Raw genomic sequence first — 56,627 nt, 5'->3', positions numbered from 1 at the left:
CGCGGGAACAGCAGCAGCGCGACGATGATCTCGATCGCGGCGGCGCTGATCGCGACGGTGGCGAGCAGTCCGCCGATCTCGCCCAGGCGCACGGCCTGGCCCTCGGCGACGGGGCCGGAGTGGATCCGCAGCGGGTTCGAGTCGCTGGCGACCATGAGCTTCGCCCGGAGGCCGAGGCGGCGCGAGATCGCCAGGCCCATGATCGAGGCGAGCGTCAGCACCCCCAGAGCGCCGATGTTCACGCCGACGAAGACGATCGAGTGGCCGAACGCCGACCAGTGCGTCGCCATGTCGACCGTCGCGAGGCCGGTCACGCAGATCACCGACATCGCGGTGAAGAAGGCGTCGTGCAGCGGAGTGACGGTGCCCGTGGTGCTCGACACCGGCAGCGAGAACAGCAGGGTGAAGACGAGCACGAGCGCCGAGAAGATGAGGATGGCGAAGCGGGACGGCGAGCGTCCGGCGAAGTCGTCGATGAGGTCGCGGGCCCGCTCGAAACCCGACCAGGGGGAGACGGGCGAGACGCCCACGGGGCTGCGGAACTGCTGCCGAACCACCACGGCGGATCCTCCACTCGATCGCGGCCATGCTACCCGCTCGGTGCCGGGCCCCCGGGGCGCTGACTAGCCTGGGCGCATGGCTGACATCTTCGGGGTGATCGCGGACGGGACCCGCCGGGACATCCTCGCCCTGCTGCTCGAGCAGCGGCGGGACGGCTCGGCCGAGGGCATGAGCGTGTCGCGGATCGTGGCGCGCCTCGAGCTGAGCCAGCCGACCGTCTCCAAGCACCTCAAGGTGCTGCGCGAGACCGGCCTCGTCACGGTGCGCGAGAGCGGACAGCACCGCTTCTACGCGCTCGAGTACGCGCCGCTGGCGGAGGTCGAGGACTGGCTGCTGCCCTTCCTCGCCGAGGACGAGGCGGCCGGCGCCCTGCTCGACGCTCCGACCGCGGCCCGGGCGGAGTCGCTGGGCCGGGCCCTCGCCGAGCGCACCCACCAGGTCAGCACCGTGGTGCAGGACATCCAGCGAGGCGTCAGCGAGGGAGCGACGAAGGTCGCGGAGGCGCTGCGCATCCGCAAGTGAGGGCGCCGAGGAGCCGGAACCGGTGGAGCCCCGGGTCGTGTAAGCTCGCGGGAGCCAGTTTTTCGTAAGCGGCCGCCCGTCGGGCGGTCGACCCCCTGAACGTTGTGAGGTCTTCGTGGGTTCTGTCATCAAGAAGCGTCGCAAGCGTATGGCGAAGAAGAAGCACCGCAAGCTGCTTCGCAAGACTCGCCACCAGCGTCGCAACAAGAAGTAGGCTCGCGCCTCTTCCCACTCGAGCGTCCGCCCTTCCGGGGTCGGGCGCTCGTCTGCGTTCACGGGGCGGTCCCGTCGGCGCTCGCCGTCCCGGCGCCCGTCGCCGCGGCCGCCGTACACTGACCGCATGGTGGACGTGGAGCTGACGCTCGTGGGCAAGCCGGGCTGTCATCTCTGCGACGACGCGCGGACCGTGGTCGAGCAGGTGGTCGCCGATCTGGGCGGCGAGGCGTCGGTCGCCGTCTCGGAGGTGTCGATCCTCGACGATCCGGAGCTGCACGAGCGCTTCGTCGAGGAGATCCCGGTGGTGCTGATCGACGGGCGCGTCCACACCTTCTGGCGGGTCGATCCCGCGCGGCTGCGCCGAGCTCTCCTCGCCCGCGGATGAGCGTCGACCGGGCCGTTCGGATGGATGCACGGCCGAGACGTCCCTCTGACGGGGGACAACACGGCTCGCGATGGCTCGTCTCTCGCCCGTACCCTCGTGAGGGGGGAGTGCGCTCCTCCGTGCGCGGACGCAGATCGTCGCCCGTGGAGGAAGGAACCGCCATGCCGTCATCCCGCCGACTCGCCCTGCCCGCCGCCGCTCTCGCGGCGCTCGTGCTCGGCCTGGCCCTCCCTGGAGCGGCCGTCGCGGCCCCCGCCGCCTCGACGGTCTCGACCACGGTCGAGCAGCCGGCCGCGACGACGGTCCCCGGCGTGCCGGAGGATCCCGAGCAGCCGGGCGACGGCGGCTCCGACCCCGTCCCGGGCGTCCCCGAGGAGCCCTCCGTCCCCGGAGTGCCCGAGGTGCCGGTGGAGCCCGAGCAGCCCGCTCCCGTCGATCCCGCGCCCGTGGACCCCGCGCCGGTCGATCCGGCACCGGTCGACCCGGCACCGGTCGACCCCGCGCCCCAGCAGCCGAGCCAGCCCTCCACCGGCGGCGGATCGACCGGCGGCGGCCAGCAGGGCGGCTCCGGCGGCGGCCAGCCCTCCACCGGCGGCGGATCGTCCTCCGGCGGCACAGGCTCCGGCGGCGGCACCACGGGCGGCACCTCCACGGGCGGAGGAACGTCCGGCGGCACCTCCGGCGGCGGGACCACCTCCGGCACCACCACGTCCGGCACGGCCGGCTCCTCCGGTGCGGGCGCCGTCACTCCGGCGGCGTCGGCCCCCGGACGCACCGAGCTCGGCACCTCGACCGAGGGCGCGAAGCCGGCGGCGGGCACCGCGACCGCCGATGTCTTCCTCACCCGCGAGCTCGCCGTCCAGCCGGAGGCGCTCACCGTCGAGCTCGCCCGCTTCTACGGCGTCGGCTTCTCGTACACCGGCTTCGCGAGCGGCGAGGCCGTCTCGGCGGTCCTCCGCGACCCGAACGGCACCAAGACCCCGCTGACCCTCGAGGCGGGGAGCGGCACCGCCACCGTGCCGACCGCGCTGATCACCAAGTCGGGCGCCTTCACGGTCGACCTCACGGGCGACCAGGGCTCCGCCGCCAAGGTCGTCTTCCGGCTCGCGGCGTCCTCCGGCAACGGCCTCCTGCTCGAGCCGCGCGAGCTCGGCGACGGCAGCACCGAGGCGCCCCGCGGCGCCGTCTGGGGCTTCGACGCCGACGAGGAGGTCGCCGTGGGCGCCTTCGAGACCTCCGGGGCCCGCGCCGACCTGGCCGCCGGCGACGTCGCCGTGCAGTCCGACGCCATCGGCTGGGCCGAGCTGGCACTGGGCGACGCGGTCGTCGCCGACCCCGATCCCTCCGTCTACTGCGTCGTCGCCTTCGGCCGCGAGTCGCACCGCACCGCGGCCGTGACCGTCTCCTACCGCGACAGCGACACCACGGCCGCGCCGTGGGAGGCGCAGCAGGTCTGCGGCACCGCGATCAGCGCCGCACGCACCGCCTTCATCAGCACGGCCGCCTCGGCGGGACCGGCCGGCATCACTCCGACCGCCGCGCTGATGATCGGCGGCGGGGCCGTCGTCGCGTCCCTCGTCGCCTGCGCGGCCGTCCTGGTCGTCATGCGTCGTCGGCGCATGAACACGGACCTCTTCATCGGCGGACCGCTCCCGCGCACGCAGAGCGACTGACCCGTCCCGAGGACGACGGAAGGCCCGCGGGACGCGATCCCGCGGGCCTTCCCTCGTCCTCTGCCGGTGCTCAGCCGGCTGCGGTGAAGCGGAGCAGGATCGTCCGCGCCTCCGGCCGCAGCTGGAAGTCGGGCCACACGTCCGGACCGCACGCGCGCGAGCCCAGGCCGTGCTGGGCGGCGTCGATCACGAGGACCGCGCGCTCCGACTCCGGCAGCTCGTGCGGGTGCGCGGCGGACGTGATCTCCTGCGGCGTGTGCCGCGCCAGGGTGAAGCCGGGGAGGCGCCCGTGCAGGTCGCGCGCGGCCTCGATGCGGAGCCGGGGCGAGCCCGCGTCCATCAGCGTCAGCTCGCGCACGCTGCTGCGGTGACCGCTCTCCTGAGGGCGGGAGTAGGGAGTCGTCAGCCGGTCCATCGCCGCCGTGAAGCGCCCCACCCGCGCGGCCCGGAGGCTGTCGGGGTAGGACTCGAGCGGGCCGGTGCCGAACCACTCCGCGCCGTCGATCGACGCGGGCAGGTCGATCCGGATGCCCAGTCGCGGCCACACGGAGTCCCAGCCCCGGGTCGGCACGAGATCGACGCGGAGGACCGTGCTCTCGCCGTCGACGCTCCAGCGCTCCTCCATCAGGAGTCCTGCGTCGAGGTCCGCGGCCGAGAAGCGGGTCACGCGGCGGAGACCGGCGGAGGCGTCCACCTCCTGCACGCGGCCGACCAGGCGGTCGAGTCCGGCCTCGCGCCAGCGGGCGGCGGAGGAGGGGGCCGGGGTCCCGCGGCCGTCGCCGTCGAAGGGGTCGCCGGCGACGTAGCCGGGGAAGCCCTCGCCCTCGTCGTTGTCGGTCGGGGCGCGCCAGAGCTCGGCGCGCGGTCCGTCGACGGGCAGGCCCGCGAGAGAGGAGAGCCGGCCGTCGCGGAACCGCGCGACTCCGAGCGCACCGCCCTCGAGCGGCGGGGCGGAGCGGACGGCTCGGGTCCATGCGGGCACCGCCGAGGGGGCGGCGAGGAGGTGCTGACCGGTGGAGAGCACGTGGCCCTCCTCCGCCCAGGCGGTCGTGGCGTCGAGGACCGCGTCGACGGTGAGCCAGGTCTCGCCGCCGGGGCGCACCTCGAGCGGAGGGAGCTCCACGTGCACGGCGTCGCCGGCCGCGATCACCGGGGCGTCGAGCACTCCCTCCGCGGTGACCCGCCCGTCCCGCTCGACCCGCCACGCGAAGCGCAGATCGGCGGTGGAGGCGTCGTGCCGGCGGTTCTCGATGACGACGCCGTCGCCGCGGACCGTGAGGCGCACCGGGGCGACGATCTGCTTCCACTCGAACAGGCCCGGGCTGGGCGTGCCGTCGGAGAGCACCATGCCGTCCATCACGAAGTTGCCGTCGTGCACCACCTCGCCGAAGTCGCCGCCGTACGCGTAGTACTCGACGCCGTCCGGCGTGCGCGCCCGCAGGCCGTGGTCGCGCCACTCCCAGACGAAGCCGCCGTGCAGCCGCGGGAAGCGGTCGACGAGGTCCTCGTACTGGTCGATCGCTCCCGGGCCGTTGCCCATCGCGTGCACGTACTCGCAGAGCAGGAAGGGCTTGGAGCGCTGCCGCGCGGACTCGCCGGGGGAGCAGCCGAGCAGCGGAGTGAGCGAGCCGTCGGTGCCGATCCGCTCGGTCTCGGGGATCGAGGAGTACATCCGCGAGTACACGTCGGTGTAGGCGCCGGTGTAGTCGCCCTCGTAGTGGACGGGGCGCTCCGGGTCGCGCCCGTGCACCCAGGCGGACATCGCGGCGAGGTTCGCGCCGGTGCCCGCCTCGTTGCCGAGGGACCAGAGCACGATGCTCGGATGGTTCTTGTCGCGCTCGACGGTCCGCTCGATGCGGTCGAGGTACGCCTCGCGCCACGCGGGGTCGTCGCTGGGGTTGCCGGCCCAGCCGACGCGCTCGAACCCGTGGGTCTCGAGATCGCACTCGAGGACCACCCAGAAGCCGAGCTCGTCGGCGAGGTCGAGCAGACGCGGGTGCGGCGGATAGTGGCTGGTGCGGATGGCGTTCACGTTGAAGCGCTTCATCATCGCGAGGTCCTCGCGGGCGGAGTCCTCGTCGAACGCGCGGCCGCGGTCGGGGTGCGTCTCGTGGCGGTTGACGCCGTGGAAGACGACGCGCTCGCCGTTGACCAGGAAGCGGTCGCCGCGGATCTCGACCGTGCGGAAGCCGAGCCGGAGCGAGACCGTCTCCCCGGCCGAGGCGAGGGTGGCGTCGTAGAGGCGCGGAGCCTCCGCCGACCACGGCTCGACCTCGGGGACCTCGATCGCGGCGATCTCCTCCGCCGAGGCCCAGACCGTCTCGATCCCGAGACCGGGCACGCGCAGCGTCAACGGGAACGCGTCGGCCGCAGCGGTGACCTCCGCCTCGATGCGGCCCGCGCCGGCGGCGAAGGAGGAGCGCAGCCACGCGTCCTCGATCCCGCCGACGGGGCGCGCGAGAAGGTGCACCGACCGGAAGATCCCCGGCAGCCACCACTGGTCCTGGTCCTCCACGTAGCTCGAGGCCGACCACTGGTGCACGCGGACCACGACGAGGTTCTCGCCCGGGCGGACGACACCCGTGACGTCGAACTCCTGCGCGAGCCGGCTGCCGGAGCCGATGCCGATCTCGACGCCGTTGACCCAGACGCGGTAGCGCGACTCGACCCCGTCGAAGCGCAGGACGACCGCCTCGGCGGAGTCCCACTCCTCCGGTACCACGACGGTGCGGCGGTAGTCGCCCGTCGGGTTCGCGTCCGGCACGAACGGCGGCTCGGTCGGGAACGGGAACTGCACGTTCGTGTAGGCCGGCAGTCCGTAGCGCCCGTCGCCCTGCAGCACCCAGTGCGAGGGCACCGGCATCAGGTCCCAGCCGGAGTCGTCGAACGACTCGTCCCCGACGGCGTCCACGCCCTCGCCCTCCGGCAGCACGCCGGCGCCGCCCGGGGTCCCCGGAGCGGCGGGGAGCAGGCGGAAGCGCCACTCCCCGTCCAGCGGGAGCGCCGGGGCGTCGGTGTGCAGCCACGAGCGCGCGGCCCGGCGGCGGCCGGAGCCCGGTCCGGTGTCCGTCAGGTAGTGGGAGGTCGTCGGGGGAGTCGTCACTTCACGGAGCCTTCCGTCAGGCCGCCGCGCCAGAAGCGCTGCAGCACGATCATGGCGATGGCGAGCGGGATGATCGACAGCAGGACGCCGCCGGTCGTCAGCTCGTAGAACTCGGGCAGGCGATCGACCTGTCCGAGCCAGTTGTTCAGTCCCAGTGTGATCGGGAACAGGTTCGTGTCCGAGAGCATCACCAGAGGCAGGAAGTAGTTGTTCCAGATCCCGACCAGCTGGAAGAGGAACACGGTGACCAGCGCGGGCGTCAGGATGCGCAGCCCGAGCGTGTGGAAGATCCGCAGCTCCCCGGCGCCGTCGATGCGCGCCGCCTCGATGATCGCGGTGTCCACCGTCGCCTGAGCGTAGATCCGGCAGAGGAACAGCCCGAAGGGCGAGACGAGCGAGGGGATCAGCACGCTCCAGTAGGTGTTCGCGATGCCCATCTGGCTGAAGAGCAGGAACAGCGGCAGAGCGGTCGCGGTGCCCGGCACCAGGACGCCCGCGAGGATCGTCCCGAACACCAGCCTGCTGCCGCGGAACTCGTACTTGGCCAGCGCGTAGCCGCCCGCTGCGGCGAGGTAGGTCGCGAGCAGGGCGCCCACTCCGGCGTAGAGGACGGAGTTGAGGAACCAGCGGACGAAGATGCCGTCACCGTAGGTCAGCACCTGCGTCAGGTTGTCCCAGAGCGCGAAGGTCGGGGCGAACCAGAAGCCGTAGGTGGCGAAGAGGTCCTCGGTGGTCTTGGTCGCCGCGACGACGACCCAGTACACCGGGATGAGGAAGTAGACCGCCACGACGACGAGGATCGCGGTGACGATGATGGTCGAGGCGCGGTTGCGGCCGGCCGAGCGGTCGGGCCCGCGACCGGCCTTCACGGGGCGGTCGGCGGTGACGACTCCGGTGGTCGTGGTCGGCGGGGTCTCGGTGCGGCTCATGACGACCTCCTGTTCGAGATCGAGAGGAACGTGAAGGAGAGCAGGAACGCGACCAGCGCGATCAGGACGGCCTGGGCGGCGGCGACGTTGTAGTCGTTGTAGGCGAAGGCCGTGGTGTACGCGCTGAGGTTCGGGGTGTACTGGCTGTCGATCGCCGGTGCGACGGTCTTCAGCACCTGCGCCTCCGCGAACAGCTGGAGCGTGCCGATGATCGAGAAGATCGTCGTCAGCACGAGCGCGGGGCGGATGAGCGGCAGCTGGATGCTGCGCGCGACGCGCCAGGTGGAGGCGCCGTCGACCTTCGCGGCCTCGTAGAGCTCGACCGGGATCGCCTTGAGCTGGGCGACGATGATCAGCATGTTGTAGCCGGTGTAGCTCCAGAGCGAGATGTTGGCGATCGACCAGAGCACCGTGTCCGCGCCGAGGAAGTCGGGCTGGAGCCCGACCACGTTCGCCGCGTCGATGAGCGGGCTGAGGCCCGGCACGTAGAGGAACGACCAGAGGATCGTCGCGATCACTCCGGGCACGCCGTAGGGGAGGAAGTAGGCCGCCCGGAAGAACCCCGGGAACCTCGCCGACGCCGACTCGAGCATCAGCGCGAGGACCGTGCAGAGGGCGATCATCACCGGCACCTGGACGACGCCGAAGAGGAACATCCGCCCGATGGAGGCGATGAAGTTGCCGTCCGCGAGGGCCTGGGCGTAGTTGTCGAAGCCCGCGAAGCCGCTGGTCACGCCGGCCTCGCCGAAGAGGCCGGAGCGCGTCACCTTCGTGAAGCTGGAGCCGACGGCGACGACGATCGGAACGATGAACGTGAGGACGAACAGAGCGAGGAAGGGGCCGAGGAGGATCCACGGGGCGCGGGCGACCGCGCGGCTGCGCCGGGGCGCGCCCGGCTTCCGCGTGGCGGCCGCGACCGCGGCGGCGGCGGCGGAGGTCGTGGTGGTCATGCGGAGGCCCTCCTGATGCTCAGGCCCTTGTTCTCGAAGACCGTGATGATCTGCTGCTCGGCCTCGGCGACCGCGTCCACGAGCGAGAGCCCGGACGCCTTCTTCCGGAAGCCGTCGCTGAGGATGTTGAAGGACTGCTGCGTGACGGGCCACCAGGACCAGTCGGGGTTCTGCTCCTTCGACGCGGGCACGAGGACGTCCTCGTTGTAGTTCTGCCCGCTGAAGAAGTCGCTCGGACCCTTGCGGGCCGTGCCGATCTCGCCGACCGCGGGCGACCAGCCGATGCCGCTGTTGGCGATCATCGCGTCGATGCCCTCCTGCGTGGTGGTCATCCAGACGGCGAACTCGATCGCCTCCTCCGGGTGCTTGCTGCTCGAGAACACCGCCGCGGTCGATCCGCCGAGGAAGCTCGAGCCGAAGCCGGTGCCGCCCCAGACGGGCATGGGAGCCGCGCGCCACTTGCCCGCGCCTCCGCTGACCCCCTCGATCAGGGCGTCGCCCCAGCTGCCGGTGGCGCAGGAGGCGATGCCGCCCTTCGCCGCGGCCGCGAACCACGCGGGGGAGTAGGCGCCGTAGCCGGTCTGCACCAGGTCCTGGTCGATGGCCGTGTCGAAGAAGGAGGCGACGCGCGTCGTGGCGTCGTCGGTCATGTCGATGACCCAGCCGTCCTCCTCCGGGCGCAGCCACTGCGCGCCGGCCTGCGTCGCGAACGCGGCGAAGACCGAGGCGTCGGCGAGCGGGAAGCAGTCGATGTAGGAGCCGGCTCCGCGCAGCTCCGTCGCCACTGCGGCCCAGTCGTCCCAGGTCGTCGGCGGCTCCGCGCCCACCTTCCCGAACACCTCGGGCTGGTAGAAGAGCGCCATCGGGCCGCTGTCCTGCGGGATCCCGTAGACGCCGCCGGTGTAGCTGACCTGGCCCCAGAGGGTGGGGTCGTACAGGTCCCGGTACTGCTCGACGCCGTACCGGGTGAGGTCCACGAGGCCGTTGACGAGCATGAACTCGGGGACGGAGCGGATCTCGACCTGGCCGAGGTCGGGCCCGCCGCCCGCGGCGAGGGCCGAGTAGAGCTTCTGGTACCCGCCCGCGTTGCCGCCGGGGATCCAGACGGCCTCGACCTGGATCTCGGGGTGCGAGGCGTTCCAGACGTCGCACACCTTCTGCAGGTCCTTTAGCCAGCCCCAGTACTGCAGGCGGACCGGGCCGGTGGCCGGGGCGATCGTCGGCGCCGTGTTGACCGAGACGGTGCCCGGTGTCGCGCAGGCCGTCAGGCTCCCGAGTGCCGCGGTGCCGAGACCGGCGGCGATGAGCTGTCTCCGGGTGAACGGATGCATCTTCCCTCACTTCGTCGTGGTGGAGAGCCGGGGAGTCTCACCCGGCGATGACCGGGACGCTACCACGAATTCGAGTAGGTACTCGAAATTGGCGCCACTGCTCCTCCGCCGCCGCTACGCTGGCCGTTCGAGGGCACGGCGAGGCGCCCTCATCGCTGAGGAGGGGTCGATGGCGGAGGCGACGAGGCGACGCGGCCCGTACGCGAAGTCGGCCGAGCGCCGCCGCGCCATCATCGAGGCCGCCCACCAGGTCTTCGCCGCGCGGGGCTACGCCCGCGGCTCCCTCCAGGAGGTCGCCGACCGCGTCGGGCTGAGCCAGACGAGCCTCCTGCACTACTTCCCGTCGAAGACCGACCTGCTCTTCGCGGTCCTCGAGCACCGCGATCTGATCACGGGGGACGGCTCCTCGCCGCCCGACCCGGAGGAGGGGCTGGTCGCCGGCGTCCTGCGGCAGACCCGCTACAACGAGACGGCGCCGGGAGTGATCGAGCTGTACGCCGTGCTCTGCGGCGAGTCGACGACGCAGGAGCACCCGGGGCGCGACTTCTTCGCCGCGCGGTTCCGTCGGCTCCGGAGCGAGTACGCGGCCGAGCTGCGCGAGCTCCAGGCCGCCGGGCGCCTGCGCGCGGGGTCGGATCCGGAGCGGGTGGCGGCGTCGATCATCGCGCTCTGGGACGGCGTGCAGCTGCAGTGGCTGCTCGAGCGCGACGCGGTGGACATGGTGGCCTGCCTGGCCGACTACCTCGACCTCGTGGTGCTGCCGGCTCCCTAGCGGGTGACGCGAGGGAACCCCGGCCCGTCGAGGGAACCTGCTGCTGCTGGCGGCCTCGACGGTCCGGGGTTCCCTCGACCGGGGTCCGCCTAGGGCAGGAGGCGCGTCGGGCCGCGGAACAGGTAGGTGACCTCGCGGAGGTTGGCCTGCTGCAGCATCAGCATGATGACGCGCGACAGGCCCATGCCGAAGCCTCCGTGCGGCGGGACGCCGTAGCGGAAGAAGTCGAGGTAGAAGCCGAGCTCCTCGGGGTCGAGGCCCTTGTCGCGCGCCTGCTCGACGAGGACGTCGATGCGGTGCTCGCGCTGGGCGCCGGTCGAGATCTCGACTCCGTTGTAGATGAGGTCGTAGCTGTTGGTGATCGACGCGTCGCCCTCGCGGCGCATGTGGTAGAACGGCCGGATGCTCGAGGCGTAGTCGGTCAGGAAGACGAAGTCGTGGCCGAACTCCTCCTTCACGTAGGCCGCGATGCGGCGCTCGCCCTCGGGGTCCATGTCGTCGTCGGCGCGGGGCACCTCGTAGCCGCGCTCTGCCACGATCCGCTTGGCCTCGGCCAGCGGGATACGCGGGAACGGCGTGGTCGGCACCGTGAGGTCGATGTCGAAGAGCGCCTTGACCTCGGCACCGTGCTTGGCGACCACCGCGGTGAGCCCGGCGACCATGAGCTGCTCGTGCAGCTCCATGACGTCCTCGTGCGAGTCGATCCACGAGACCTCGGCGTCGACGCTCGTGAACTCGGTCGCGTGACGCGAGGTGAAGCTCGGGTCGGCGCGGAAGGCGGGGCCGACCTCGAAGACCTTGCCGAACCCGGCGGGCTGCGCCATCTGCTTGAAGAACTGCGGGCTCTGCGCGAGGTAGGCCTTCGTCTCGAAGTACTCGACCTCGAAGAGCTCGGCGCGCGACTCCGAGGCGCTCGCCATCAGCTTCGGGGTGTGGATCTCGATGAAGTCGTTGTCGATCCAGTAGCTGCGCAGGGCGTGCTCGAACGTGGTCTGCACGCGGGCGATCAGGTTCTGCTCGGGGCGGCGCAGGTCGAGGAAGCGCCAGTCCATGCGCTTGTCGATGCCGGAGTCGGGCGCGATCGGCGCCTCCGGGATCGACTCGGACACGATCCCGAGGGCCTCGAGCTTGACCTCGATGCCGCCGAGCTTCACGCGCTCGTCGTGCTTCAGCTGCCCCGTCACGGTGATGAAGGAGCCCTGCGCGAGACCGGAGATCGCCTCGGTGATCGCGAGCTTCGCCTCCGACGCCGCGTCGCCCTCGACGGCCTCGCGGACCGCGGGGTTCACGAGCTGCACGGCGCCCGACTCGTCGCGGAGGACGACGAACTGCACCTTCTTCTGATCGCGCACCGTCTCGACCCAGCCGGAGACGCGCACCGGCCCGTCTTCGAGGGCGGCGAGCTTCTTGACGGTGGTTCGGGGGAGGCGGGTCGCGTCGGTCACGGTAGGGGAGTCTACTCGCGAGGGGTCGGCGGGCGTTCGGCTCGGAGGCTACGGCCGGTGCCCCCGAACCATGCGGTGTCTACCGCGGGCGGTGGCTCTGACGAGCGGAAGCGGTTCACGCGGCTGCCGGATACGAAGCCAAGGCCCTCACGTAGAGATCCCGATCCAGTCGGATGTTCGGAGAGAGGCCGAGGCGAGAAGGGCTGAGAACGGTCTGCCACTCCCCGATGAATGGCAGGACCACCACGCCACGCAATCCACGGTTCCATGCGGCCTCGAGCGCCTCTACCACTAGATACTCCGGGGACGTCGGGACGAGCGGCGTCGGTCGACTGACCCGGTTCACCCAATGCTCCATTCTCTCCTGGTCGATTCCCTCGTCACCCCACTCTGCCGACCACTTCGGCGGGTGCTGACTGTGGCGCGGCGCGCCGGGCGTGTTGAGGCTTCGGATGAGCGCCGGATCGATCGTCGTCGCGTCACTGGGCGACTCATACCACTCCGTTCCTCGGCGCCACGCCTGCGACCATCGTCGGGACCACTCTTCTCTCCCTTCGCTCTCCGGGATCTCCGACTCCACGCGATCCACCGCTAGGAGAAGCTCCGGGAAGTGCTCATCTGTCTCCAGATTCCACGCCGCCCGGAGGAAGAGAAGCTCGAGCAAGTGTCGTGGACGCTCATCGACGATGAATGACATTCCTTTCGGCCAGGCGGATGTCCTTTCGCGCCCCGAGCCGTTTCTACCGAATCTCATGCTTCATCCTCATTCTGCCAGCGCTGGACCATGCTCCGGACGCAGATCCGCTGCCGTCTGCGTATCGACGCCTCTCGCGCCGTTGCCGGGCAGTCCTCGCTCACCAGGCGTCGTAAGGAAGGGCAGATGAGCAGGTCAAGCCGTTGTTCAGAATGGCGTAGGAGCCGGCGCGGACCTGTCCGAAGCCGGAGGCGTTGCCGCCGACCGCCTTGAAATGCGTAGCCGACCACGTGGTGGACGCAGCCAGGCCGTTGAAGTCCTCGGACCATGTTCCTGAACTGGTCGCCCCATCGACCTTCCATTCGTGGCCGATGGAGTAGCCGAGAGTGACGGAATAGGCGGTGTAGATGTTGATTCCGGAACTTCCTGCGCGTGTGATGAACAAAGTCGAGGTGCCGCAGTTGCCGGATCTCGTGTCGCGCGCAGCGAGCCCACCACCCGCGATGGCAAGTTCTTCTGCTTCCTTCTTAGCGGCATCGGTCACGGGAATGGACTCGAAGGTACCGTCATCGTGGACGACGATCTGATAGCCGTGCGCCTCAGCGACGGCCGCATCGTAGCCGGACAGTGTCATGGCGGCTGTTTCGTGTTCGACAACCGCAGCGGAGGGTTCGGATGCATCAGCCGGCGCTGCGGAGAGCGCGCCTACTACCCCAACTGTGATGCAGTAGATGAGAAACTTCTTCTTGAAACCGAACACAATGTACCCCCCGGTCAGTGTCTTGCTCTCGACGTCGATGTCGGAGATGGCTTGGTAGCAGCGATTCTAATTCGCATCACGAATACATCAAGTTCCCCAACATGGGGGACTTCTCGAAAATAGGCCCGGGTCCGAGCGCGGAGAGGGCGACGCGGGTAGGGGAGTCTACTCGCGAGGGGTCGGCGGGCGTCGCGAGGGTCAGTGCAGCACGCCCAGGCGCCGGGCCGCGGAGACGGCGGCGGTGCGCGAGGAGACGTCGAGCTTGGCGAAGACGTGGACGAGGTGGGACTTGACCGTCGTCTCGGAGACGAAGAGGCGGGCCGCGACCTCGGTGTTGCTGAGCCCGCGGGCGACCAGCGCGAGCACCTCGGTCTCGCGCGGGCTCAGTCGCGCGATGGGGGAGCGGAGCCGCTCGAACAGCCGGGCGGCGACGGCGGGGGCGAGGGCGCTCTCGCCGGCGGCCGCCGCTCGGATCGCGGTGATCAGTTCGTTGGGCGGTGCGTCCTTCAGGAGGTAGCCGCTGGCGCCCGCCTCGACGGCGCCCAGGATGTCGGCGTCGGTGTCGTACGTGGTGAGCACGAGAACGGAGGGAGGATCGGGCAGCGCCCGCAGCGCGCGGGTCGCGTCGACTCCGGTGCCCGCTCCGGGCCCGAAGCGGAGGTCCATCAGCACCACGTCCGGGGCGACCGCGCTCGCGACGGCGAGCGACTCCTCCGGCGATCCCGCCTCGCCGACGACGGTGAGGCCCTCCTCGGCGCCGATGAGCGCGCGCAGGCCGGCCCGCACGATGGGGTGGTCGTCGACCAGGACGATGCGGATCACGACGCCTCGAGGGCGGGCAGCTCGACGCTCACTCTCGTGCCCGTCGCGTCGGAGTCGACCTGCAGCCGGCCGCCGAGCTGCTCGGCCCGCTCGCGCATGGCGCGCAGGCCGAAGGAGTCGGGCCGGTCGCCCGACGCGACGGAGTCCGGATCGAACCCGGTTCCGTCGTCGGTGATCCGGAGGCGCGCGGTCGATCCGTCGCTGCGGAGGACCACCTCGACAGCGCTGCCGCCCGAGTGCTGCAGCGCGTTGGCCACCGCGCCCTGCGCGAGGCGGAGCAGGGCCGTCTGGGTCTGCATGGGCAGTGCGCGGCCGTCGTCGGCGTCGACGGTGACGGCGACCCCCGAGCGCTCCCAGTGCGTGCCGGCGAGGCGCCGCAGCGCGCCGTCGATGCTCTCGTGCTCGAGCGCGGGGGGCGCGAGCTCGCGGATGAACCGGCGAGTCTCGTCGAGGTCGGCCGCCGCCGTCTCGCGGGCCAGCCGGACGTGCTCGATCCCGGGCCGGCCAGGGTCGGCCCGCTCGGCGGCATGCAGCAGCATCTGGATGCTCGACAGCCCCTGCGCGACGGTGTCGTGGATCTCGCGCGCGAGCCGGGCGCGCTCCTGGGCGACCGCCGTCGCCCGCTCGCTCGCGCCGAGCCGGTCGCGGGTCGCGAGGAGCTCGGCGAGCAGCGCCTCCCTCTCACGCGCCTCGCGGGCGAGGGCGCGGGCGGCGAGCCCGATCAGGATGGCGACGGCCGCCGCGATCAGCGGGCCGACCACCCCGCCGACGCTCCAGCCGGCCCGCCAGCCCAGCGCGACGACGGCGACGGCGGTGAGCGCCAGCACCGCCGCGACGGCCGAGCGCGGCGGCAGGACGTGCATCGCGAGGAAGAAGAGGGGGAAGGCGAGGTACGCGGCGTCCGCCTCGAGCAGCACGAGGCCTGCCCAGACGATGGTCACGCCGACGAGCCAGGCGACGCCGCGACTCCGCGAGCCCCGGGTCAGCCGCGGCCCGGCGAGGTAGGCGGCCAGCAGCGCGGCGCACAGGAGGAGCACCGCCGGCGTCCGCGGACCCGGCTCGAGTGAGGCGCGCACGGCCACGAGCACGAGCAGGCCGCCGACGAGCGCGTGCAGCCCCGCGCGCAGCCCGGTCATCACGGGAGCGAGGGCGGTGTGCGGCACGGAGTCGACGGTACGCATCGCCGCGCCCGCTGTCATCGTACGAAGGAAGGACCCGGGCGCCCTCCGCGGGAACGGCCGACGAGGGGCCCGCGCGCACGATGCGGCGCGGCCCGCCGTCTCGCAGTCTGGAGCGGTCGCGGATCTCGCGGCACCGATCCTCCGGAGGCCCTCTTGTTCGTCGCCTGGCGCGAGCTGCGTTCCGCGCGCGGCCGCTTCCTCCTGATCGGCGCGGTCGTCGCGCTGCTCACCCTGCTCGTGGGGTTCCTGTCGGGGCTCACGGGCGGGCTCGCCCTGCAGAACGTCTCGGCGGTGCTGGCGGTGCCGGCCGACCGCTTCGTGTTCTCGGGCGGCGACGACGCTCCGTCGTTCGCCGACTCCGCCGTCACCGCCCGGCAGGCGGCGGAGTGGTCGGCGCTCGCCGGCGTCGACTCCGTCGAGCCTCTGGGCATCGTGCAGGCGCGAGCCGAATCGGGCGCCTCGCATCTCGGCGTCGCCGTCCTCGGATCGAGCAGCGCGCTCGGGGCGCCGTCCGCCGCGGGCGGGATCGCGCTGACGACCGCCGCCGCCTCGTCACTCGGGGTCGGTGTCGGAGGCGCCGTCACGATCGCCGGAACCTCGTTCACCGTCTCGTCGATCGGCGGCGACGACTGGTACAGCCACACCCCGGTCGTCCGCCTGCAGCTCGGCGACTGGCAGCACCTCGCGGCGGCGCTCGGCTCGCCCGTGGAGGCGACCGTGCTCGCTGTGCGGGGCGCTCCCGACTGGGCGTCGGCGGAGGCGGCGACCGGCACGGTCACGCGCTCGCCCGTCGCATCGCTCACCGCGATCGGCTCGTTCCGCTCCGAGATCGGCTCACTGCTGATGATGGTCGCGATGCTCTTCGGCATCGCCGCGCTCGTCGTCGGGGCCTTCTTCACGGTCTGGACGATGCAGCGCTCGGGCGATGTCGCCGTGCTCAAGGCGCTGGGAGCCTCCACGCCCTCACTGCTGCGCGATGCGCTGGGCCAGGCGCTCGCCGTGCTGCTGGCCGGCACTCTCGTCGGCATGGCGGCCGTCGTCGCGCTCGGCGCTCTGGCGGGGACCGCGCTGCCGTTCCTCCTGAGCCCCCTGACCACCCTGGCCCCTGCGGCGCTCATGATCGCCCTCGGCCTCCTCGGCGCGGCGGCGGCCCTGCGCACTGTGGTCTCGACCGACCCCCTCACCGCACTCGGGAGCGCACGATGATCGAACTGCACGACGTCACCCTCTGCTTCGACGACGGCGGCACGCGGCTCACCGCCGTCGACCGTGCCGATCTGGAGTGCCGGCCCGGCAGCGTGACCGGACTCACCGGGCCCAGCGGCTCGGGCAAGTCGAGCCTGCTCGCGGTGGCCGCGACACTGATCCGCCCCGACTCGGGTCGGGTGGTCATCGACGGCGTCGACGTGTCGACCCTGTCTCGGGCGGAGGCGAGTCGGCTGCGGCGCTCGAGCATCGGGATCGTGTTCCAGCAGGCGAATCTGCTGCCGGCGCTGACAGCGCGCGAGCAGCTGCTGGTCATGGACCGGCTCGGCGGACGCCGCGAGCGTGCCCGCGCCGCGGCTCGAGCCGACGAGCTGCTCGCCGAGGTCGGTCTCGAGGGGCGCGCGGGCGCTCGGCCCGCGCAGCTCTCGGGGGGTCAGCGGCAGCGGATCAACGTCGCGCGGGCCTTGATGAACGCGCCCTCGGTGCTGCTCGTCGACGAGCCCACCAGCGCACTCGACAGCGAGCGCGGCGCGGCGATCGTCGACCTCGTCGTGCGGCTGACCCGCGAGCGCGGGACGGCGACGCTCCTGGTGACCCACGAGGCCGCGCATCTGCCGCGGCTGGACCGGGTTCTGACGATGCGCGACGGGCGGCTCGCGGCCTGAGGCGACCGCGCGGTCCGGTGCAATGGTGCGGTCTGCAGGGGCGTGTGCGGTCAGCTGGCGACCCGGCGGAATCCGTCCCGTTCGCGGTCGGCGTGGCCCAGGGATTCGAGACAGTCCTCCGCAGACGAGTGGTTCACGAGCTGCACGGCGCCCGAGTCGCGGAGGACGATGACCTGGACCTCCTTCTGATTGCGGGGCGCGAGCTTCTTGACGGTGGTTCGGGGGAGGCCGGTCGGGGCAGTGTCCTCGCGAGAGATCGCGCACGATCTGCAGGGCTGAGGGCACTCCCTTCTGCTGACCCGAATCGCGGCAGCGGCTCCGGGGCCGCGACTTCGGAGGTGGGGCGGCCTGATCGGGGCGTGCCACTCGGCCGGGCAGCAGACGGAGGTGGTCTCGTCGTACGCGACCGAGACGAGACGAGCGGCAGGTCGAGTGCAATCGTGTGCTTCAAGCACGTCAGGACGGCCAGAGACCTCGGGCCGTCGGTTTCGGCGCATCTGATGCCGGTGACGAGTTTCGAGCATCCGCCAGGGGGCGCGAGGCTCAGGATTCCGCCGCGCAGAGCGGAAGCCGCCCGCGACGCTCGCAAACGATCGTTTTCGATGGAGGGTGAAGGAGCGCCCCCAGATGAGCTTTAGGCCTCGGCGATCCATGCGACCCCCGTTCCCACCTCCCGGCCGAGAACCCGCATTCACCGCGGAGGGCCGGCGACACCGGTCAGCGCGTCATGACATGCGTCCGAACCTGCTCGCCGTTCGACTCAGATGTACCCCGATTTGTCCCCACATTACCCGACATGACATTTGCCCACACTTGGCCCATACTTGGAAACAAAATAGCTTCTCGTCTCATCAAAAACAAAGATGATCTTCGAAGCCATCGATCGACAAGAGGGATCTCCAACATGGCGACAAGACGACAGTTTGTTGCGACGCTTGTTGCAGCGACGGCCGCTGCCGCGGCACCGAACGCCTCGGCGGATCCTGCGCTGGCAACAACAACCGGAGCTACGCCCATGGTATCCATGGTCGCTGGCGCCCCAAACACTATGGCGATTGTCTCGAGCGACTATACCGCTCGATCGACCGTACCTTTCTCCCTAAGCCAATTAGTCGAGCTCAGCAACCCAAGCTCGTTCCGAGTCTTGGTTCAGTTCGACAGCAGGCTCTTCACACCAGGGGAGATCGCAGTCTCCTCATATGGCGAGCACTACGAGATATCTCCGACCGCGGTGGACCTTGCCGAAGCGCCAACTCCATCCACCGTTAGATACGAACTGCCCGACGTATTCAATGGGGCATCTGTCGCAACAGTCAATCTATCACTGCCCCTCACGGCAATTGATCGCTATCCAAACGAAGGCCTCGACACACCGATGTCGTTATCGCTCGTTATCGCATCCATCGAGGGGACCGAATTAGCGCGTGTCGAGTGGGCCGTCACAGAGGCCCCCGCGCCGGTCGTCGCGTGGGGAGCTGAGGTCACGGCCATCTGGACCGACACACAAGTTGTCAACGGCGGAACGAACGAGTCGACTCGTTACCGGTACCCTGCAGCTCTTCAATGCTCGAGCGTAGGCCCGGCCTCCATTCCCGTGGGATCAACCTTCACTGTCGAGATGGACGGCTCGGTGATCAGTAGCTGCGGCGTAGGCCAGATCAGGACTAGCGCAATATCGGCGTCTCCGACCGCCGAGCTCGCGACACTAGACGCAGGACAGTCGGTCGCATCTGATCCTCTACCAGCCGCTGGTGCTGCGGTCATAGCCCCGATCGAGCGTCCGGTCTGGCCAACGGCAACCTATTCGATTACAAGCGAGACTGCCAACAATGTTGTCCGGACCTCAGTTTCCCTCAACCAAGAGATTCCAGCAGGCACCGCGATCGAGATCGCCCTAGAGGTTCAAACCGTGACAGGAGAACCGACGATCTCCACAATCACTTACGCGACGGCCTTCCTTTCCGGTCCCTCTGACAATGCATATTGGCAGCGGAACACGGGGAAGTATTTAGTCAATGACCTAACCGCCTCCGGCACACCTCAAGTTACTGGTGTCGCCGAAGGGAAAATCTGAACTGGGAGCACGGAATGGTCGATCAGTGGGTATTAAACTCCCAAACTTGGGTTAACAACAAATACGCGAACGTTCCCGGTTTCGTTGCGGCACCGCTTGACGGAAAGCCGGGCTGGAAGACGATGTTCGCCCTCACCCGCGCTCTTCAGTGGGAGCTCGGGATCACTGCCCTTTCCGACAACTTTGGGGCTGGGACGCTCTCCGCCTTAACAACAAAATTCCCGTCAGTGTCCTCGGCCACAACCAACGCCAACATTCGAGGAATCGTCCAGGCTGCGCTTTGGTGCAAAGGCTATAGCGGCATGGCGATCACAGGCGGGACGTGGACCACCTGGGACTCGACTACGTCGAATTCGATTGTAACTCTTCGCGCAAATTTAGGCCTTTCAGCAGCTCCGACCATCTTCCCAAAATTGTTCAAGAGCCTGCTCACGATGGACGCCTACACTCTCGTTTCCGCGGGCTCTACCCTTGTTCGTTCGATTCAGCGGTCCCTCAACACGCGGTACAACACCCGCCGGGACTTCTTCTTGCTACCATGCGACGGCTTGTATTCGCGCGACGTACAAACAGGTCTGCTGTATGCGCTGCAGTTCGAAATCGGGATGGACGATGGGGTCGCTAACGGCTTTCTCGGACCCGCTACGAAAGCTGGCTTGAGCTCCGCGGCTGCTAATGTCGCCCAGGGATCGTCCGACTCAGACAAGTACTTTGTCCATCTGTTCCAAGCAGCACTCGTGTTCAACGGCTTTTACAGCGGGCCTTACGACGGCATCTTCTCTGCAACTATGGCCGCGAATGTGAAGTTGTTTCAGGTCTTTACGATGCTTCCTCAGACCGGTCGCGCGGACTGGAAGACCTGGGCTTCTCTGCTTGTGTCGACCGGAGACCCAGAAAGAACCGATAGCGCCAAAGCGGTCGATTGCATTACCGCAATAACTAGTGATCGAGCCGCAACGCTGAAGGCCAACGGCTACTCGATCGTCGGACGCTACCTCACTAACACGCCTTTTGTTGAAGACCCGACCGACAAGAATATCAAAGCTGGTGAGCTGACAACAATATTCGGAAACGCCCTGCGAGTGTTCCCGATCTTCCAAGAAGGTAGCCATGATGCCGCGTCATTCGACAAGGACCTTGGTAGCCTTTCAGGCTACCGGGCCTATTCTGCCGCCCGAGCGTACGGTTTCAAGGATGACACCGTAATCTATTTCGCCGTCGATTTTGATGCTCTCGAGGAAGAAATCTACGGGAGCGTTGTACCTTATTTCCAAGGCGTGAACGAAGCGTTCATAAATATGGGCAAAAAGTACCGTATCGGCGTTTACGGCGCCCGAAATACTTGCGCCATTGTCTCGGCGGCAAAACTCGCAGTTTTCAGCTTTGTAAGCGGGATGTCAACTGGCTACAGCGGAAACCTCGGTTACCCGTTGCCGAAAAATTGGGCTTTTGACCAAATTAAGGAATACACGATTGGCACCGGCTCGGGTGCGATTGGCGTTGACAAGAATATTGTCCAGGGCCGCGACGGAGGTCAGGCTGCGGTCAGCCTGGCTCTGAACGCAGATGCATTCGCTTACGTTGACAAGATTCAGCAGGCCGCTGAGACCTTCGTCTCGACGAGAATGCCCGGGTTGTCGCCGAGCGTCTTGACGTTGCAATACTTGAGATACCCGGAGTACAACGATGCGAATGCGCTGTGGGCGTCGGTTGCTGGCGCAGTCGTCATCGAGTTCATTCAATACGTGGATACGGAACTCAAGATTCCCCGGATCACTGCTCTGATTGAACCGCAAGAATCGCGGGCACTAGGACTCGCTCATCTCGCGGTTGCTGCGAATGGGGTCACCTTTGCGGGACTGAAATCAGTAGCGAGTGAAGCAGTGAACGTTGCGGACATGGCCGGCTGGGCGGGTGATGTCATCCAGAACATGGTAAATTGGATACGATGGGGCCAAATCAAATATGGCGCCAATGCCTTTGCAAACGAATATATTGGAAAATTCGACGAACTCGAATGGGACAATCAATTCCCTTGGTCCGACCTCATCCAAGACGTTGATGGCGTCAACTTGGGCAATAAATTGCGGAACAATCCGGCGCTCTCCTTTGCCCAGCTCTTCAGGGCCTATTACGGCACCAGTTCCACCGCAGGCTGGCGAACTCGATACTCCACCTTCAAAACCCTTCGTTTCGGCACGGACGACGCTCGGGCAATCAAGATTGCGACTGCCGCACTTATCCAAACTTCCGACCAGACCTACAATGTAAATCGAGCCGCTCTTGTCACCGCCATGGGAGCCACCGAAGGTGCCATCGCCAACAACGAAAAGGGCTCTATTGCTCGTGGCTTCTACGAGGTTCTGAAGGCAAAGGCGGTAGGTCACTAGCATGACGGTTACACCCGTAGCGGGCTTACTCCTCCCAATTTTCATCTGGGCCGTCTGGCTCACAGTCGCGAGAGGCGCGAATAGAGCGAGCATCCGCGTCCGGCTGGCGTGGGCAGCCGCAAGTATTATCGGAATCTTAGTGACTATCGGATTTGCAATCGCCAAATTCTCCGAGCCTTCCACCGATAAGGATCCTCTATCGAGCGCCATCTCATTCTCGGCACTGGATGGTTCCATTCTCATTGCCAGCGCGCTCTTTTCGACTGTTCTCTTGATCGTCCTTCTATTCCTCGCGGGGAGCAGGACGGAGCAAGACAACCCACCGGCGGAGCGAGACCAAGGCTCAAAGTCGGACGCGTCCCGAAAGTTGGGCGACGACTGGTAGCAGTCGGAAAAGCATGCGACGCAGACGCAACCGCACATGGCGCGTTTTAATCCTCGGCCGGCATGATCGACAAGCCCGAAAGGGTCGCCGAATGAACACAAAATCGGTAATCTAGTCCTGGCACCGGTACCGTAGCGGTTTCGGTGCAGCAAGTCAGGAGGGGGCCGGCCGATGCCGGGCCTGGCTGGCGTTTTGGGGGGAATTCTTTCGTCTGCACGCATACGCTAACGCACAGATTTTTCTCCTTCGCTAGCTGCGTGGACATCTATACTCGCGCCACGCTTTCTTCGGTTGGACGCGGACCTTTCCGCGTGGAGTAAGGAGCACGATGAAAAAGAAGATGAACGCCCTCATCACGGCCGTCGCAGTCAGTGGCCTATTGATCGTCGGAGCACCCGCCCAGGCGGCGCAGCCGGGGGCTTTGGAACCAATTTCGCCAGAGAACAGCTATCTAGCAACACCCGAGGACCTCGAAGTTCTCGGGCTCGGTCAGGAAGTGGTGGACGCGCAGCGTGCTGCCTGGGAAGCTCTTCCAGAAACTGAGCGCGAGGCTCAGTCTGAGCTCGAAGCGGAGCAGGATGCAAGCGCGATAGATCTCGCCTCGGTACCCGTCTTCCACACAGGGACTCAAAATGGCGGTGTTTCGGCGAGGACCGTCTATCCGAATCCTTGCACCGATCAGCCGAACGGTTACAAGATTGGTAGAGAGAGAAGCGGGTCCACGTCCTTCACTTACACCTGCTATATCGGCTCCGGAGTCTACGACTACGGCGCAAACGAACTCACAAAGGTGCGGAACCTGCGTCCGGGCAACTACAAAGGCCGCGTGCTTTACCACTACTCGAACTCGAACTACTACTGGAGCGTAGACCGGGGACCCGATTTCAACACGTACTCGTTCGACCTCACCCCCGGTTCGGTCTACGTCAAGTCAGTTCAGCTATACTGATTGCACTCCCGCCTGCATCTGCTGTGCTGGTCAATCCCAGTGCGGCAGGTGCAGGCGGACTATTGTCGTGTTCTAAGGAGCTGGCGTCTCGTTTCCGAAGCTACCCTGCTGGTAATTGAAGCAGATCTGATACGCCCTGTCGGCTTCGGAGAGGGCATCCCAGGCGTGCATCTGGGCGAGTGCCTGTTCGCGGGTGCCCATGTCTTGTGGCAACGCGAGCGGGCTGTTCTCAGGAGAGATCGTCGACTGTTCCAGGGCGCCTTCGATACGTGACGCTGTCGGATCGACGGAACACGCTGCTAAGTCGTCGGAAGTCATAACGACTGAAGGTAGAGGACTTTCTGAGGCAGTTGGCGACACCGGCACCGGGGAGGCGGCCTCAACACGGCCGGCACACCCCGCGAGCAGAAATACTGACACCACAACGAGTGTCCTGGTACGTATTGACGTTGATGTCACTGTTACCCCCTAGTCGCTCCACCGTACCTCGTCGCGTCGCGGGAAGCTAGTTCGCCGGGTTGTACCGAGTCAGGTCCGGTCCCCTAATTGTGGGATCATCAGTCCCTGAGAAGGTCGCCATACAGTGCGCGATCGCATGCTTGCTGACTCTTGTAAGCGCTGGTAGCAGTCCGAGGGTCGGTCAGCGCTTATCCCCGGAGAGGGGCAGCCTCCTGTAGCTTCAACACATGACACACTACGTTTATGCGACGAGCGGCCATGCCGTCGGCTTCATACGAGGAAGATATGTTCACCGACTCACGGGTCAGGCCATCGGCCAACTTCGCGGCGCTCATGTGCACCGGCTAAGCGGTGAATATGTCGGAGAATTGCATGATGATCAGGTCGTGGACAAGCACTTGGGCAACCTGGGTAATATCGGTAATCCGGGTAATCCGGGTAATCCGGGTAATCCGGGTAATCCGGGTAATCCGGGTAATCCGGGTAATCCGGGTAATCCGGGTAATCCGGGTAATCCGGGAAATCCCGGGAATCCGGGCAATCCGGGGAACAGAGGCAACCGCGGCTGTTCCTATCGAGATGTTTTCGAACGGTTGCTATGAACGCGCGGGCTAAGTGGACACTTGGTGCTGAGCTGCGCACACTCCCTCGACCTAACACCCCTCTTGCCAACATCCGATAACCCCGATTACGTCAGTTATCTGACAGATGCGCGTCGGATGACGCTTCCTCTAGGTCAGGTGTGCTCCAAGTGGCCGTCAGAAAACGGCGCCGGTCTCCGCCGCGGTGCTGAGGCCCTTGCGAGAGTCGGGAGCTCCTTAGTCCCGAGGTTGCTGAACGCAGGTTCCGTTAGCGACCGAGCAGGCCCGCGCTAGGGAAGTCGCGGTGGCGCGATCAATTCGAGGTAGCCGCCGAGCGCACCCTCGAGGTAGACGATGCGTGTACCCGCTCGGGCGCCGCTGGTCATCCGGTGGGGCGGACCGACCGGCCGCCAACCGTGCGTAGCACACAGGCCCAGCACCCGGTCGAGGTCCGAGACCGTCAGCGCGATGTGCACCGTGCCGATGTCCGCGGGTGAGCCGGCTGCTCGAGCCGACCGAGGGGGGTCGTACTGCAGCAGCTCGACTCGGTGGTCTCCGAGCGTCACCACCGCTCCCCGGATCGTCGTTCCGTCGACGCCCGTGGTCGCGACCGTGGTTTCCGCATCAAGCGTGAACGTGCGTTCGAGTGTGAAGCCGAGACCGGAGCACCACAGTTCCACCGAGTCGTCGAGATCGGTCACGGTGAGGCCGGAGTGAGCGACGGCCAAGACGAGTGGTGATGTCATCCCATGAGTATCCGGCTCGACTCGGCGGCCCCTCGAGAACGGGGAGCGGGCGTACGACTATCGGCGCATTGAGCAACATATCGCCGATAGTTCTGACTGTGTCAATCTGCCTGCTTGCCGCTCGTGAGACTCCGGCGAGAGGCCCCGACGTTCCGGGGCTGGACGCGAACGGCAGGGTGTCGCCAGGAGCGCAGCGATCGATGCGCAACGGAAGTCGCTCGAGCGGATCTGATGCGAACAGCGATCGACGGCCCAGCGAGGCCGCGCACACTTGTCTCCGGGCGGCCGAACGGGGTGCTCACCAGTCCATCGCAGAGGAGCCTCATGAGCACCGCACTGATCACCGGAGCCTCGAGCGGCATCGGCGCCGCCTTCGCGCGCGCCTTCGCCCGGCGGGGCTGGAGCCTCGTGCTGGTCGCTCGCGGCACGCAGCGGCTCCATGAGGCGGCCCGCACCTTCGAGGCTCTCGGTGCCCCGCACGTCGAGGTCCTCGCGGCCGATCTCAGCGATCGCGAGCAGGTGGAGCGGGTGCGCGCGCGAGTGGCGGACCCGACCCGCCCCGTCCTCGTCCTCGTCAACAACGCCGGCTTCGGCATCGACGGCAGCTTCTCCGAGCCCGACATCGCGGCGCAGGACGAGGCGTTCGAGGTGATGGTCCGCTCGGTCGCGGTGCTCTCGGGCGCGGCGGCGGAGGCGATGGTGGAGCGCGGCCGGGGTGCGATCCTCACGGTCTCGAGCGTCGCCGGCTTCGTGCACCTCGGTCCCTACTCGGCGGTGAAGGCCTGGGCGACGGCGTTCACGCAGTCGCTCGCGGTCGAGCTGCGCGGCACCGGTGTGCGGGCGGCGGCGCTCTGCCCGGGGTGGGTGCGCACCGAGTTCCACGAGCGCGCGGCCATGGACACCTCGGCGATCCCGGAGGTGCTGTGGCTCGACGCCGACGAGGTCGTCGAGGAGTTCCTGCGTGACGTGGCCCGCGGCCGGGTGGTGTCGGTGCCGTCGTGGCGGTTCGGGGTGCCGGTGGCCCTCGCGCGGCACCTTCCCGATGCGCTCGTCCGCCGCATCTCGGCGGCGGTCCTCGCGCGGCGCTGAGCGCGCCGCTGAGCCTGAGTGCGGCTGCGGCTCAGGCGGCCCTTTCCCGGCGTTCGTCCACGCCGCGTTCCGTACACTTGACGCTCGTGGTTGCCGATCAGATCCATCTCGTGCGGCACGGCGAGGTGTTCAACCCCGACCGGGTCCTCTACGGACGACTCCCGAGCTTCCGGCTCTCGGATCTGGGCCACCGCATGGCCCGCTCCGCCGCCGACGACCTGCTCGAGCGCCGGCGCCACGTCACGACGCTGATCGCCTCGCCGCTCCAGCGCACGCAGGAGTCCGCGCAGCCGATCTCGCAGGCGTTCGAGCTCGAGATCCGCACCGACGAGCGGGTGATCGAGCCGAGCAACCGCTTCGAGGGGAAGTCCCTCGCCGCGCGCAGCTCCGCCCTGCGGAACCCCAAGCACTGGCCCTGGCTCCGCAACCCCTTCGAGCCCAGCTGGGGCGAGCCGTACCTCTCCATCTCGGCGCGGATGTACGCGGCGATCGAGTCGGCGTGGGAGAGCACCGAGGAGGGCGACGCCGCGATCGTCAGCCACCAGCTCCCCATCTGGACCGTCCACCGCGCCCTCGCCGGCGAGCGCCTGTTCCACGACCCGCGCAAGCGCCGCTGCGCCCTGTCGAGCATCACGACCCTCGAGCGCCGCGGCGACGGCTTCGTCGAGGTCGGCTACTCCGACCCGGCCGCCGGCCTGCAGGGCCTGGCCACCGACGTGGGAGCGGTCTGATGCGCCGGACGGGGCGGCTCCGCGCCGCGGGCGTCCTCGCGCTGGCCGCCGCGCTCGCGCTGACGGGCTGCACCGAGGATCCGCTCGCCGACCAGTACCGCAACGGCAGCAACAAGGGCTACATCTCGGGGGACGGCACCGTCACCGAGATCGCCGCCGCCGACCGCGACGATCCCATCGTCTTCTCCGGCACCGACGAGACCGGCGCGACGATCGACTCCGCCGACCTCGCCGGGCAGGTCGTCGTCGTCAACTTCTGGTACGCCAGCTGCGCCCCGTGCCGCGCCGAGGCCGCGGACCTCGAGACGGTGAACACGGAGTTCGCCGACAAGGGCGTCTCGTTCGTCGGCGTCAACGTGCGCGACCAGGCGCCCACCGCGGCCGCGTTCGCCGAGACCTTCGGGCTCGGCTACCCCTCGATCGTCGACACCGACTCCTCCGTGCAGCTCGCCTTCACCGGCACCGTCCCGCCGAACGCCGTGCCCACGACGCTCGTCCTCGACCAGGAGGGGCGCGTCGCGTCGCGCATCCTCGGGCAGCTCCAAGAGGCGTCGATCCTCTCGACCCTCGTGGGCGACACGCTCGCCGAGGGGGAGTAGCGGCGTGGGCGACATCGTCGTCAGCGGTCAGCTCCTGCTGGCCGTGCCGATCGCGCTCCTGGCCGGTCTCGTGTCCTTCGCGTCGCCCTGCGTGCTCCCGCTGGTACCCGGTTACCTCGCCTACGTCGGCGGATTCACCGACGCCGACGAGCGGGCGGCCCGCGGGCGCCGCCGGGTCGTGCTGGGCGTGCTCCTGTTCGTGCTCGGATTCTCGCTGGTGTTCGTCCTCTACGGTGCGGCGGCCGGCACGGTCGGCTTCTGGCTGCGCCAGTACACCGACCTGATCACCCGGGTCCTCGGGCTCGTCGTGATCGCGATGGGGCTCGTCTTCATCGGGCAGTTCTCGTTCCTCCAGCGCACGCTCCGGCCCGGGATCCGTCCCGCCACCGGGCTCATCGGGGCGCCGCTGCTCGGCATCGTCTTCGGCGTCGGCTGGACGCCCTGCCTCGGCCCGACGCTGAGCTCGATCCTCGCCCTCAGCTACGGCATCGGCTCGCCCTGGCGCGGAGCGCTCCTCGCCCTGGTCTACTGCCTCGGACTCGGCATCCCCTTCCTCCTCGTCGCCTTCGGCTTCAGCTGGGTGACCAGCACGCTCGCCTTCGTGAAGCGCCACATCCGCGTGGTCAACATCCTCGGCGGAGCCGCCCTCGTCCTGATCGGAGTCCTGATGGTCACGGGCATCTGGAACACCCTCGTCTACGGATCCCTCTCGGCGGTGATCGATGGCTTCCAGCCGGCGATCTGAGCCCGAGGAGAGCACGCGCCGCCCCGACGAGGCCGCGCAGCGGAAGACGGACGCCTCCTTCCGCCCCGCCGACCACTACGACTCCGACGGCACCGTCACGCAGCCGGCGCTCGGGTTCACCGGCTGGCTCCGCTGGATGTGGCGCCAGCTCACCAGCATGCGCACGGCGCTGTTCCTGCTGCTGCTGCTGGCGATCGCGGCGGTCCCCGGATCGCTCGTGCCGCAGCGCTCCTCCGACCCCAACGGCGTGACGCAGTACTTCGTCGACAACCCCGACCTCGCGCCCCTGCTCGACAAGGTGCAGGCGTTCGACACCTACACCTCCGCCTGGTTCTCGAGCATCTACCTGCTGCTGTTCATCTCCCTGATCGGCTGCATCGTCCCGCGCACGCGCCACCACTTCCAGGCGATGCGCTCGCGGCCGCCGCGGACCCCTGCTCGGCTGCAGCGCCTCGCCGGCTACACCGTCCGCGAGGTCGAGGGCGCGACGGAGGAGGAGGCCGTCGCCTCCGCCCACTCCGTCCTGCGCCGGGCGGGCTACCGCGTCGAGCGCTACGACGACCCGCGCGGCCGCTGGTCGAGCGTCTCGGCCGAGCGCGGCTACCTCCGCGAGACGGGCAACCTGGTCTTCCACTCCGCCCTGGTCGGCATCCTCGTCGCCGTCGGCGTGGGCGGCGGCTTCGGCTACAGCGGGCAGCGCGTGCTGGTCGAGGGCTCGCAGGGGTTCGCGAACAACCTCGCGGCCTACGACTCCTTCAACCCCGGCCGCTTCTTCGACAGCAGCCAGCTCGACCCGTACCAGCTGACCCTCGACAGCCTCGACGTGAAGTACGAGGAGCAGAACCAGTCGGCGCTCGGCCAGCCCGTCGACTTCACCGCGAACGTCACGACCTCCGAGCGCGGCGGGGGCACCGAGGACCGCACGATCAAGGTCAACGACCCTCTGGCGATCGGCGGCACGAACGTCTACCTCCTCGGCAACGGGTACGCCCCGACGATCACGGTCCGCGACCCCTCCGGCCGCGCGATCTTCACCGACTCGGTGCCGTTCCTCCCGCAGGACGCGAACCTGACCTCCGTCGGCGTCGTCAAGGTGCCGGACGGGCTCTCCGAGCAGCTGGGCCTCACCGGCTTCTTCTACCCGACGCAGGACACGCTGGCCTCCGGGGCGTCGACCTCGATCTTCCCCGACCTGCAGTACCCCGTGCTCTCGCTGAACGTCTTCGCCGGCGACCTCGGCCTCGACGGGGGAGTGCCCACGTCCGTCTACGTGCTCAACACCGACTCGCTGACCCGGCTCACCGGCGGCACCACCGGCGTCGCGCCGATCACCCTGAAGCCCGGCGACACGGCCGAGCTCCCGAACGGGCTCGGCAGCGTGACCTTCGACAACACGGGCGCCGACCCGACGCGGATCGGCACCGACAGCGTCAAGCGCTTCGCCTCGTTCGACATCCACCACGACGCGACCCAGGGCTGGGTGCTGCTCTTCGCGATCCTCGTGCTCGCCGGACTCCTCACCTCGCTGTTCGTCCCGCGGCGCCGCGTGTGGGTGAAGGCGACCGCCCAGGACGACGGCGGACTGCTCCTCGAGTACGCGGGACTCGCGCGCGGCGAGGACCCGCAGCTGGTGCGCGCCGTGCGGACGATCGCCGACCGGCACGCCCCGCTCGACTGACCCGGCACCCGGAGATCCCTCCACGGCCGTCACCCGGCTGGGCAGGGGCCGAGTCTGTGCAACCGCGAAGGGGCGGGCGGGGCGGCGAGCGATTACCCTGAGGAGGTGATCGCGACCCTCTCGCAGTACTCGGTGCTGTGCCTCTCCTCCGCCATGGGCATCTACGCCATGGCGTTCGTCTTCTTCGCGATCGACCTCGCCCGCCGCGCCTCCCTGGCCGACGGCGAGTCGATCGAGGTCGTGCAGGAGGCGGAGCGCGTCGCGTCCGCGGCCGCCGCCGACCGCGCGGCCAGCGGCAAGGCCACCGTCGCCGCCGCCGGCTCCGGACGCACCGCGACGCTCTCCCGCATCGGCAGCCGGGTCGAGGACGAGGTCTACCGCGCCCCCGCCCGCTCGAAGACCATGCGCATCGGGTTCTCGCTCACGCTCCTCGGCTTCGTGCTGCACCTCGCCGCGACCGTCCTCCGCGGCGTCGCCGCCGGCCGCGTCCCCTGGGCGAACATGTACGAGTTCTCCATGACCGGGACGCTCATCATCATCGGCGTGTTCCTCGCCGTCCAGCTGCGCTGGGACCTCCGCTTCCTCGGAGCGTTCATCACCGGCCTCGTCCTGGTGCTCCTCGGCATCGCGACCGTCAACTACTACGTCGCCGTCGTCCCGCTCCCGCCGGCACTCCAGTCGTACTGGCTCGTGATCCACGTGCTCGTCGCGATCCTCGGCACCGCCTTCTTCGCCCTCGGCTTCGCGCTCTCGGTCACCCAGCTCCTCCAGGCCCGCCGCGAATCCTCCGGCGACAGCCCCCGCTCGGTCCTCCGCTTCCTGCGCACCCTCCCCAGCTCCCTCACCCTCGAGAACCTCGCCTACCGCGTCACGATCCTCGGCTTCATCCTCTGGACCTTCACCCTCATCGCCGGCGCCGTCTGGGCCGAGAAGGCCTGGGGCCGCTACTGGGGCTGGGACACCAAGGAGGTCTGGACCTTCATCATCTGGACCATCTACGCCGGCTACATCCACGCCCGCGCCACCCGCGGCTGGCGCGGCACCCCCTCCGCCTGGCTCGCCATCGTCGGCTTCGCCGCCGTCATGTTCAACTTCGGCGTCGTCAACGTGTTCTTCAAGGGACTCCACGCCTACTCCGGCCTCGACACCGGCATGTGATCGGCGGGGCCTGGTGGGGCCGCTCGCGGCGTTGTCGGCGACGAACGTAGCGCCGCTACGCCCGACGCCTCCGCCTTGCGATCGACCCCACCAGGCCCCGCCGACCCAGCCCTAGGACGTGGACCGATGACGGCTCCGCTTCGCGGTCGCCGCTGAGGGGGGCTCCGCTTCGCGGTCGGGTTCGGGGGGGGGCTTCCGCTTCGCGGTCGAGTGCGGGTGCGCTGCGCCTCGCGGTCGGGACCGGCGGGGTGCGCTTCGCGAGCGAGTTCTGGGGGTTCTGCTCGGCGGACGCGGTCCGACCGGCGTCAGCTCGCGGTCGGGATCGGGCGGGCTCCGCTTCGCGGACGGGCCCGGAAGGGGGGCGGTCGCCGGGACAGGCTGATCGAGCAGCGAGGGCAGTGCGCGCATCGAGATCTCGTGACACGGGCGTGCGGGCGGCTGATTCGAGATCCCATGGCACGGATGCGCGTGGGCGATGCCTGCTGATCGAGCGTCCAGCAGGATGCGCGTGTCCGATCCGGGGCGCGGACGGACCGTGGCCGGAGCGGTGCCGGTCGAATGCCCTCAGCGGGCGCAGCGGGACGCCGGGGGCGCCGGCGGACCGGTCAGACGGCGGTGACGACGTCGATGAGGTGGGGGGCGAAGGGGGCGTCGAGGGCGAGGACGACGCGGGTGCGGGCGTCGGAGGGGTGGACGCCGCGATAGATGCCGCGGAGGTCGGCGACGGTCTGGCCGCGGCCGGGGCCGTGGGTGGCGTCGACCGTGACGTGGACGCGGGGGGCCGAGGTGATAGCGACGGCGTCGACGGCGATCGCGGCGGCCATGGGGTCGTGCATGGCGGCGGTGCGCTCGCCGAAGTGGCCGACGTAGAAGTCGAAGTAGAAGTCGAGCGCCTGCCCGATGGCCTGCGCGAGGGGATCGGGCGACGCGAGCAGCACGCCGCGGTCCTCCTCCGTCAGCAGGTGCCGCATGGTCACGTCCAGGGGCACGAGCGTGAGGTCCCAGTCGGCCGCGACGACCTCGGCGGCGGCCGCCGGGTCGTGCCAGATGTTGGCCTCCGCCACGGCGGTCACGTTGCCGGGGACCAGCGCCGCTCCGCCCATCACGGTCACCGAGTGGACGAGGGACGCGATCTCCCGGTGCGCGCGGAGGGCGAGAGCGAGATTCGTCAGCGGGCCGATCGCGACCAGCCGCAGCTCTCCCTCGTGCTCGCGGGCGAGACGGAGGAGCAGATCGGCCGGATCCTCGTCGACCGGCTCGCCGCCCGCGGGCAGCGCGACCCCGCCGATCCCGTCGTCGCCGTGGACGTGCGGGGATCCGCCGGCGTAGTACTCCTCGAGGAAGTGGTGCGCCCCCACGGCGACCGGCACGTCGTCGCGACCGGCCAGCGCGAGCAGGCCGAGGCTGTTGACGGCGGCCCGGCGGGCGTCGGTGTTGCCGCTGACCGTGCTGATCCCGACGAGGCGGGCCCGGGGCGAGCGGAGGAGGTAGGCCAGGGCGAGCGAGTCGTCGATGCCGGTGTCGCAGTCGAGGAAGACGGGGACGGTCGATGCGCTCACGGGGCTCCGATGCTCGAGGGTGGGGGACGCGTCGGGCACCGGCGGCCGACGCTCCCATTCTGCCGCCCCTCCGACACGGCGCCCGCCGCCGACGATCAGAGCAGCGCGTAGGAGTCGCGGAGCCGCGCCCGCCACCAGGCGAGTCGCTCCGGCGACACCGCGTGGCGGGAGAGGAGCTCCTCCGAGACCTCCACGCGGCCGACGGGGATGCTGCCGTCGACCGGCCGCAGCGGCCGCTCCGTGACGTCCGCGGCGAGGAGGGACGCGGTGCCGAGACCGCAGTCGAAGGGCAGCTCGGGGAGGGCCGCGGCCAGGGCGGCGCCCATCGCGAGTCCGACCGAGCTGTCGATCGCGCTCGAGACCACCGCCGGCAGCCCCGCTTCGGCGACGAGGGCCAGCGCCCGACGCGTCCCCCCGAGCGGCTGGGCTTTCACGACGAGCAGGTCCGCAGCTCCGGCCCGGGCGACGGCGAGCGGATCGGCGGCCTTGCGGACGCTCTCGTCGGCGGCGATCGGGATGCCCATGTACTTCACCCGGTAGCGCAGCTCCGCCAGCTCGTCGACGCTCGCGCACGGCTGCTCGATGTACTCCAGGTCGGACTCCGCGAGGGCGTGGACGGCGTGCTCGGCCTCGTCGAGGTTCCAGCCGCCGTTCGCGTCCACGCGGATCCGGCCCTCCGGACCGAGCAGGCGACGGACCTCGACGACCCGCGCCACGTCGTCGGCCAGCGTCTGGCCGCGCTCGGCGACCTTCACCTTCGCGGTGCGGCAGCCGTGATAGCTCTCCAGCACTGCGGCGACCTCGTGCGGCGCGACGGCCGGGACGGTCGCGTTCACCGGGATGCGATCGCGGAGCGGTGCCGGCTGCTCGCTCCAGCCGTAGTCGATCGCCGCCCGGAGCCACGCCGCCGACTCCTCCGCGCCGTACTCGAGGAAGGGCGAGAACTCGGTCCAGCCCTCGGGGCCGCGCACCAGCGCGATCTCGCGGCGGTCCACGCCGCGGAAGCGGGTGCGCAGCGGCAGGGCGACGACGCGGAGTCCCGCGTCGAGCTCGCCGAGGGAGGGGAGCGGGGAGGCGGGTACGACGTCGTCCATCCGGCCATTGTCCACCGGCCGGGGCGGCGCAGCGGCCACCCGGGCGCACGAGGTCCGTGCCGCGCGCGCAAGCCCCCGGGGTCCCTCCTCCGAGCGCCCGCCGAGGTGCCAGACTGACGAGGCTGCCGTTGGAGTCCGGAGGAGTGCGATGAGCCAGATGCCGATGAGCCCGCCGCCCGTGCCCGCCCCGGGGCCGACGCAGGGCTCCTCCCCCTCCCCTCGACCGCTCGGGAGAGGCGCCTGGATCGCGCTCGGGACGAGCCTGCTCGTGGGCGTCGTCTACACCGGCGTGCTCGGAACGGTCGTCGCCGTCGGAGTGGGCGGCGCGCTCGACTCCGCCGCCGGCAGCGCGTCGACGAGCGCTCCGGCCGAGCCGTTCGGCGACCCGACGGACGACCCGTTCGGCAGCGGGGACCCGTCCGATCCGCTCTACGACTACCCCGGCTACCAGGACGGCGACGCCGCGACGATCCTCGGCCAGCCGTCCGCGGAGGACGTGCGCGCGAGTGCCGAGAAGGCCGTCGCGGCCGTCGAGGGCGCCGTCCCCGAGGAGTGGACCTCGGCCGACGACGAGTACTACGAGCAGTCGCAGAACGCCTACGGCGGGCCCTCCCTCCTCTACGACTACATCTCGGCGACCGAGTACGCCGCCGCCGACGTCTCGACCGACGCCGATAGGCAGGCGGCGGTCGACCGCTTCACGGCAGCGCTCTCGCCCCTCGGCTTCGACGACGTCGAGGTGGCCGACACCCCCGAGGAGTGGTCGGAGGCGGGCTACGAGCTCGACGGCGACCTCTCGGACGAGGAGGCCTCGGCCGCGCTCTGGATCGTCACCGCGCGCTCCTCCGCCGACCTCGTGCCCGCGATCGAGCTGGGCCTCGTGGACCTCGACGCCGATCCGACCGGCCTGGTCGCCGACATGCTCGACGGAGTCGGCCTCTCACCGGACCCGCAGGGCGCGTTCCTCGCGGGGTACGCGAACGGGGTCCTGCAGGACGAGGACCGCGGCGAGTTCACCGACCGCCTCGAGGAGTACGGCGGAGTCGCCGCGACCTGACCGGGCGCTACAAGCAAGCCCGTCCGCCCGCAAGCCCGCATCGGCGCACCGCCCGCGCCCTACGGTGAGGGGATGGCTGCACCCCGCTCGACCAGGCCCCTGCGCGACTACGCCGCGATCGGAGACGGTCGGACGGTCGCCCTGATCGCGAAGGACGGCAGCGTCGACTGGATGCCCGTCCCGGACCTCGGCTCCACCCCCGCCTTCGCCGCCCTGATCGACGCCGAGTCCGGCGGCTGCGTCGAGCTCGCCCCCGAGGAGCCCGCCGAGGTCTCGCGCGCCTACATCCGCGACACGAACGTCCTCGAGACCACCTTCACCACCGAGTCGGGCACCGTCCGCGTGACGGACGCGCTCGTCACCGGGATCGCCGGCCGCCTCCCGTGGGCCGAGCTCGCGCGCCGCGTGGACGGCGTCGACGGCGAGGTGCGGATGCGGTGGGCCGTGCGCCCCGGGACGGGTCTCGGCCGGTTCTCCCCGTGGATCCAGAACGCCGACGGCCGCTCGCTCATCCGCGCCGGCGACATCACCATCGGCGTCACCGGCCAGGAGCACGGGCCCGACGGAGACGACGCGCCCTCCGGTGCCGGCGACGAGCTGACGGGATCCTTCGTCGTGACCGCGGGGAAGGACGCGGTGCGGCACGTCCTGGTCGTCTCGGCCACGCACGACGAGCCGCTGCACTTCCCCGTCGCGAAGAACGTCGACCGCGGCATCGACCGCACCATCCGCAGCTGGCAGGACTGGTCCGAGGAGTTCTCCTACGACGGCCCGTGGTCCGAGGCCGTCCAGCGCAGCGCCCTCGCGCTCAAGCTGCTGATCTACTCGCCCACCGGGGCCATCGCGGCGGCCGCGACCACCTCGCTCCCGGAGTCGCCCAACGGCGGGAAGAACTGGGACTACCGCTTCGCCTGGGTGCGCGACGCCGCGTACACGATGCACGCGCTGGTGCGCTTCGGCCTTCGCGAGGAGACGCACGCCGCGCTGTCCTGGCTCCTCCGCACGATCAAGGCGCACGGGCCGGACCTGCACATCTTCTACGGACTCGACGGCTCCATGCCGACCGTGCTCGAGGAGTTCGACGTCCCGGGCTACGCCGGCATCGGACCGGTCGTCGCCGGCAACGGAGCGCAGAGCCAGCTGCAGCTGGGCGTCTTCGGCGACCTCTTCGACATCTGCCGCATCTACGTCGACGAGGGCAACGTCCTCGACATCCAGACCGGTCGGCTCCTCGCCCGCGTCGCCGACACCACCTGCGACCTGTGGCGCAACCGCGATGCGGGCATGTGGGAGCTGGAGGAGGAGCAGCACTACACCTCCTCGAAGATGGGCTGCTGGCAGGCGCTCGACGCGGCCGTGCACCTGGCGGAGCTCGGCCAGGTCGCGGGCAGCCCCGAGCGCTGGCGCTTCGAGCGGGACCGCATCCGCGAGTGGATCGAGGAGCACTGCTGGTCCGAGGAGCTCGGCTCCTACGTGATGTACCCCGGCAGCGAGGAGCTGGACGCCTCGGTGCTCCTGCACGCGCCCAGCGGCTACGAGCGCGGCGAGCGGATGGTCTCGACCATCGACGCCCTGGTGAAGGAGCTGGGCCGCGGCGCGCTGCTGTTCCGCTACTCCGGCATGGAGGGCGAGGAGCACCCTTTCGTGGCCTGCTCGTTCTGGCTCGCCTCCGCCCTGGCCTGCGTCGGTCGGCACGAGGAGTCGGTCGCCCTGATGGACGAGCTCGTCGCCACGGTCCCGAACGACGTCGGGATCATGTCCGAGATGATCGCGGTCGACGACCTGGCCTTCTGGGGCAACCTGCCGCAGGGGCTCAGCCACCTCGCGCTGATCAACGCGGCCATCACGATCGAGCAGCTGGCGCCCGAGGAGACCGATCGCGCGTAACCCCGCCCACGGCCTCCGCGCAACCCGTTGAGGGCCGGCCCCGAGGGGCGTAGACCGGAACCACCCCCTCGCACCGCACCCACAAGGAGCACCTCAGCATGGACCTCGGAATCACCGGCCGCACCGCCCTCGTCACCGGAGGCGACTCCGGCATCGGCCTGGCCACGGCGCAGCTCCTCCTCGCCGAGGGCGCGACCGTCGTGATCACCGACAAGGACCAGGCGGAGCTGGACCGGGCCGCGGCCGGGCTCGATGCTCCGGAGGGACGCCTGCACGCCTTCGCCGCCGACGTCACCAGCTCGGAGCAGCTCGCCGAGCTGCACCGCCGGGTGGCGGGAGCGGTCGGCGGGATCGACATCCTCGTGCAGTGCGCCGGGGTCACGGGGGCGCAGGGCCTCTTCCACGAGATCGACGACGAGGGCTGGACCAGCACCCTCGAGGTCGACCTGCTCGGGCCCGTGCGGCTCGTGCGCGAGTTCCTCCCCGACCTCCGCTCCGGAGGCTGGGGCAGGCTCGTGCTCACCGCCTCCGAGGACGCCGTGCAGCCCTACGACGACGAACTGCCCTACTGCGCCGCGAAGGCGGGCGTCCTCGCCTTCGCCAAGGGCCTCTCGCGCTCCTACGCGCAGGAGGGCCTCCTCGTGAACACGGTCTCGCCCGCGTTCATCCGCACTCCGATGACCGACGCGATGATGTCCGAGCGCGCCGAGCAGAGGGGCACCTCGGTCGACGAGGCGATCTCGTCCTTCCTCGACGAGGAGCGGCCGTACATGGAGCTGAAGCGCCGGGGCGAGGCGGAGGAGGTCGCAGCCGTGATCGCCTTCCTCTGCTCCGACCGCGCCTCGTTCGTGAACGGCTCGAACTACCGCGTCGACTCCGGATCCGTCGCCACGATCTGATCCCCGCAACCACGGGCCCCGCCCAGCGCGCGCACCCCGCGCGTGCGGGCGCTGTCCAGCCGAAGAAGCCAGACTCGGGGCGGGACACCGCGCCCGGCACTGCAAGAGAAAGGAACGGTCCATGACCACCACCCTCGAACGCCACGTCGAAGCCCCCGCGGGCTCCGGTGCCAAGACCAGCCGCCGCCAGAACGCCGAGAAGGGCTTCAAGGCCTCCAAGGAGCTGCTCGACAGCCTCCAGATCGTCCTCGTCGATCTGATCGAGCTCCACGTCCAGGGCAAGCAGGCCCACTGGAACGTGGTCGGCAAGAACTTCCGCGACCTCCACCTGCAGCTCGACGAGATCATCGAGGCCGCGCGCGAGTTCAGCGACGACATCGCCGAGCGCATGCGCGCCCTCCACGGGATCCCGGACGGCCGCAGCGACACCGTCGCGGCGACGACCACCCTCCCCGAGTACCCGCACGGCGAGATCGACACGGCCGAGACCGTCGACCTGGTCACGATCCGCCTCGAGAACACCGCCGCCACCATGCGCGAGGTCCACGACCAGGTGGACGAGGAGGACCCGACCAGCGCGGACCTCCTCCACGCGATCATCCAGAGCCTCGAGCAGTACGCCTGGATGGTGTCGGCCGAGAACCGCACCACCTCCGCCGCCAAGTAGCGGCGAGCACCGGCAAGGGGACTCCGCGGGAGCGGGGTCCCCTTCCGTCTGCCCGGACGGTGTCGAGTCGCCGTGCAGTCCGGATCAGTAGGGTCGTGGCATGAGCACGCAGGTCTCCGAACTGTTCGACGCGCACCGCTGGGAGGCCGTCGACGGCTTCGACGCACTCGAGGACATCACCTACCACCACGACCGCTCCGGCCGCATCGCGCGGGTCGCGTTCGACCGGCCCGAGGTCCGCAACGCGTTCCGGCCGCGCACGGTCGACGAGCTGTTCCGCGCCCTCGAGGACGCCCGCACGAACCCGCGCATCGGCGTCGTCATCCTGACCGGCAACGGCCCGAGCCCGCGCGACGGAGGCTGGGCGTTCTGCTCCGGCGGCGACCAGCGGATCCGCGGCCGCGACGGCTACCGGTACTCGGACGGCGAGACCGCCGAGGGCATCGACTCCGCCCGGAACGGCCGCCTGCACATCCTCGAGGTGCAGCGCCTCATCCGCTTCATGCCGAAGGTCGTCATCGCGGCCGTCCCCGGCTGGGCCGCGGGAGGCGGGCACTCGCTGCACGTGGTCTGCGACCTCACCCTCGCCTCCGCCGAGCACGGGCGCTTCAAGCAGACGGACGCCGACGTCGGCTCCTTCGACGCGGGCTACGGCTCCGCGTACTTCGCCCGCCAGATCGGGCAGAAGGCCGCGCGAGAGGTGTTCTTCCTCGCTCGGGAGTACTCCGCGCAGCGCGCCTACGAGATGGGCGCCGTGAACGCGGTCGTACCGCACGCCGAGCTCGAGACGACCGCGGTGGAGTGGGCCGAGACGATCCTCACCAAGTCGCCCACGGCCATCCGGATGCTGAAGTACGCGTTCAACGCCGTGGACGACGGGCTCGTGGGTCAGCAGCTCTTCGCGGGCGAGACCACGCGCCTCGCCTACGGCACCGACGAGGCCGTCGAGGGACGCGACTCCTTCCTCGAGAAGCGCGAGCCCGACTGGTCGCCGTTCCCGTGGCAGTTCTGAGCAGGACGGCGTCGAGGTGACCCGCCCGCTCGCCGGTGTCGACGCGACGGTCGAGGCCGTCCTCCTCGCTCTGCGCGCGGCCCTGGACGGCAGCGGCCCGGCGATCCGCGTGTCCGCCCCCGGTGCTGCGACGGCCTCCGATGACGCCGTCGTGCCGCAGCGCGTCGCCGCTGTCGTCGAGACCTCGGGCTCGTCGGGGCCGCCCAAGCGGGTCGCGCTCTCGACAGCGGCCCTGCTCACCAGCGCCTCCGCGACCCTCGCCGAGCTGGGCGGGCCGGGACGCTGGCTGCTCTGCCTGCCGACGCACTACGTCGCGGGCCTGCAGGTCCTCGTCCGGTCGCTGACGGCGGAGGCCGACCCGGTGGTCCTCCCGGCCGGCGGCTTCGACGCGGCCGCCTTCCTCGCTCTCGCCCGGACGATGCCGACGGGGGAGCGGCGCTACTCCTCGCTGGTCCCGGTCCAGCTCGCGCGGCTGCTGGACCTCGCCGAGCGCGATCCTTCCGCGGCCGAGGCGCTCCGCTCGTTCGACGCCCTCCTGATCGGCGGCCAGGCGACGCCGCAGCCGCTGCGGGACCGCGCCGCGGCCCTCGGCGTGCGCATCCGCCTGACCTACGGTTCGAGCGAGACGTCCGGCGGCTGCGTCTACGACGGCGTCCCGCTCCACGACGTGCGGATGCGCGTCGAGGACGGCCAGGTGCTGCTCGGTGGCCCGACCCTCGCGGAGGGCTACCTCGACGCCGACGGCGCGATCGACCACGAGCGCAGCGCCTCCGCCTTCCTCGAGCTCGACGGGGAGCGCTGGTACCGCACCGGCGACGCGGGCACCGTCGTCGACGGGCGCCTCCGGGTGACCGGCCGGCTGGACCGCGTGATCGTGTCGGGCGGAGAGAAGGTCTCGCTCGACGCCGTCGAGGCCGTGCTCCGCGAGGGGACCGTCCCCGACGCGGTCGTCGTGCGGCGGGCGGACGAGCAGTGGGGCGAGGTCCCGGTCGTCGTCACGGCGGAGGAGGCTCCCGCGCTCGCGGACCTGCGCGCCCTGATCGCCGACCGCCTCGGGCGCGCCGCCGCTCCCGCGGCCGTGCTTCCGGTCGCCCGCATCCCCCTCCTCGCCTCCGGGAAGCCCGACCGCCGCGCCCTCGAGGTGCTCGCCGCGCAGGGCTGACCGGCTCCGAGCGTCGACGGGCCGGTGGGTAGGATTCCCTCCGTGTCGAGTACGAGTCGCAAGAAGAAGTCCTCCAGCGGCCGCCCCGGGGGCAGCCCGCGAGCGGTCGTCGTGAAGCCCGCCGGTCCCCGCGAGTGGATCGCCGGCGCCCGCCTCCGCACCCTCCCGCTGGCCGTCGCCCCCGTGCTCATCGGCACCGGAGCGACCCAGGTCGTCGACGAGGGCTGGCACTGGGTGCGCGCCCTGCTCTGCCTGGCCGTCTCGCTCGCCCTGCAGATCGCCGTCAACTACGCCAACGACTACTCCGACGGCGTGCGCGGCACCGACGCCAATCGCGTCGGACCCTCGCGGCTGACCGGCTCCGGAGCGGCAAAACCCCGTCAGGTGCTCACCGTCGCCCTGGTCTTCTTCGGGATCGCGGCCGTCGCCGGCCTCGTGCTCACCGCCCTCTCGGGGCAGTGGTGGTTCCTGATCGTCGGCGCGGCGGCGATCGCTGCCGGCTGGTTCTACACCGGCGGACGCCGTCCCTACGGCTACCTCGGGCTGGGCGAGCTCTTCGTCTTCGTGTTCTTCGGCCTGGTCGCCACTGTCGGCACCACCTTCGTGCAGATCGGCCGCACCAACCAGGAGTCGTGGCTCGGCGCCGTGGCGGCGGGCCTGTTCGCCTGCGCCGTGCTCATGGTCAACAACATCCGCGACATCCCGACCGACCGCCTCTCGGGCAAGCGGACCCTCGCGGTCCTCGCGGGACCGGCCGTGTCCCGGGCGATCTACACCGGATTCGTGCTGATCCCGTTCGGCATCGCGGTGATCCTCGCGCTGTTCTACCCGCTGGCGTGGCTGACGCTCTTCGTGCTGCTGATGATCCTGCCGGCCATCCTGATCACCCTGACGGCCAAGACGGCGAAGGAGCTCATCCTGGCGCTGCAGCTGACCAGCCTCGGCGGACTCGCCTACGCGGCGATCCTCGGGGCGGCGCTGGCGTTCTAGGGCGGGGAAGGGTGCCGGCGCCGGTCCGCGGCCGAGGGCGGGGTGCGGGTGTCGGTCCGTGCCCGGGACGGGGTGCTCGCCGGCCGGGGTCCCCGGGAAGCGCTCGCCGGCGGTCCGCCCGCGATCGAGGACGGGAGCTCAGCGCTCGTCGCGGGTCGCGTCGACCGCGGCGTCCTCGACGTCGTCGTCGGTCGGGGCGCGCGGGACGTCCTTGCGCCGCTCGTAGATCGCCTCCGCGATGCGCTCACGGGGCTTCCTCAGCAGGATGTACGAGAGGGACAGGCTCGCGATCGCGGCGACGAAGCCAGCGGTGACCGCGGCCGTCAGCTCCGAGTCGACGAAGGTGCGCGCCGGCAGGTACACCAGCACGAAGACGCCGGCGAACATGGCCAGGCGCAGGAGCGAGTAGACGACGACCGCGCGGCTCAGTTTCACCGGGACAGTGTACGTCGGCCCCTGCACGCACTTCCGTGAGCACCGTGGGAGCCTCCTGTCCAGCGTCCGTGCGGACCCTCCCCGACGAGGGTGCCGGACGTAGACTCGTGTCCATGATCCGCCTCGTCATCGGCCTGCTCGTGGCCCTCGCCGTCTTCACGGTCTACACCGTGATCGACGTCGCGATGAGCAACCGTCACGCCGTGCGTGCGATCCCCAAGTGGTCCTGGCTCCTGGTGGTGCTCATCCTCCCCGTCATCGGTGCGGGACTGTGGTTCTGGATCGGCCGGCCCCGCAAGCAGCGCGCCGCCGGCCGCCGCTACACCGCTCCGGATGACGACCCCGACTTCCTCGGCACGCTCCGCACCGAGCGCGACCCCGAGGAGGAGCGCCTGCAGGCCGAGCGCATCGCCCAGCTCGAGCGCGACCTCGCCGACATGGACGAGCAGGGCGAGGCCGACGGCCCCGGCCGCCGGGATGCCTGAGCACAGGCCGGTCGCCCCCTCCACCCGATTCGCGGTCGACCTCCTCACCCGCTTCGTCGCGCTCGGCGTCCGCGACGTCGTCGTCGCTCCGGGCTCCCGCTCGCAGGCGCTCGCCCTGGTGGCGGCAGAGCTCGAGACCCGCGGCGACGTCCGGCTGCACGTGCGGATCGACGAGCGCTCCGCCGGGTTCCTGGCGCTGGGCCTCGCCCTCGAATCCCGGATGCCGGCGCTCGTGATCACGACCTCCGGCACGGCGACCGCGAACCTGCACCCGGCCGTGCTCGAAGCGGACGCCTCGGACGTGCCGATGATCGTCCTCACGGCCGACCGTCCCGACGAGCTGCGCGGCATCCGCTCCAACCAGACGGCCGAGCAGCGCGAGCTGTACGGGCGTGCCGTGCGCCTGTTCGAGGACGTGGCGGCTCCGGACGACGACTCCCGGCCCGAGGACGCGCGGGCGCTCGCCGATCGGGCCGTCGCCGCCGCGCGACGCGGGCCGGTCCACCTCAATCTCGCCTTCCGCGATCCGCTCTCCTCCGCTCTGCCGGACATCGAGCGGATCGAACCGGTCTCGTCGCCCGCGATCGGATCCGGGACCCCGCGTGCCGTCGTGACCGCCGGGCCGGGTGAGCCGCTCACTGTCGTCATCGCCGGCGACAAGGCGGGCGCGGAGGCCGAGGACGTCGCGCGCGCGGGAGACTGGCCGCTGCTGGCCGAGGTCTCCTCCGGCGCCCGCTTCGGGCCGCAGCTCGTCGTCGCCTGGCGGCGCCTGCTCGGCGAGCCGGACTTCGGCGGACGCATCCGCCGGGCGATCGTGCTCGGCCACCCGACGCTCTCCCGCGAGGTCCCCGAGCTGCTGCGGCGCGAGGGAGTCGAGGTGATCGTCGTCGACCCCGTGCGCGAGCAGTTCTACAACCCCGGCCGGCGCGCCCGACGCGTCGGAGGCGTCGACGTGGTCCGCCCCGAGGGGTCGCCGCGTCCCGAGCGCGGCGAGCGCGCCTGGGCCGGATCCTGGGTGTCCGCGAGCCGCGCCCTGACGGTCGATCCCGACGAGCTGGACGAGGTCCCCGACGCGGGGTCGATGTCGGTCGAGGACCGCCGCGGCTACGCGCGCAACGCCCTCGCCGCGATCAGGGCACCGCTCACCCGGGAGTTCGTCGTCGCCGCGGTCTGGAAGGTGACCTGGCCGCACGACCGGCTCCTGTTCGGAGCCTCGCGACTGATCCGCGTCGCCGACGGGACTCTGCCGGGCAAGCGCATCTCCGTTCTGGCGAACCGCGGCCTCGCCGGCATCGACGGCACGATCTCGACCGCGCTCGGCATCGCGGTGGCCTCGCAGGCCACCGAGCAGGGAGCGGGCGGCGTCACCCGCGCGGTCCTCGGCGACCTCACTCTGCTCCACGAGGCCGGCGGCCTCCTCCTCCCGCCCGGTGAGCGGCGACCGCGCGTGCAGCTCGTCGTGGTGAACGACGGGGGCGGCACGATCTTCGACGGGCTCGAGGTCGCGTCGAGCTCGCATCCCGACGCGTTCGACCGCGTGCAGTTCACTCCGCAGAACGCCGACCTGGAGGCTCTCGCGCGCGCCTACGGGTGGGGCCACCGCCGTGCGGCGACGCGCGGCGAGCTGGAGCAGGCGCTGACCTCGCCGGGCGACGGGCCGGGCATCGTGGAGATCCGGCTCGAGCGCTGAGTCCGCACGGGTCCGGTCGGACGGTCCTCCACAGGTCGTCCTCGGGCGCGGTTCTCCCCGGGACGCCTCGTTCGAGCTCCGGAGCCCGTCTGCTGCTGCTTCGCTGGAGGCATGGCTGATGCGGAGACCGTGCGAGGAGAAGTCCTCGCCCTCGGCGACCGGGCGGCGGCGCTCGCGAGGAGCGCCTCCCCGGTGCTCCTGTCCGCGGCGGAGGCGCTGCACGCGGGACACCGCACAGCGCTGACCTGTCCCGAGGCGTTCGCCCGAGGCTCCTCGGCGCGCGACGAGGATGCGACGGACCTCGTCGACCGGTCGATCCGAGCCGAATTCGCCGTCGCCCTCGGGATCTCCGAGCGCACCGCCGCCAGGGAGCTGCTGCACGCCTCGCTCCTGATGGAGGAGCTGCCGCGGACCCGTGCCGCGCTCGCCCACGCCAGGATGCGCTGGGAGGCCGGCCAGCTCATCTGCTCCGTCGCGGCGACCCTCCCGGCAGCGGCGCGCGCGGCCTACGACGACCGGGCCGTCGACCTCGCCGAGACGCTGACCCCGGGGCAGCTGCGCCACGCCCTCGCGCGGGTGCGGGAGGAGCTGCACGACGAACCCCTCATGGAGCGACACGCTCGCGCCCGGGAGGACCGCCGGGTGTGGCTGACGGCCGGGATCGACGGCATGGCGACGGTCTGCGCGCACGTCCCCGCGCCTCAGGCCGTCGGAGCACTCGCCCGGCTCGACCGCATCGCGAGAGATCTGCGCGACGGCGGCCAAGGGGAGCGCGATCTGCGGACGCTGGCGCAACTCCGCGCCGACGCGTGGACCGACCTGCTCTGCCACGGGGACGTGGCGGGGACCACTCCGGAGGGAGCCGCGGCGCCCTCGACGGGGCCGCGGGCCGAGGTGAGAGTCACCGTAGCGGCGAGCACCGCCGCGGGCGACGACGAGGCGGCCGCTGAACTCGACGGCTACGGGCCGATCCCCGCCGAGGCGGTGCGAGCGCTGATCGACGACGACGCCGCCTTCACCCCGGTGCTGACCGACGAGGAGACCGGAGCGGTCGTCTCCGTCGGGCGCCGCCACCGCCTCCCGCCGCCGAGAATGAGGCTGCTGGTCCGCCTCCGCGACCAGACCTGCCGCTTCCCGGGCTGCACCCGGCCGGCGTCCTCGACGGAGACCGACCACAGCGTCGAATGGCGCAACGGGGGAGAGACGGCACCCGAGAACCTCGCCTCACTGTGCGTCGCCCACCACCACGTGCGCCACGGCGACCGGTGGACGTATCTGCTCCATCCGGACGGCACAGCGGACTGGACCACACCGACGGGCCGACGCGTGACGACCCGACCGCCGGCGCTGCCCGGGCGTCCGCCGGAGGGCGCAGGACGACGGCCGGTCGTGCCCCGGCTCGACGGAGACCCGGCGGGCTAGGCAGCGGCGGGACAGCGGCCGGGTGGTCGACGGCCTCAGCGACTCCCGACGTACGTCAGGCGAGCGCGTCGGTGATCGGCCGGAACTTCATCCGGGTCTCGGCGAGCTCGGAGTCGGGCACGCTGTCGGCCACGATGCCGGCGCCCGCCCAGGCCGTGACCGCGCCCTCGGCCGTGACCTCGGCGCTCCGGAGGCCGACGGCCCACTCGCCGTCGCCGTTGCCGTCGATCCAGCCGACGGGTCCTGCGTACCGACCGCGGTCGAAGGGCTCCAGGTGCTCGATGAGCGCGAGGGCGTCGGCGGTCGGAGTGCCGGCCACTGCCGCGGTCGGATGCAGAGCGTCGACGAGATCGAGCGCACTGGAGGAGTCGTCCAGAATCCCTCGCACGTCCGTCGCGAGGTGCCAGAGGTTCGGCAGGCGGAGCGTGAACGGGGCGACGCCGGCCGTCAGCTTCCGCGTGTGGGGCTCGAGCTCCCGGACCAGGCTGGCGAGAGCGAAAGCGTGCTCCGAGCGGTCCTTCGGGCTCGCGAGCAGAGCGGTCTCCACCTGGGCGTCGGCGAGCGGGTCCTCTCCTCGGGCAGCTGTGCCCGCGAGCACCCTCGCCGAGATCTCGCCCCGATCGACCGCGACCAGCGTCTCCGGACTGGCGCCGAGGAATCCGTCCACGGCGAAGCCCCAGCAGTCCGGGTAGCGCTCGGTGAGCGCACCCAGCATCCGACGCAGGTCCGCGCCCGGAGGAAGCCGCCCCTGCAGATCGCGCGCGATCACGACCTTGGACAGCTTTCCCGCCCGGATCGCCTCCACGCCTGCGGCCACCGCCTCGCGGTACCCGTCCGGCGACAGAGCACCCGGCGAGAGCGGCACGTGGTACTCCGCTCCCAGCGGCTCCTCGCCCGGCGTCTCCGGTCCCTCCGACTCGCTGATCGTGATCCGCGTCAGCCACGACCGGCCGTCGCGCGTCCCGATCACGGTCCGCGGCACGATCAGCACGCTCGTCGCCTCGGATCGGCTCGAGAAAGCGAAGGTCCCGAACGCGACCAGCCCCGTCCCGGGCAGTCCGACCCGGTCGTCCACCGTCGCCGCGTCGCAGAGCCGACGCCACGCCGCCGCCGCGTCCCGCAGCCGTTCCGGCCCCGAGAACTCGAGCCGCAGGGCCTCGCCGCGTCCGCTGAGGCCGGCGCCGTCGCGCTGCCAGAGGAGGGGCAGTCGCGGGTCGGAGTGGGAGAGGAGCGACTGCGGAGAGTCCAGAGGAGTCGTCTCCGCACGCAGCAGGGGGGTTCCAGCGCCGATGAGCGTCACCTCAGCAGGGTACGCCCGCGCCAGAAGGTGGGACGTCCCACGCCGCGGGGCTCGGGGCGCTGGGCTCCGTTGCTACCGTGATCCGGTCCGGCGCCGCCGCGCGAGGCGGAGCGGGGCGGCCCCGGCGCTTCCCCAGGGGGAGCGCGCCGACCGGGCGCGGGACGGCGGATGCACAGCCGCCGTCCCGCGTCTCGCCGTAGACTTGCGGATCGTGACGAAGGCAGACCTCACCAAACGGCCCGACGAGGTCGCCTCGATGTTCGACACTGTGGCTCCCGCCTACGACCTGGTGAACGGACTCCTCTCGGTGGGGAACGACCGGCTCTGGCGGATCGCGACGACTCGCGCCGTGAACCCTGCTCCCGGTGAGCGCATCCTCGACATCGCGGCCGGCACCGGCACGTCGAGCGCGTCGCTGGCGCGGTCGGGTGCCCAGGTCGTCGCAGCCGACTTCTCCCCGGGGATGATCGCCGTCGGCCGACGCCGTCAGGCGGGCAACGACCGGATCGAGTTCGTCCAGGCCGACGCGATGGACCTCCCGTTCGAGGACGAGTCGTTCGACGCCGTGACCATCTCGTTCGGTCTGCGCAACGTGGCCGAGCCCAGGACGGCGCTCGCCGAGTTCCTGCGTGTGCTGAAGCCGGGCGGCCGGGTCGTGATCTGCGAGTTCTCGACTCCGCCGATCGCCCCGCTGGCCGCCGCGTACGACTTCTACCTGTCGACCGTCATGCCCGCCGTCGTGCGGCTCGCGTCGTCGAACAATCCCGCGTACGACTATCTCGGCGATTCCATCCGGGCCTGGCCGGCGCAGAGCGTCGTCGCCGCCTGGCTCCGCGCCGCGGGCTTCGAGCGCGTGGCCTACCGCGATCTGACCGCGGGCATCGTGGCGCTGCACCGCGGCGTCAAGCCGATCGCGGCGACCCGATGACCACCGGGGTCCGCACAGGCCGAGACGTTAGGGTCTCCCTGTGAACGCCACTGCGCCCGTCGCTCGTCGCAGCCCGTCTCTGACGGCGCAGCTCGGCCTCTCCGAGCGCATCTTCTCCTCCTCGTCGGACCGGGCTCTCGCCCGCACGATAGACGCGGGACTGGAGCAGGTCGAGGAGGGTCTCGTCCGGCAGCTGTCCTTCGCGGACGCCGTGGCCGACGTCTCCACCCGGTACCTCCTCGAGGCGGGCGGGAAGCGCGTCCGCCCGATGCTCACCCTCCTGGCCGCGTCGCTCGGCCGCGGCAACACGCCGCAGGTCCTGCTCGGTGCGCAGGCGATCGAGATCACGCATCTCGCGTCGCTCTACCATGACGACGTCATGGACGAGGCGGAGAAGCGCCGCGGCGTCCCGTCGGCCCAGACCGTGTGGGGCAACAACGTGGCCATCTTGACGGGCGATCTGCTCTTCGCCCGCGCGAACCAGCTGATGGTCGAGCTCGGCGACAAGGCGATCCGGCTCCAGGCCGACACGTTCGAGCGGCTCGTCCTCGGGCAGCTGCACGAGACGGTCGGCCCGACCGACGGCGAGGACCCGGTCGAGCACTACCTGTCGGTCCTGGCCGACAAGACCGGGTCGCTGATCGCCGCGGCGGGCCGCACGGGCGTCGCGTTCTCGGAGGCTCCGGAGGAGTACGAGGAGGCCATGCGCGTCTTCGGTGAGAAGATCGGCGTCGCCTTCCAGATCGTCGACGACGTCATCGACCTTTCGCCCCAGCCGGAGGAGACCGGCAAGAACCCCGGCACGGACATCCGCGCCGGTGTGTCGACGCTGCCGATCCTGCGTCTGCGGGAGCGCGCCTCGTCCGACAGGGAGGCGGCGGCTCTCCTCGCCCGCATCGAGAGCTACGTGAGCCGTTCGAACGACGCCATCGCGCACACGGAGGAGCAGAGCGCCGACATCTCGGACGCCATCGCTCAGCTGCGCGATCACGACGTCACTGCGCAGACCCTCTCCGAGGCCCACCGCTGGGCCGACGAGGCCGTCGCCGCCCTCGCTCCGCTGCCCGACGGCTCCGTCCGCAAGGCGCTGACGCGCTTCGCCGACACCGTCGTCGAGCGCAACGGCTGACCCCGATCGTCGCGGCGCGCCCTGCGCCGCAGGAATGAGACCGGTTGTGCGCTGCGGCGCCCCGGCAGGAGGAACGCAATGACCAAGCTCAGGCTGGCCATCGTCGGCGCGGGTCCCGCGGGCATCTACGCCGCCGACCTCATGATCAAGGCCGAGAAGAAGTACGACGTCTCGATCGATCTGTTCGAGCACCTGCCCGCTCCCTACGGCCTGGTCCGCTACGGAGTCGCGCCCGATCACCCGCGCATCAAGGGGATCATCACCGCGCTGCGGGAGGTGCTCGACCGGGGCGACATCCGTATCTTCGGCAACGTGCACTTCGGGACCGACATCACGCTCGAGGATCTCAAGCGGCACTACCACGCCGTGATCTTCGCGACCGGCGCCGTCCGCGACGCTCCGCTCGTCGTCCCCGGCGTCGAGCTCGAGGGCTCCTACGGCGCGGCCGACTTCGTCAGCTGGTTCGACGGCCACCCCGACGTGCCGCGAACCTGGCCGTTGGAGGCCTCCTCCGTCGCCGTCATCGGCAACGGCAACGTGGCGCTCGACGTCTCGCGGATGCTGGCGAAGCACGCCGAGGACCTCCTGCCCACCGAGGTCCCGCCGAACGTCTACGAGGGGCTCAAGGCGTCTCCCGTCACCGACGTGCACGTCTTCGGGCGCCGTGGTCCCGCTCAGGTGAAGTTCACTCCGCTGGAGCTGCGCGAGCTGGGCGAGCTGCGCGACGTGGACATGATCGTCGCCGACGAGGACTTCGACCTCGATCCCGCTTCGGAGGCCGCCATCGCGACCAACAAGCAGGTCATGGTCATCAACCGGGTGCTCAACCAGTGGCGCACCCGCGAGGTCGGGGGCGCCTCGCGCCGCCTGCACCTGCACTTCTGGGCGAAGCCTCTCGAGTTCGTGGACGACGGATCCGGTCGGGTCGGCGCGATCCGGTACGAGCGCACCGAGCCGGACGGCGAGGGTGGAGTGCGCGGCACGGGTGAGATCCGCGAGGTCCCCGTGCAGGCCGTGTACCGCGCGGTCGGCTACTTCGGCTCACCGCTCGACGGCCTCCCGTTCGACGAGATGCGAGGTGTGATCCCGAACCGTGAGGGCCAGGTCCTGGACGACGAGGACCAGCAGGTCCACGGCGTCTACGCGACCGGCTGGATCAAGCGCGGACCGGTGGGCCTCATCGGGCACACCAAGTCCGATGCCATGGAGACGGTCGCGCACGTGCTCAACGATCAGGCGTCGTGGTGGACGCCCGAGCACCCCGAGGAGGCTGCCGTGGTCGCGCTGCTCGAGGAGCGGGAGATCGCCTACACGGATCTCGACGGCTGGCACCGGCTGGACGAGCACGAGATGGCGCTCGGCGAGCCCGAGGGCCGTGCGCGTGTGAAGGTCGTTCCCCGTGAGGACATGATCGCGATCTCGCGGGCGGAGCCGGCCGCGCTCTGACGCGAGCTCTCCGAACGGCCCTCCGATGCACTTCGGAGGGCCGTTCGTCGTTCCGGCGCGGACGCCGCGCGCCTCCTCTAGGCTTCGGGCACCGCTCTGGACGGAGACAGCATGACCACGCCCGCGCCCCACGACGTCATCCGGGTGCGCGGTGCGCGCCAGAACAATCTCCGGGGGGTCGACGTCGACATCCCGAAGCGGAGGATCACCGTGTTCACCGGGGTCTCGGGCTCCGGTAAGTCGTCTCTCGTCTTCGGCACCATCGCGGCCGAGTCCCAGCGCCTCATCAACGAGACCTACTCCGCCTTCGTGCAGCAGTTCATGGGGTCGCCCGCCCGCCCGGACGTGGAGTCGCTCGACGGGCTGTCGGCCACGATCGTCGTCGACCAGGAGCGGATGGGGTCGAACGGCCGGTCCACGGTCGGCACGGCGACCGACGCGTACACGATGCTCCGGATCCTCTTCAGCCGGATCGGCGACCCGCACGCGGGCACGAGCGGTGCGTTCTCCTTCAACCTGCCGGAGGGGATGTGCCCCCGGTGCGAGGGGACGGGCCGCGTGTCGAGCATCGACCTCGACGCGCTGATCGACCGCTCGAAGTCGCTCGAGGGCGGTGCTCTCGACGCGATCCCGAACTTCGTCGTCGGCGGCTGGTACTGGAAGGGCCTCGCCGAGTCGGGCCTGTATCCGGCCGATGTCCCGATCGCGGACTTCACGCCCGAGCAGATGGACGCGTTCCTCCACCGTCCCGCCACCAAGATGGCCATCGCCGGGATGACGATGACCTACGAGGGCCTCCTCGTGAAGGTCACCCGCCTCTACCTGGCGAAGGAGGCGGCGCAGCCGCACATCCGCGCCTTCGCCGAGCGGGTGGCCACGTTCGCCGCCTGTCCCGAGTGCGGAGGCGGGCGGCTCACCCGGGCGGCGTTGGAGTCGCGCATCGAGGGGCGGAACATCGCCGAGTGCGCCGCGCTGCAGGCGACCGACCTCGCCGCGTGGCTCCGTGGACTGCAGGCGCCGTCCGTCGCTCCGATCGTCGAGACCCTCCTCGGGACACTCGACGCCCTCGTCCAGGTCGGCCTCGGCTATCTGTCGCTCGATCGGGAGTCGGGCACCCTCTCGGGTGGTGAGGCGCAGCGGGTCAAGATGGTGCGGCATCTGGGGTCGAGCCTCACGGATGTCACGTACGTCTTCGACGAGCCGACGGCGGGGCTGCATCCGCACGACGTCTCGCGGATGATCGAGCTTCTGCGCCGCCTGCGAGACAAGGGCAACACCGTCCTGGTCGTCGAGCACAAGCCGGAGATCATCGAGATCGCCGATCACGTGGTCGATCTCGGTCCGAGGGCCGGCGCGCACGGCGGCGAGCTGCGGTTCGAGGGGACGGTGGCGCAGCTGCGCACGTCCGACACTCTGACGGGCCGCCATCTCGGTCACCGTGTCCCGCTGAAGGAGGCCGTGCGCCGTCCGACCGGGGCGGTCGAGATCCGCGGAGCCTCCACGCACAATCTCCGCGGCGTCGACGTGGACGTCCCGCTCGGCGTGCTGACCGTCGTCACCGGAGTCGCCGGCTCGGGCAAGTCGTCGCTCCTGCACGGCTCGCTCGCGGGTCGGCCCGGCGTGGTGGTGGCCGACCAGTCGCCGATCCGCGGCTCGCGGCGCAGCAATCCGGCGACCTACACCGGGGTCCTCGATGCTATCCGTGCGGCCTTCGCGAAGGCGAACGGCGTGCGACCGGCGCTCTTCAGCGCCAACTCGGCGGGCGCCTGCCCCGTCTGCAAGGGTGCCGGGATGATCTTCACCGAGCTGGGCCCCGCCGCGACCGTCTCGTCGGTCTGCGAGGAGTGCGACGGCAAGCGGTTCACCGCGGAGGTGCTCGAGTACCGCCTCCGCGGGAGGAACATCCACGAGGTGCTCTCGATGCCGATCGTCGACGCCGCGGAGTTCTTCGCGACCGGACCGGCGCACACGGTGCTCGCCCGACTCGTCGACGTCGGTCTCGGCTACCTCACCCTCGGACAGCCGTTGAACACGCTGTCCGGGGGCGAGCGCCAGCGCCTCAAGCTCGCGATCAACATGGCCTCGGCCGGATCCGTCTACCTGCTCGACGAGCCGACGACGGGTCTGCACCTCGCGGACATCGACACGCTGCTCGGCCTGCTCGACCGGCTGGTCGACTCCGGGAACTCCGTCGTGGTGATCGAGCACCACCGCGCCCTGATGGCCCACGCCGACTGGATCATCGACGTGGGGCCCGGTGCCGGGCACGACGGAGGGACGATCGTCTTCGAGGGGACTCCGGTCGGGCTCGCGGCGGCGGACACGCTGACCGGACGCGCCCTCGCCGAGTACGCGCGCTGACGCACCCGGAGCGGCGACGCCCGAGGGTCAGCGCGAGAACGGGCCGGACAGGGCCGCCCACTGCAGGAGCATGATCGTCTTCGCGTCGACGATCTGCACGCCGATCTGGGTCAGCGCCTCGTCGAACGAGAGCTCGAGGACCTCGATGTCCTCGCCCTCGTCGGCGAGTCCGGCGAATGCTCCGCTGCGCGTGCCCGCGCGGTAGCGCCCGGCGTAGAAGTGCAGCTTCTCGGTGACCGAGCCGGGGCTCATGAACGCGTCGAACACGTGCTCGAGCCGGCCGACCTCGAGTCCCGTCTCCTCGGACGCCTCGCGGCGGGCGCCCTCCTCGGGCCCGTCCTCGTCCAGGAGGCCGGCGGGGACTTCGAGGAGCATCCCGTCGATGTCGCCGTTCACGTACGCGGGGTAGCGGAACTGCCGGATCAGGACGACGGTGCGCGCCTCGGCGTCGTAGAGCAGGACCGCCGCACCGTTCCCCCGGTCGTACGTCTCGCGCTGCTCGGTGGTCCAGCTGCCGTCGCGGTGCCGGTAGTCGAAGCGAGTGGTGCGGAGGACGTACCAGTCGCTCGAGAGGAGGGTGACCTCCTTCACGACCACGTCGGGGTTCCCGACGAGGTCGAGGCCCTCCCGGTCGAGTCCGGAGCGGCCCCGCCGGTCGGGCTCGTCGATGCCGGCGGTCACGCGCGTGCTCCCGAGTGCGCCATCCCTCAGCGGAAGTTGACGAACTGGAGGTCGAGCTCGAGGTCGGCCCCGCGCAGGAGCGCCATGGTCGCCTGGAGGTCGTCGCGGCTCTTCGAGGACACGCGGAGCTCGTCGCCCTGGATCTGCGACTTGACCGTTTTCGGGGCCTCGTCGCGGATGAGCTTGTTGATCTTCTTCGCGTGCTCCTGGTCGATGCCCTCCTTGAGGGTGGCCTCGATCCGGTACTCCTTGCCGGAGGCGAAGGGCTCGCCCGCGTCGAGGCTCTTGAGGCTGATGCCGCGCTTGATCAGCTTCGACTGGAAGACGTCGAGGATGGCGTTCGCCCGCTCCTCGGTGTTGGCCTTGATCAGGATCTTCTCGCCGCTCCAGGCGATCGAGGCGCCGACGTTCTTGAAGTCGTAGCGCTGCTCGACCTCCTTGTGGGCCTGGTTCAGGGCGTTGTCCGCCTCCATCTTGTCGATCTTGCTGACGACGTCGAACGTTGAATCTGCCATGGCTCCGAGTTTAGCTTTCAGGCGTGGCGGAGCCCGGCCCCAGGCGCGGCTGGTACCTCTGAGGAGTGCGCCGCCTCCCCGTTCTCGTCCTCGTCCCGCTCGCAGGCCTCCTCCTCGCCGGCTGCGGTCAGCGGCCGCCCGCGCTGACGGTCGAGGAGGGCCTGTCCACCGTTCCTCCCGCGGCGACCGCTCCCGTCGCGGCCGACCCCGTCGTGCTGGAGGATCCCGAGCAGGCCGCGGCGACGCCCGTGCGGCTGCTCGCCGACGAGGCGTGGCTGGGCACGGCGTCCGAAGGGAGCGGCATCCCGCTGCGCGCGCTCACCGCCTACGCGGGCACGGCCCTCCTCACGGCGTCGGTCGACCCCGACTGCCGCCTCGACTGGGCGACCCTGGCCGGCATCGGCTACGTCGAGAGCAGGCACGGCACGATCGACGGCGGCGAGCTGGGCGAGGACGGGCGGCCGACGGAGGCGATCTACGGCCCCCGCCTGGACGGCACGCGCTTCGACCGGGTCCCCGACAACGACGGCGGGGCTCTGGACGGCGACGCCGAGGTCGACCGGGCGATGGGTCCGCTGCAGATCATCCCGGCGACCTGGATGGCGTGGGCGTCGAGCGGATGGGATCCGCAGAACGTGGACCAGCAGGCGGTGACCGCCGCCCGGTACCTCTGCGACGCCGGCGGCGACCTCTCGACGGAGTCGGGCTGGCGGGCGGCGATCGCGGCCTACAACCCGGCCGGGAGCTATGCGGGGAAGGTCGCGGAGGCGGCGTCCCGCTACGCGGCGGAGGCGGACTGAGCCCTCGCGGCACCGATTTCCGATCCGCCGGTCGCGTGGGTATCCTTGCTGAGCGCCTCCGGTTGTGAACACACGGTCGGGTGCGCCACGGCGAGTTACCCTAGCGGCCAAAGGGATCTGACTGTAAATCAGACGGCGTAGCCTTCGGGGGTTCGAATCCCTCACTCGCCACCGAGCAGGAGCACCCAGCAGACGCCCCGGCATCATCAGATGCGCGGGGCGTTCCGCATGTCGGGGCAGCACCGGTCCGGGGCGGCACCGGTCCGGCGGATCCTCGGGGGGGCGGTCCTTCCTGCCGCCGCACCCCGCGCGCCGTCACCTCGGCCTGCGCCGCCGCCTCAGCCCCGCGCCTCCTGCTCCAGGAACCCCGCGAGGGAGAGCGGCGGCCGTCCGGTCAGCCGCTCGACGTCGCCCGAGACGTGCTCCAGCTGCCCGGCGGCGATCGCGGAGTAGGTGCTGACCCAGGCGTCCAGCTGCCAGTCCGGCGCGTTCCAGCGGCGGCGCGAGGCGTACGCCTCCTCGAGGGTCTCGTCGACGAACACGGCGGGACGTCCTGCCGCCGTCAGGGTCGCCGCGACCTCGTCGAGGGTGAGCGCTTCGGGTCCGGTCAGCTCGTAGGCGGCTCCGCGGTGCTCTGCGGGGGACCGGAGGACAGCGGCGGCCGAGCGGGCCACGTCCTCGCGCGCGACGACGGCGGCACGGCCCGATCCCGCGGGTCCGCGGATCGCGCCGTCCTCGCCGAGCATCGCGGGCAGGAAGTCGAGGTAGAGGTTGTCGCGGAGGAACGTCCAGCCCATGCCGGAGCGGCGGATCGCGTCCTCGGTGGCCGCGTGGTCGCGGGCGAGGGTGAAGACCGCGTCGGGTGCGGCTCCGGCGAAGGAGGTGTAGACGACGTGCTCGACGCCCGCGGCGGCGGCCGCGTCGACGAACGCGAGGTGCTCGGCGCGGCGCTCCTCGTTCTCGGAGGCGGAGACCATCAGGAGGAGGCGCACCCCCTCGAGCGAGTCGCCCGCGTCGGCGAAGGAGGAGCGCACCACCTCCGCCCCGGGGAGCTCGGGCGCGCGGGACGGGTCGCGGACCAGCAGGCGGAGGGCGTGACCGGCGTCGGCGAGCTCGCGCGCGACGCGGCCGCCCACGGCTCCGGTGGCTCCGGTGAGGGCGATCGGGGTGCTCATCCCCCCATGATGGGCCCGATCCCTAGGCTGGGGCCATGAGCGACAACGCCCCCCTCCTCGCCATCGCCCGCTCGATCGCCGTCGAGGCGGCGCACCTCGCCCGCCAGCGGCGGCAGGACGGTGTCGAGATCGCCGCGTCGAAGTCGTCCCCGGAGGACGTGGTGACAGCAGCGGACCGGGAGGTCGAGCAGCTGATCCGCCGGCGCCTGGCCGAGGCGCGACCGGACGACGGCTTCCTCGGCGAGGAGTCGGGTTCGGGGGGCGGCACGAGCGGCCTGACCTGGGTCGTCGATCCGATCGACGGGACCGTCAACTACCTCTACGGCATCCCGTCCTACGCGGTCAGCATCGCGGTGGTGGAGGGGGAGCCGGATCCCGCGACCTGGACCGCGCTCGCCGGCGCGGTCGTGAACGGAGCGACGGGCGAGGTCACCACGGCCAGCCGAGGCGGGGGAGCCGAGCGGGACGGCGTCGCCCTGCAGGTCTCGGCTCCCTCCTCCCTCTCGCTCGCGCTGGTCGGCACCGGCTTCGGCTACGACGCCGGCCGCCGGATGCGCCAGGGCGCCGTGGTGCAGGAGCTTCTGGGCTCGGTCCGCGACATCCGCCGCATCGGCTCGGCGGCGCTCGACCTGTGCTCGGTGGCCACCGGGCAGCTGAACGCGTACTACGAGCGCGGCCTGAACCCGTGGGACCTCGCCGCCGGCGCCCTCATCGCCGAGGAGGCGGGCGCGCGGGTCGCAGGACTCGACGGCGCCCCCTTCGGCTCCGGGCTGCTGATCGCGGCGCCGGAGCCCCTCTTCGCCGAGCTGGAGGATCTGCTGCGCCGTTTGCGCGCGGACGAGGTGTAACCGCTCTCCCGCGTCGGGCCGACACGGATTCCGTGCGTCGGCAGGTGGATCAGCGCAGGATCCCGTCGGGGCTCGCCGCGTGCCGTGCCCCGATCACGCCTGTGCGCGGCGGGCTCTGGCCGGATCCCGCCGGCCGTGGTTATCCTTTATGAATTCGTGATGTTCGCACATGCTGCGCTCACGGAACCGAGCGGTGCCTCTCCCTGGAGGCCCGCTCGTCCCCTGCCCCCGACGGAAGACATCGATTTCGTGAGCCCCGATTCGCCCGCCCCCGCTGCCCCTGCAT

At 70.4% G+C, this 56,627-nt stretch carries 52 protein-coding genes and 1 tRNA gene (1 of these 53 running past the window's edge); 34 read left to right on the top strand and 19 right to left on the bottom strand.

Annotated features, from left to right (window positions below; all coding sequences use genetic code 11):
- On the bottom strand, positions 1–476 hold the start of the coding sequence (locus C5C24_RS06600; RefSeq protein ID WP_258065073.1) for a TrkH family potassium uptake protein. It extends 895 nt beyond the left edge of the window; the window shows 476 of its 1,371 coding nt (coding positions 1–476); the start codon lies at positions 474–476; its stop codon lies off the left edge, out of view.
- Positions 477–636: 160 nt separating this feature from the next.
- Here C5C24_RS06600 and C5C24_RS06595 point away from each other — a divergent pair, with 160 nt between their 5' ends.
- The 4 genes from C5C24_RS06595 to C5C24_RS06580 all read left to right on the top strand — a co-directional run bounded on the left by C5C24_RS06595 (position 637) and on the right by C5C24_RS06580 (position 3,357).
- Entirely contained in the window at positions 637–1,083 is a 447-nt protein-coding gene (locus C5C24_RS06595) for a helix-turn-helix transcriptional regulator (protein ID WP_104224854.1), read from the top strand.
- Between the two features lie 115 nt (positions 1,084–1,198).
- A complete protein-coding gene (locus C5C24_RS06590; RefSeq protein WP_003792170.1) occupies positions 1,199–1,297 on the top strand; it encodes a 30S ribosomal protein bS22 in 99 nt (32 codons plus the stop codon).
- Positions 1,298–1,423: 126 nt separating this feature from the next.
- Entirely contained in the window at positions 1,424–1,684 is a 261-nt protein-coding gene (locus tag C5C24_RS06585) for a glutaredoxin family protein (RefSeq protein ID WP_104276640.1), read from the top strand.
- A gap of 161 nt (positions 1,685–1,845) precedes the next feature.
- Positions 1,846–3,357, top strand: a complete 1,512-nt coding sequence (locus C5C24_RS06580) for a hypothetical protein (RefSeq protein ID WP_104280981.1) — start codon at positions 1,846–1,848, stop codon at positions 3,355–3,357.
- 70 nt (positions 3,358–3,427) lie between these two features.
- On the opposite strand, the gene C5C24_RS06575 is transcribed toward C5C24_RS06580, so the two are convergent.
- Genes C5C24_RS06575 through C5C24_RS06560 form a run of 4 tightly spaced genes read right to left on the bottom strand, consistent with a single transcriptional unit; the run spans position 3,428 to position 9,670 of the window.
- A complete protein-coding gene (locus C5C24_RS06575) occupies positions 3,428–6,460 on the bottom strand; it encodes a glycoside hydrolase family 2 TIM barrel-domain containing protein (RefSeq protein ID WP_219812843.1) in 3,033 nt (1,010 codons plus the stop codon).
- The gene (locus tag C5C24_RS06570; protein ID WP_104225919.1) at positions 6,457–7,389 is read right to left on the bottom strand and encodes a carbohydrate ABC transporter permease; all 933 of its coding nucleotides are present in this window, start codon (positions 7,387–7,389) and stop codon (positions 6,457–6,459) included. The genes C5C24_RS06575 and C5C24_RS06570 overlap by 4 nt, the downstream gene beginning before the upstream one ends.
- Complete coding sequence (locus C5C24_RS06565) at positions 7,386–8,339, bottom strand: carbohydrate ABC transporter permease (protein ID WP_104304582.1); 954 nt, start codon at positions 8,337–8,339, stop codon at positions 7,386–7,388. The genes C5C24_RS06570 and C5C24_RS06565 overlap by 4 nt, the downstream gene beginning before the upstream one ends.
- Positions 8,336–9,670 (bottom strand): ABC transporter substrate-binding protein, encoded by a 1,335-nt coding sequence (locus tag C5C24_RS06560; protein WP_104304581.1) that lies wholly within the window; start codon positions 9,668–9,670, stop codon positions 8,336–8,338. The genes C5C24_RS06565 and C5C24_RS06560 overlap by 4 nt, the downstream gene beginning before the upstream one ends.
- Positions 9,671–9,839: 169 nt before the next feature.
- Here C5C24_RS06560 and C5C24_RS06555 point away from each other — a divergent pair, with 169 nt between their 5' ends.
- Positions 9,840–10,442 (top strand): TetR/AcrR family transcriptional regulator, encoded by a 603-nt coding sequence (locus C5C24_RS06555; RefSeq protein ID WP_104304580.1) that lies wholly within the window; start codon positions 9,840–9,842, stop codon positions 10,440–10,442.
- Positions 10,443–10,531: 89 nt separating this feature from the next.
- Here C5C24_RS06555 and aspS read toward each other — a convergent pair whose 3' ends face one another.
- The 5 genes from aspS to C5C24_RS06530 all read right to left on the bottom strand — a co-directional run bounded on the left by aspS (position 10,532) and on the right by C5C24_RS06530 (position 15,326).
- On the bottom strand, positions 10,532–11,887 hold the full coding sequence (gene aspS / locus C5C24_RS06550) for an aspartate--tRNA(Asn) ligase (protein ID WP_258065069.1): 1,356 nt from the start codon (positions 11,885–11,887) through the stop codon (positions 10,532–10,534).
- A gap of 115 nt (positions 11,888–12,002) precedes the next feature.
- Complete coding sequence (locus C5C24_RS06545; RefSeq protein WP_104280985.1) at positions 12,003–12,584, bottom strand: hypothetical protein; 582 nt, start codon at positions 12,582–12,584, stop codon at positions 12,003–12,005.
- 157 nt (positions 12,585–12,741) lie between these two features.
- Entirely contained in the window at positions 12,742–13,341 is a 600-nt protein-coding gene (locus C5C24_RS06540; RefSeq protein WP_146082542.1) for a hypothetical protein, read from the bottom strand.
- Between the two features lie 198 nt (positions 13,342–13,539).
- A complete protein-coding gene (locus C5C24_RS06535; protein ID WP_104304579.1) occupies positions 13,540–14,163 on the bottom strand; it encodes a response regulator transcription factor in 624 nt (207 codons plus the stop codon).
- Positions 14,160–15,326 (bottom strand): sensor histidine kinase, encoded by a 1,167-nt coding sequence (locus C5C24_RS06530; RefSeq protein WP_104281014.1) that lies wholly within the window; start codon positions 15,324–15,326, stop codon positions 14,160–14,162. The genes C5C24_RS06535 and C5C24_RS06530 overlap by 4 nt, the downstream gene beginning before the upstream one ends.
- 171 nt (positions 15,327–15,497) lie before the next feature.
- On the opposite strand from C5C24_RS06530, the gene C5C24_RS06525 reads away from it, so the two are divergent.
- The 5 genes from C5C24_RS06525 (at position 15,498) to C5C24_RS17575 (ending at position 23,013) form a co-directional block, all read left to right on the top strand.
- Entirely contained in the window at positions 15,498–16,550 is a 1,053-nt protein-coding gene (locus C5C24_RS06525) for an FtsX-like permease family protein (RefSeq protein ID WP_104280988.1), read from the top strand.
- Positions 16,547–17,215, top strand: a complete 669-nt coding sequence (locus tag C5C24_RS06520; protein WP_104280989.1) for an ABC transporter ATP-binding protein — start codon at positions 16,547–16,549, stop codon at positions 17,213–17,215. Before C5C24_RS06525 ends, C5C24_RS06520 begins: the two co-directional genes overlap by 4 nt.
- A gap of 796 nt (positions 17,216–18,011) precedes the next feature.
- Positions 18,012–19,289, top strand: a complete 1,278-nt coding sequence (locus C5C24_RS17580; protein WP_146082541.1) for a hypothetical protein — start codon at positions 18,012–18,014, stop codon at positions 19,287–19,289.
- Positions 19,290–19,303: 14 nt separating this feature from the next.
- Positions 19,304–21,679, top strand: a complete 2,376-nt coding sequence (locus tag C5C24_RS06515) for a glycoside hydrolase domain-containing protein (RefSeq protein ID WP_104304578.1) — start codon at positions 19,304–19,306, stop codon at positions 21,677–21,679.
- A 713-nt stretch (positions 21,680–22,392) separates the two neighbouring features.
- A complete protein-coding gene (locus tag C5C24_RS17575; protein WP_146082540.1) occupies positions 22,393–23,013 on the top strand; it encodes a hypothetical protein in 621 nt (206 codons plus the stop codon).
- 72 nt (positions 23,014–23,085) lie between these two features.
- On the opposite strand, the gene C5C24_RS17570 is transcribed toward C5C24_RS17575, so the two are convergent.
- The gene (locus C5C24_RS17570; protein ID WP_146082539.1) at positions 23,086–23,331 is read right to left on the bottom strand and encodes a hypothetical protein; all 246 of its coding nucleotides are present in this window, start codon (positions 23,329–23,331) and stop codon (positions 23,086–23,088) included.
- Positions 23,332–23,699: 368 nt separating this feature from the next.
- Between C5C24_RS17570 and C5C24_RS17565 the strand changes: the two genes are divergently transcribed.
- A complete protein-coding gene (locus tag C5C24_RS17565) occupies positions 23,700–24,074 on the top strand; it encodes a 4-fold beta flower protein (protein WP_146082538.1) in 375 nt (124 codons plus the stop codon).
- Positions 24,075–24,343: 269 nt separating this feature from the next.
- Here C5C24_RS17565 and C5C24_RS06505 read toward each other — a convergent pair whose 3' ends face one another.
- Positions 24,344–24,799, bottom strand: coding sequence for a VOC family protein (locus tag C5C24_RS06505; RefSeq protein WP_104280991.1), 456 nt, complete (start codon positions 24,797–24,799; stop codon positions 24,344–24,346).
- Positions 24,800–25,123: 324 nt separating this feature from the next.
- On the opposite strand from C5C24_RS06505, the gene C5C24_RS06500 reads away from it, so the two are divergent.
- The 6 genes from C5C24_RS06500 to ccsB all read left to right on the top strand — a co-directional run bounded on the left by C5C24_RS06500 (position 25,124) and on the right by ccsB (position 30,799).
- Positions 25,124–25,888, top strand: coding sequence for an SDR family oxidoreductase (locus C5C24_RS06500; RefSeq protein ID WP_104280992.1), 765 nt, complete (start codon positions 25,124–25,126; stop codon positions 25,886–25,888).
- A gap of 86 nt (positions 25,889–25,974) precedes the next feature.
- Positions 25,975–26,619, top strand: a complete 645-nt coding sequence (locus C5C24_RS06495) for a histidine phosphatase family protein (RefSeq protein WP_104276643.1) — start codon at positions 25,975–25,977, stop codon at positions 26,617–26,619.
- Positions 26,619–27,218 carry a TlpA disulfide reductase family protein gene (locus C5C24_RS06490; RefSeq protein WP_104280993.1) on the top strand — a complete coding sequence of 200 codons (600 nt, stop codon included), beginning with the start codon at positions 26,619–26,621 and terminating at the stop codon, positions 27,216–27,218. Before C5C24_RS06495 ends, C5C24_RS06490 begins: the two co-directional genes overlap by 1 nt.
- 4 nt (positions 27,219–27,222) lie before the next feature.
- Positions 27,223–27,963 carry a cytochrome c biogenesis CcdA family protein gene (locus C5C24_RS06485; RefSeq protein WP_258065068.1) on the top strand — a complete coding sequence of 247 codons (741 nt, stop codon included), beginning with the start codon at positions 27,223–27,225 and terminating at the stop codon, positions 27,961–27,963.
- Positions 27,941–29,641, top strand: coding sequence for a cytochrome c biogenesis protein ResB (locus C5C24_RS06480; RefSeq protein WP_104280994.1), 1,701 nt, complete (start codon positions 27,941–27,943; stop codon positions 29,639–29,641). Before C5C24_RS06485 ends, C5C24_RS06480 begins: the two co-directional genes overlap by 23 nt.
- A 153-nt stretch (positions 29,642–29,794) precedes the next feature.
- Positions 29,795–30,799 (top strand): c-type cytochrome biogenesis protein CcsB, encoded by a 1,005-nt coding sequence (gene ccsB / locus C5C24_RS06475; protein WP_104249832.1) that lies wholly within the window; start codon positions 29,795–29,797, stop codon positions 30,797–30,799.
- A gap of 605 nt (positions 30,800–31,404) precedes the next feature.
- Here ccsB and C5C24_RS06470 read toward each other — a convergent pair.
- Together C5C24_RS06470 and C5C24_RS06465 are read right to left on the bottom strand one after the other, a co-directional pair.
- Positions 31,405–32,358, bottom strand: a complete 954-nt coding sequence (locus C5C24_RS06470; RefSeq protein ID WP_104304576.1) for a nucleoside hydrolase — start codon at positions 32,356–32,358, stop codon at positions 31,405–31,407.
- Between the two features lie 95 nt (positions 32,359–32,453).
- On the bottom strand, positions 32,454–33,452 hold the full coding sequence (locus C5C24_RS06465; protein ID WP_104280996.1) for an o-succinylbenzoate synthase: 999 nt from the start codon (positions 33,450–33,452) through the stop codon (positions 32,454–32,456).
- Between the two features lie 148 nt (positions 33,453–33,600).
- Here C5C24_RS06465 and C5C24_RS17885 point away from each other — a divergent pair, with 148 nt between their 5' ends.
- From C5C24_RS17885 to C5C24_RS06430, 7 genes are all read left to right on the top strand, one after another.
- Positions 33,601–34,509 (top strand): hypothetical protein, encoded by a 909-nt coding sequence (locus tag C5C24_RS17885; RefSeq protein WP_181135492.1) that lies wholly within the window; start codon positions 33,601–33,603, stop codon positions 34,507–34,509.
- Positions 34,510–34,581: 72 nt separating this feature from the next.
- Positions 34,582–36,396: a glycoside hydrolase family 15 protein gene (locus C5C24_RS06455; RefSeq protein ID WP_104276648.1), complete on the top strand. Its 1,815-nt coding sequence runs from the start codon at positions 34,582–34,584 to the stop codon at positions 36,394–36,396.
- 98 nt (positions 36,397–36,494) lie between these two features.
- Complete coding sequence (locus tag C5C24_RS06450; protein ID WP_104304575.1) at positions 36,495–37,295, top strand: SDR family NAD(P)-dependent oxidoreductase; 801 nt, start codon at positions 36,495–36,497, stop codon at positions 37,293–37,295.
- 121 nt (positions 37,296–37,416) lie between these two features.
- Entirely contained in the window at positions 37,417–37,962 is a 546-nt protein-coding gene (locus C5C24_RS06445) for a Dps family protein (protein ID WP_104223596.1), read from the top strand.
- Between the two features lie 100 nt (positions 37,963–38,062).
- Positions 38,063–38,974 (top strand): 1,4-dihydroxy-2-naphthoyl-CoA synthase, encoded by a 912-nt coding sequence (locus C5C24_RS06440; RefSeq protein ID WP_104304574.1) that lies wholly within the window; start codon positions 38,063–38,065, stop codon positions 38,972–38,974.
- A 16-nt stretch (positions 38,975–38,990) separates the two neighbouring features.
- Positions 38,991–40,136 (top strand): AMP-binding protein, encoded by a 1,146-nt coding sequence (locus C5C24_RS06435; protein ID WP_181135491.1) that lies wholly within the window; start codon positions 38,991–38,993, stop codon positions 40,134–40,136.
- Between the two features lie 42 nt (positions 40,137–40,178).
- A complete protein-coding gene (locus tag C5C24_RS06430; RefSeq protein ID WP_374955323.1) occupies positions 40,179–41,126 on the top strand; it encodes a 1,4-dihydroxy-2-naphthoate polyprenyltransferase in 948 nt (315 codons plus the stop codon).
- Between the two features lie 138 nt (positions 41,127–41,264).
- On the opposite strand, the gene C5C24_RS06425 is transcribed toward C5C24_RS06430, so the two are convergent.
- The gene (locus tag C5C24_RS06425) at positions 41,265–41,561 is read right to left on the bottom strand and encodes a DUF4229 domain-containing protein (RefSeq protein WP_104304572.1); all 297 of its coding nucleotides are present in this window, start codon (positions 41,559–41,561) and stop codon (positions 41,265–41,267) included.
- Between the two features lie 113 nt (positions 41,562–41,674).
- Between C5C24_RS06425 and C5C24_RS06420 the strand changes: the two genes are divergently transcribed.
- From C5C24_RS06420 to C5C24_RS06410, 3 genes are all read left to right on the top strand, one after another.
- Positions 41,675–42,046, top strand: coding sequence for a PLD nuclease N-terminal domain-containing protein (locus C5C24_RS06420; protein WP_104225908.1), 372 nt, complete (start codon positions 41,675–41,677; stop codon positions 42,044–42,046).
- Positions 42,039–43,736: a 2-succinyl-5-enolpyruvyl-6-hydroxy-3-cyclohexene-1-carboxylic-acid synthase gene (gene menD / locus C5C24_RS06415; RefSeq protein ID WP_104304571.1), complete on the top strand. Its 1,698-nt coding sequence runs from the start codon at positions 42,039–42,041 to the stop codon at positions 43,734–43,736. Before C5C24_RS06420 ends, menD begins: the two co-directional genes overlap by 8 nt.
- A 111-nt stretch (positions 43,737–43,847) precedes the next feature.
- Positions 43,848–45,158, top strand: a complete 1,311-nt coding sequence (locus C5C24_RS06410; RefSeq protein WP_104304570.1) for an HNH endonuclease signature motif containing protein — start codon at positions 43,848–43,850, stop codon at positions 45,156–45,158.
- Positions 45,159–45,213: 55 nt separating this feature from the next.
- Here the strand turns inward: C5C24_RS06410 and C5C24_RS06405 are convergent, their stop codons facing one another.
- Entirely contained in the window at positions 45,214–46,458 is a 1,245-nt protein-coding gene (locus C5C24_RS06405; protein WP_374955322.1) for an isochorismate synthase MenF, read from the bottom strand.
- A gap of 211 nt (positions 46,459–46,669) precedes the next feature.
- Here C5C24_RS06405 and ubiE point away from each other — a divergent pair, with 211 nt between their 5' ends.
- The 4 genes from ubiE to C5C24_RS06385 all read left to right on the top strand — a co-directional run bounded on the left by ubiE (position 46,670) and on the right by C5C24_RS06385 (position 52,322).
- Positions 46,670–47,386 (top strand): bifunctional demethylmenaquinone methyltransferase/2-methoxy-6-polyprenyl-1,4-benzoquinol methylase UbiE, encoded by a 717-nt coding sequence (gene ubiE / locus C5C24_RS06400; RefSeq protein WP_258065067.1) that lies wholly within the window; start codon positions 46,670–46,672, stop codon positions 47,384–47,386.
- A 40-nt stretch (positions 47,387–47,426) separates the two neighbouring features.
- The gene (locus C5C24_RS06395) at positions 47,427–48,515 is read left to right on the top strand and encodes a polyprenyl synthetase family protein (protein WP_104276655.1); all 1,089 of its coding nucleotides are present in this window, start codon (positions 47,427–47,429) and stop codon (positions 48,513–48,515) included.
- Positions 48,516–48,593: 78 nt separating this feature from the next.
- Positions 48,594–49,961 carry an FAD-dependent oxidoreductase gene (locus C5C24_RS06390; RefSeq protein WP_104276656.1) on the top strand — a complete coding sequence of 456 codons (1,368 nt, stop codon included), beginning with the start codon at positions 48,594–48,596 and terminating at the stop codon, positions 49,959–49,961.
- Between the two features lie 111 nt (positions 49,962–50,072).
- Positions 50,073–52,322 (top strand): excinuclease ABC subunit UvrA, encoded by a 2,250-nt coding sequence (locus tag C5C24_RS06385; protein WP_104304568.1) that lies wholly within the window; start codon positions 50,073–50,075, stop codon positions 52,320–52,322.
- 27 nt (positions 52,323–52,349) lie between these two features.
- Here the strand turns inward: C5C24_RS06385 and C5C24_RS06380 are convergent, their stop codons facing one another.
- Together C5C24_RS06380 and C5C24_RS06375 are read right to left on the bottom strand one after the other, a co-directional pair.
- On the bottom strand, positions 52,350–53,003 hold the full coding sequence (locus C5C24_RS06380; RefSeq protein WP_104276658.1) for an NUDIX domain-containing protein: 654 nt from the start codon (positions 53,001–53,003) through the stop codon (positions 52,350–52,352).
- A 26-nt stretch (positions 53,004–53,029) separates the two neighbouring features.
- Positions 53,030–53,518: a YajQ family cyclic di-GMP-binding protein gene (locus tag C5C24_RS06375; RefSeq protein ID WP_104304567.1), complete on the bottom strand. Its 489-nt coding sequence runs from the start codon at positions 53,516–53,518 to the stop codon at positions 53,030–53,032.
- A gap of 65 nt (positions 53,519–53,583) precedes the next feature.
- Between C5C24_RS06375 and C5C24_RS06370 the strand changes: the two genes are divergently transcribed.
- Positions 53,584–54,318 (top strand): hypothetical protein, encoded by a 735-nt coding sequence (locus tag C5C24_RS06370; protein ID WP_104304566.1) that lies wholly within the window; start codon positions 53,584–53,586, stop codon positions 54,316–54,318.
- Positions 54,319–54,407: 89 nt separating this feature from the next.
- Positions 54,408–54,489: transfer RNA gene (locus C5C24_RS06365), tRNA-Tyr, on the top strand.
- Between the two features lie 167 nt (positions 54,490–54,656).
- Here the strand turns inward: C5C24_RS06365 and C5C24_RS06360 are convergent.
- Positions 54,657–55,493 carry an SDR family oxidoreductase gene (locus tag C5C24_RS06360; protein WP_104304565.1) on the bottom strand — a complete coding sequence of 279 codons (837 nt, stop codon included), beginning with the start codon at positions 55,491–55,493 and terminating at the stop codon, positions 54,657–54,659.
- A 35-nt stretch (positions 55,494–55,528) separates the two neighbouring features.
- On the opposite strand from C5C24_RS06360, the gene C5C24_RS06355 reads away from it, so the two are divergent.
- A complete protein-coding gene (locus C5C24_RS06355; RefSeq protein ID WP_104276660.1) occupies positions 55,529–56,341 on the top strand; it encodes an inositol monophosphatase family protein in 813 nt (270 codons plus the stop codon).
- Positions 56,342–56,627 lie beyond the last annotated feature (286 nt).

Source organism: Rathayibacter sp. AY2B3 (genome assembly GCF_002931755.1).
Lineage (GTDB): Bacteria > Actinomycetota > Actinomycetes > Actinomycetales > Microbacteriaceae > Rathayibacter.
The sequence above is the reverse complement of the archived record's forward strand: the minus strand, read 5'-3'. Positions and strand labels throughout refer to the sequence as shown.

Coding starts and splice junctions, on each gene's coding strand:
- C5C24_RS06595 (WP_104224854.1), top strand. CDS start 637: ATGGCTGACATCTTCGGGGTGATCGCGGACGGGACCCGCCGGGACATC.
- C5C24_RS06585 (WP_104276640.1), top strand. CDS start 1,424: ATGGTGGACGTGGAGCTGACGCTCGTGGGCAAGCCGGGCTGTCATCTC.
- C5C24_RS06580 (WP_104280981.1), top strand. CDS start 1,846: ATGCCGTCATCCCGCCGACTCGCCCTGCCCGCCGCCGCTCTCGCGGCG.
- C5C24_RS06570 (WP_104225919.1), bottom strand. CDS start 7,389: ATGAGCCGCACCGAGACCCCGCCGACCACGACCACCGGAGTCGTCACC.
- C5C24_RS06565 (WP_104304582.1), bottom strand. CDS start 8,339: ATGACCACCACGACCTCCGCCGCCGCCGCCGCGGTCGCGGCCGCCACG.
- C5C24_RS06560 (WP_104304581.1), bottom strand. CDS start 9,670: ATGCATCCGTTCACCCGGAGACAGCTCATCGCCGCCGGTCTCGGCACC.
- C5C24_RS06555 (WP_104304580.1), top strand. CDS start 9,840: ATGGCGGAGGCGACGAGGCGACGCGGCCCGTACGCGAAGTCGGCCGAG.
- C5C24_RS06545 (WP_104280985.1), bottom strand. CDS start 12,584: ATGTCATTCATCGTCGATGAGCGTCCACGACACTTGCTCGAGCTTCTC.
- C5C24_RS06520 (WP_104280989.1), top strand. CDS start 16,547: ATGATCGAACTGCACGACGTCACCCTCTGCTTCGACGACGGCGGCACG.
- C5C24_RS17580 (WP_146082541.1), top strand. CDS start 18,012: ATGACATTTGCCCACACTTGGCCCATACTTGGAAACAAAATAGCTTCT.
- C5C24_RS06515 (WP_104304578.1), top strand. CDS start 19,304: ATGGTCGATCAGTGGGTATTAAACTCCCAAACTTGGGTTAACAACAAA.
- C5C24_RS17575 (WP_146082540.1), top strand. CDS start 22,393: ATGAAAAAGAAGATGAACGCCCTCATCACGGCCGTCGCAGTCAGTGGC.
- C5C24_RS17570 (WP_146082539.1), bottom strand. CDS start 23,331: ATGACTTCCGACGACTTAGCAGCGTGTTCCGTCGATCCGACAGCGTCA.
- C5C24_RS17565 (WP_146082538.1), top strand. CDS start 23,700: ATGACACACTACGTTTATGCGACGAGCGGCCATGCCGTCGGCTTCATA.
- C5C24_RS06505 (WP_104280991.1), bottom strand. CDS start 24,799: ATGACATCACCACTCGTCTTGGCCGTCGCTCACTCCGGCCTCACCGTG.
- C5C24_RS06500 (WP_104280992.1), top strand. CDS start 25,124: ATGAGCACCGCACTGATCACCGGAGCCTCGAGCGGCATCGGCGCCGCC.
- C5C24_RS06490 (WP_104280993.1), top strand. CDS start 26,619: ATGCGCCGGACGGGGCGGCTCCGCGCCGCGGGCGTCCTCGCGCTGGCC.
- C5C24_RS06480 (WP_104280994.1), top strand. CDS start 27,941: ATGGCTTCCAGCCGGCGATCTGAGCCCGAGGAGAGCACGCGCCGCCCC.
- ccsB (WP_104249832.1), top strand. CDS start 29,795: ATGGGCATCTACGCCATGGCGTTCGTCTTCTTCGCGATCGACCTCGCC.
- C5C24_RS06465 (WP_104280996.1), bottom strand. CDS start 33,452: ATGGACGACGTCGTACCCGCCTCCCCGCTCCCCTCCCTCGGCGAGCTC.
- C5C24_RS17885 (WP_181135492.1), top strand. CDS start 33,601: ATGAGCCAGATGCCGATGAGCCCGCCGCCCGTGCCCGCCCCGGGGCCG.
- C5C24_RS06455 (WP_104276648.1), top strand. CDS start 34,582: ATGGCTGCACCCCGCTCGACCAGGCCCCTGCGCGACTACGCCGCGATC.
- C5C24_RS06450 (WP_104304575.1), top strand. CDS start 36,495: ATGGACCTCGGAATCACCGGCCGCACCGCCCTCGTCACCGGAGGCGAC.
- C5C24_RS06445 (WP_104223596.1), top strand. CDS start 37,417: ATGACCACCACCCTCGAACGCCACGTCGAAGCCCCCGCGGGCTCCGGT.
- C5C24_RS06440 (WP_104304574.1), top strand. CDS start 38,063: ATGAGCACGCAGGTCTCCGAACTGTTCGACGCGCACCGCTGGGAGGCC.
- C5C24_RS06420 (WP_104225908.1), top strand. CDS start 41,675: ATGATCCGCCTCGTCATCGGCCTGCTCGTGGCCCTCGCCGTCTTCACG.
- menD (WP_104304571.1), top strand. CDS start 42,039: ATGCCTGAGCACAGGCCGGTCGCCCCCTCCACCCGATTCGCGGTCGAC.
- C5C24_RS06410 (WP_104304570.1), top strand. CDS start 43,848: ATGGCTGATGCGGAGACCGTGCGAGGAGAAGTCCTCGCCCTCGGCGAC.
- C5C24_RS06390 (WP_104276656.1), top strand. CDS start 48,594: ATGACCAAGCTCAGGCTGGCCATCGTCGGCGCGGGTCCCGCGGGCATC.
- C5C24_RS06385 (WP_104304568.1), top strand. CDS start 50,073: ATGACCACGCCCGCGCCCCACGACGTCATCCGGGTGCGCGGTGCGCGC.
- C5C24_RS06375 (WP_104304567.1), bottom strand. CDS start 53,518: ATGGCAGATTCAACGTTCGACGTCGTCAGCAAGATCGACAAGATGGAG.
- C5C24_RS06360 (WP_104304565.1), bottom strand. CDS start 55,493: ATGAGCACCCCGATCGCCCTCACCGGAGCCACCGGAGCCGTGGGCGGC.
- C5C24_RS06355 (WP_104276660.1), top strand. CDS start 55,529: ATGAGCGACAACGCCCCCCTCCTCGCCATCGCCCGCTCGATCGCCGTC.